The sequence below is a fragment of the Achromobacter sp. ACM04 genome, assembly GCF_014851465.1.
GTDB lineage: Bacteria > Pseudomonadota > Gammaproteobacteria > Burkholderiales > Burkholderiaceae_B > Achromobacter > Achromobacter aegrifaciens.
Map to the genome: position 1 here is coordinate 57,672 of NZ_JACUZS010000007.1, position 56,865 is coordinate 114,536.

Genomic DNA, 56,865 nt, shown 5'->3' on the forward strand with positions numbered 1-56,865 from the left:
CCCGGAACGTCCTTCTCGCGCATCAGCAAGATGACGTCCTGCGACAGCGCCGTCGCCGCCGGATCGGACTCCAGCAGTGCGCGCAGCACGCCCGGATGGCACAGATCGAGCCTAGGGTTACGCACGCCGGCAATCGCCACGGTTTCCAGCACCAGCTGGATGATCTCCAGGTCGGCCTCGAAGCCGGCGTGGCCGTAGATTTCAGCGCCGATCTGCAGCAGCTCGCGGCTGGCCAGCAGGTCCGCCGGGCGGGCATGCAGCACGTTGCCGCAATAGCACAGGCGGGTAACGCCAGCGCGGTTCAACAAATGCGCGTCGATGCGCGTAACCTGAGGCGTCATGTCCGCGCGCACGCCCAGCGTGCGTCCGGACAATTGATCGACCAGCTTGCAAGTGCGCAGATCCAGATCGCTGCCCGTGCCGGACAACAATGAATCGATGTATTCGACCAGGGGCGGCGCGACCAGCTCGAAACCGTAAGTGCGATACAGATCGAGAAGTTCGCGGCGCAATTCCTCGATGCGCCGGGCCTCTGCCGGAAGTACGTCGGCAAGGCTCTCGGGCAGCAACCAGTTACCCATGAATGTTTACCTGAAGAACGCCAAGTGATGCGTGGGCGTCGCCCAAACGAAAAAGCGGCTGAGGGGGCGTAAGCCCGCTCAGCCGCTGCGGAATGTTTTCTAGCTTACGGGGTATTGTACATGGTTCGGCGGCCAATGCCAGCCGGGACTGCCGCGGCAGCGTAACCGTCCCCTATTGCGGGGAATTCGGGATGCCGCCTTGCCAGCAAGCAAAAAGCCCCTTGGACTTCCAAGGGGCTTTTCTTCCGCATTACCGTCGCCGCATCACTTGGCCGGCACGGTCACCGGCGCCAGGGCGTCGCCGGTGGGGTCCTTCATGAACTGGAAGAAGCTGGAGCTGGGGTCGACCACCAGCACGTCGCCCGGCTTCGAGAACGAAGCGCGGTAGGCCTCCAGGCTCTTGTAGTACGTGTAGAACTGCGGGTTCTTGCCGTAGGCCTGCGAATAGATCGCGGCAGCCGCGGCATCGCCCTCACCCATGATGCCCTGGGCCTTGGCGTAGGCCTGGGCCACGATGACTTCACGCTGGCGGTCAGCTTCGGCGCGGATCTTTTCGCCTTCGGCGGCGCCGATGGAACGCAGCTCGTTGGCGACGCGCGTACGCTCCGCTTCCATGCGGCGGTACACCGATTCCGAAATTTCCGGCGCGAACTCGATGCGGCGCAGACGCACGTCGACGATCTGGACGCCCAACGGTTCGGCGCGCTTGGCGACGTTGGTCAGGATTTCGGCCATGATCTTGTCGCGTTCGGTCGAGACCACGTCGCGCACCGTGCGCACGTTGACCGAAGCGTTCAACGCGTCGCGGATCAGCGCCTGCAGGCGCTCCTGCGCCACGCGCTCGTTGCCGCCGGTGGACACGTAGTACTGGCGCGGATCCAGAATGCGCCACTTGACGTACGAATCGATCAGCAGGTTCTTCTTTTCGGAAGTCTGGATGCGTTCGGCTTCGTTGGTTTCGATGGTCAGAATGCGCTTGTCGAGCGTCACGACATTCTGGAACGGAGGCGGCGCCTTGAAGTAAAGGCCGGGTTCGTTGATGGTCTTGCGTACTTCACCCAGCGAGAACACCAGGGCGTAGTCGCGCTCGCGCACGACGAAGACGCAGGAAGAAAGGGCGGCCAGCACGATGAGCAGGCCGACCAGGATAGGCATGAGACGTTGCATGATCAGGACTCCTCCGGGTTAGCGCGACGTACGGTCGCGAGGCAGCGTGTTGCTATTGCTGCTGCCGGAAGACTGAGGCACCGGCGCGGCGCTGCCGCGAGCCGGCGACTGCGCGGGCGGAGCCAGCGTGGTCGAACCGGAACCGGCGACACCGGACTTGCTGGCGTCCTGAGCGGCCAGGTGCATGATCTTGTCCAAGGGCAGGTACAGCATGTTGTTGTTGCTCTTGGTGTCGACCATGACCTTGCTGGCGCGCGTGAAGATCTCCTGCATGCTCTCCAGATACATGCGCTGGCGCATGACCTGCGGCGACTTTTCGTATTCGCCGAGGATGCTGGTGAAGCGCGAGGTATTACCCTGGGCGTCACCGACAACCTTGGCCTTGTAGCCTTCGGCCTGCTCCGTCATGCGGGAAGCCTGGCCGCTGGCCAGCGGCACGACCTGGTTGGCGTAGGCCTGGCCTTCGTTGATCTGGCGCTCGCGGTCCTGGCCCGCCTTGACGGCGTCGTCGAACGCGGCTTGCACCTGCTCAGGCGGCTGCACGTTCTGGATGGCCACAGTACTGACCTGCACGCCGGTCTGGTAGCGGTCCAGGATCTGCTGCATCAGGGTTTGCACTTGCGTGGCCACCGTGGTGCGGCCTTCGTAGAGCACGAAGTCCATGGATTGCTTGCCCACGACTTCGCGCATGGCCGTTTCTGAGGCCTGGCGGACGGATTCATCCGGATCGCGCGTCATGAAGAGATAGTCGGGCGCGCCATCGGCACGCAGGCGGTACTGCACGACGAACTGCATATCGACGATGTTCTCGTCCGTCGTGAGCATCAGCGCTTCAGGCAGAACCTTGTTGCGTGCGCCGCCACGGAAACCGACTTCGAACGTGCGCAGTTGCGACACGTTGACCATTTCGTGGCTTTGAATGGGGTACGGCAGGCGCCATTGGAAACCGGCTTGCGACGTCGACTTGTACTTGCCGAACTGTGTCACAACCGCGACCTGGCCTTCCTGCACGATGTAGAAACCGCTGGCCAGCCAGATGCCGGCCGCGACCAGGGCGATCACCCCCAGGCCGATGCGCGCACCGCGCGGCGACGGCGGCGTCATGCCGCCGCGGTTTCCGGGGCGGTTATTGCCGCCCCCGCCCTTGCGCCCGAACAACGATCCGATGCGATTGTTGAAATCGCGCCAGACCTCGTCCAGGTCGGGAGGGCCGTCTCCGTTGCCTTGGGGCCGCTTGGGCGGCGGCTCGGAGCCATTGTTGTTCCCACGACCCCAGCCGGGGTCATTCAGATTGAAGAGTTTGATAATTCGCGGCATTGTTTCCCACAATCTGTCCGGTTTCCGCAATTGCCCCGCGCAACGCATCCAAACCGGCGCGCTCGGTGGCGCTTACAAATACTCGCGCAATCGTACCATGTGCATCGCGTTCCACCCGCGGCTCCAATCCGGCGAGATCGATCTTGTTGTAGACCAGAATGGTGGGAATCGAGGCCGCGCCGATTTCGGCCAGAACCTTGTTCACCTCAAAGATCTGCTCATCGCGCTGCGGGCTGGCGGCATCGACCACGTGCAGCAGCAGGTCGGCATGCACGGTTTCTTCCAGGGTGGCGCGGAACGCCGCGATCAGGCCGTGGGGCAGATCGCGGATGAACCCGACCGTATCGGACACCACCACCGAGCCCGCCCCTTCGATCCAGATGCGGCGCGTGGTCGTATCCAGCGTCGCGAACAACTGGTCGGCGGCGTAGCTGTCGGCGCGCGTCAAGGCATTGAACAAGGTGGACTTGCCAGCGTTGGTATAGCCGACCAGCGATACCGACAGCGCACCGCCGCGCGCGCGCGCCCGGCGCTGGGTCACGCGCTGGCGTTCGACCTTGTCCAGCCGCTCGCGCAGCACCTTGACCTTGGCGCCGATCATGCGGCGGTCCATTTCGAGCTGGGATTCACCCGGTCCGCGCATGCCGATACCGCCGCGCTGCCGCTCCAGGTGGCTCCACATGCGGGTCAGGCGTGTGGCCAGATGCTGCAGCTGGGCCAATTCGACCTGCAGCTTGCCTTCATGGCTCTTCGCGCGCAGCGCGAAGATGTCGAGAATGAGCGCAACGCGATCCACCACGCGCAAGTTGAAGGCGCGTTCCAGGTTGCGTTGCTGTGCGGGGGACAGCGGCTGGTCGAAAAGGACGATGTCGGCCAGCAAGGCCTGGGCCATCGCCACGCCCTCATCGGCCTTGCCTGAACCGATGAAGAACTTGGCGTCGGGTCTGTCCCGCCGTGCCGTCAAGGTGCCGACGATTTCCGCGCCAGCGCCCTTGGCCAGCATGGCGAATTCCTCGGCATGGGCCGCGAAGTCCGGATCTCCCAGATCCACGCTGATAATCAGAGCGCGCATACATGCACCATATTGGAGCCAAAGCGAAAATGCCCGCCGACGAGGACCGTCCGGCGGGCAATAAAAGGTAAAGCTGGAGCGAGATTACTCAGCAGGGACTTCCACCTGGAAATTCACGGCGCGCGCGGGGACGACGGTCGAAATGGCGTGCTTGTAGACCATTTGCGTGACCGTATTGCGCAGCAGCACCACGTACTGGTCGAAGGATTCGATTTGCCCTTGAAGCTTGATGCCGTTCACCAAGTAGATCGACACGGGCACATGGTCCTTGCGCAGCGTGTTCAGGAACGGATCTTGCAGAGTTTGCCCTTTATTGCTCATTGGCCAGGCTCCATTTGTTTGTTATTGAGTGGTGGCGTACTTCTGTACTGGTGGGGTACGCCGAAACTTGTACTCTACAGGGTTTTCCCGGCCCGTGCTACTTGGGCAGGAAGCAAAAGTGACACCAGAGTTTTCCGACTGGAAAGCTGCTGCCGCTCAAGCCTGCAGGACCTCCGCAAGCGCCTTCAACAGCAGTTCGCACTGCTCGTCGGTGCCCACGGTAATTCGCAAAAATTGATCGATGCGTTCATGGCGGAAATGACGCACGATGATGCTGCGCTCGCGCAAGGCGGCAGCCAGACCGGCGGCATCCTTGTTGGGGTGCCGTGCGAACACGAAGTTCGCGGCCGAGGGCAGCACCTCGAAGCCCAGGGACTGCAGCCCCCCCGTCATCCGCGAACGGGTGTCGATCACGGCCTGGCGGGTGCGTTCAAAGTACTCCACGTCCTCCAGGGCCGCCACCGCTCCCGCGGAGGCAAGGCGGTCGATGGGGTAGGAGTTGAAACTGTTCTTTACACGCTCAAGCCCGTCGATGAGTTCGGCGCTGCCTACGGCAAAACCGACGCGCAAGCCCGCCAGCGAACGCGACTTGGACAGCGTCTGCACCACCAGCAGATTGTCGTAGCGGTCCACCAAAGGAATGACGGACTCTCCGCCAAAATCCACGTAGGCCTCATCCACCACGACGACTGCGTCGGGATTGCCGGCCACGATGCGCTCGACCTCCGCCGCGCTGAGGGCGCGGCCGGTGGGCGCATTGGGATTCGGAAAGATGATGGCGCCCGCCTGCCCCTTGGCGCCGGGCAGATAGTCTTCGACTGCGATGCTGAAATCGGCCGTCAGCGGCACCGTTTCGTACTGGATGCCGTACAGGCCGCAATAGACCGGATAGAAGCTGTAGGTAATGTCCGGAAAGCGCAGCGGGCGTTCATGCTTGAGCAACGCCAGGAAGACATGCGCCAGCACTTCGTCGGAGCCGTTGCCCACGAAGACCTGGCCAGGCTGCACACCGACCGTGCCGGCGATGGTCTGCCGCAGTCGGTCGGACGAAGGGTCCGGATAGAGCTTAAGGGTGTCGTCGCAGGCCGAGCGGATCGCGTCGAGCACCCTGGGCGACGGGCCGTAAGGATGCTCGTTGGTGTTCAACTTGACCAGATTCTGAAGCTTGGGCTGCTCGCCCGGAACATACGGACTGAGCGTCCCGACCACGGGACTCCAGAAGCGGCTCATGGATCAGCTTTCCTGCGTGTAGGGGTTGTGCGAAGACTTGAATTCGATGCGCAGCGGCGTACCGGCCAGGTCGAACGCATTGCGGAAGCGCGTTTCCAGGTAGCGGCGATAGGAGTCCGGAATGGCGTCCAGCGCATTGCCGTGGATGACGACCAGCGGCGGGTTCTGACCGCCCTGGTGCGCATAGCGCATCTTGGGACGGAAGATACCCTTGCGGGGCGGCTGCTGCTGTTCGACAGCGATCTGCAGCTCGCGCGTCAGCTTGGGCGTGGACAGCTTGGCGAACGCCGCGGCGTGCGCCGCGTTGATCGACTTGAGCAAGGGCTTCACGCCCTGCCCGCGCAGCGCCGAAATGGTGTGCATGCGCGCGAACGACAGGAAGCGCAGCTTGCGCTGGAATTCGCGTTCGATGCGTTCCTTGGCTTCGCCGTCCAGGCCATCCCATTTGTTGATGGCCACGACCACGGCGCGGCCCGTTTCCAGCACGAAGCCTGCAATGTGCGCATCCTGCTCGGAGATCTCGGTCTGCGCGTCCAGCATCAGCAGCACGACGTTGCTGGCCTCGATGGCCTGCAGCGTCTTGATGACGGAGAACTTCTCGACCGCCTCGAATACCTTGCCGCGCTTGCGCAGGCCTGCGGTATCGATCAGCGTGTAGCGGCGGCCGTCGCGCTCGAAGTCGATCTCGATGGCGTCGCGGGTCGTGCCCGGCATGTCGAACGCGATCACGCGCTCTTCGCCCATCAGGGTATTGATGAGCGTGGACTTGCCCACGTTGGGACGGCCGACGATGGCCAGCTTGATGCGGTGATCGTGCTCAGCCTCTTCGAATGCGTCTTCCTCGGCGGGCGGCTCGGCCAGGTCCTGGAGCGCCAGCTCGATCAGGTCGACGATGCCATCGCCGTGCGCCGCGGAAATCGGATAAGGCTGACCCAGCCCGAGCTCATGGAACTCGGAAATGGCGCCGCTGGCGCCCATGCCTTCCGCCTTGTTCACCGCCAGCAACACGCGCTGCTGCCCGGACTTGCGCAGCAGCTGGGCGATTTCGTGGTCATGGGCATTGATGCCCGCACGGGCATCAACCAGGAACACCACGACATCGGCCTCGGCGATGGCCTGCCGGGTCTGGCGGGCCATCTCCAGCAGGATGCCGTCCTTGGCGACGGGCTCGAAACCACCGGTATCGATGACGATGAAGGGGATCTCGCCTACCCTGCCCTCGCCGTAATGGCGATCGCGGGTCAGGCCGGAGTAATCGGCCACCAGCGCGGCGCGCGATCGCGTCAGGCGGTTGAATAGGGTCGACTTCCCCACATTGGGGCGGCCGACCAGGGCGACGACAGGCTTGAAAGACACGGTGTAAGGCTTTGTTCTATAGGTTTTAGTTGGCGCCGATCAGGACGAGGTTGCCATTACCCGTCTGGACCAGCACACCTTGGGAAGTAGTCTGCGGCGGCGAAACCACTGGACCACCGCCCACCGACAGGCGCGCCATCAGGCTGCCGTCGCTGCGCGACAGGAAATGCACGTAGCCGTCCAGGTCGCCCACTGCCAACGCACCGCCGAGCATGGCGGGCGCGGTGACCTGGCGGTTCTTCAAGGCCGCCTGCTTCCAGACGTTGCCGCCATTATCCAGCGCAAAAGCGTTGATCACGCTGTTCTGGTCCGCCGCATAGGCGAAGCGCTCGTCCAGCGACAGGCCGCTGACGCTGGAGAAGTCCTTGGCCCACATCGGGCGGCCGCCGGCCGTGACGTCGAAGCAGACGATACGTCCCTGGTAGGCCACGCCGCAAAGCAGATTGCCCGCGATACGGGGCGCACCGACCACGTCGGTCAGGCGCTCCAGGTCGCTGGCGCCGCGCGGCGTCGCCACGGTGCCTTCCCATTGCACGTTACCACTATTGGAGGCAATGGCCATCAGTTTGCCGCCCGGCAGGCCGGTAATGACCAGGCCTTCGGCCAGGACCATCTGCGACACGCTGCGCAGAGCCAGCGAGGGGCCGGGACGCTGCACGTTCCAGACGCGTTCGCCGCTGTTGGCGTCGAAGGCCTGGATGCGGTAGTCGCCGCTGCGGACCACGACGATGCCATAGCCCACGACGGGCGGAATGGTCACGTCGCTGGTGGCACGAACCTTCCACTTCACCTTGCCGGTGTCGTCAAAGGCAATGACGTCGCCGTTCGGCGAGGCCACAGCGGTGGTGGTGCCATCGCTGCCGGCGCCGGCGGACAACTTGCCGTCGACACTGGCCTTCCAGATGGCACGGCCGCTTTGCAGGTCGAATTTGCCGACCGAACCATCGGGCGTGGCGGCGTAGATGGCGTCGCCCAACACCGTGGGTGCAAAGCCCAGTCCGGAACCGCTGCCGACCGAGACGCTCCAGACCTGGCGCACGGACATGCCGGCCTTGTATTCGGTCAGGGGCGCGGGATCGTAGCGGCCGTCATCATGGGAGAACATGCCGCATCCGCCCAGGGCGAGCAAGCCCGCCAGGCAAACGGCGCCACGCCACGTACGGCCAGGTGCAAATTTACGCATTACAGTCACGCTCCGCTCAGGGCATCCAGTTTCAGTTGCACAACCTGGGTCAAGGGATTTGCCGTACCCAGGCCATCGATGGCGCTTTGCCAGGCGGCGCGCGCTTCCTCGCGCTTGCCCTGCGCGGCGAGGATATCGCCGCGGCGATCCGCGTACAAGGCGGCGAAGGCTGCCGGCGGGTTGTTCAGCTGCGCCAGGGCGGCATCGTATTGCTTCTGGTCCAGCAGCATGCCGGCCAGGCGCAGGCGCGCCACCGACTGCATGGACGGGTTCTTGCCCTGGGCAGCCAGCCATTCCAGCTGCTCGCGGGCGCCGGCGTCATCCTTTTGGGCCTGCAGCGCCTGGGCCGCCACCAGCGCGCCGCGCGCGGCGTAGCCGGTGGACGGATACTGCTCGCGCAGCGTGGCCGCGGCGGTCTTGATGCGGACCGAGGAATCGGCGCCACCCAGGCGCGCCGCGTCTTCCAGCGCTTCGAAGTAGCCCATGGCCTGGTTGGCGCGGTGCGATTGGTAGGCCTTCCAGCCCCACCAGCCGCCCCAGGCCAGCGCCACCGCCGCCACCAGCGTGACCACCAGGGTGCCGTAGCGCGCCCACCACGCCTTGATTGCGTCGAGTTTTTCCTGTTCTTCGAGATCGTATGCCATGCATTAACCCTTGTTATTCAATACGTCGGCCAATCCCGCCAACGGGACTTGCTGTTGGGCCGATTCGCCCTGCGCCTCGGCGCGCAGGAACTTGACGCTGGCCGTCTGCGCAGCCACTTCGTCGGCGCCAAGAATAACCGCAACACGGGCGCCGCTGGCATCGGCGCGCTTGAATTGCGACTTGAAGCTTGCGGGACCCGCATGCACGATGACCGACAGGCCGGCATCGCGCAGGTCTTCACCGACCCGGGCGGCCAGGCGCTGCGCCTCTTCGCCTTGGTGCACGACGTAGACGTCGCACTCGGCCGGCTGTTCCACCTGCACGCTCTGCTCCCAAAGGTCCAGCAGGCGCTCCATGCCGATCGCAAAGCCCACCGCGGGCGCGGGCTTGCCGCCCAGCAGCTCGATCAGGCCGTCGTAGCGGCCGCCGCCGCACACGGTGCCCTGGGACCCGAGGCGGTCGGTGACCCACTCGAACACCGTGAGGTTGTAGTAGTCCAGCCCGCGCACCAGGCGCGGATTCAGGCGATATTCGATACCGGCGTCGGCCAGGCGCTGGCACACGCCGTCGAAGTGCGCGCGCGACTCCTCGCCCAGGAAGTCGAACAGGCGCGGCGCGCTGTCGGCCATTTCCTGCATGGCGGGGTTCTTGGTGTCGAGGACGCGCAGCGGGTTGCTGTACATGCGGCGCTGGCCGTCTTCGTCCAGGATGTCGCGGTGCTTTTCCAGGTGCTCGATCAGGGCGGCGCGGTGAGCGGCACGCTCGGCCGGCTGGCCCAGCGAATTCAGCTCCAGGCGCACGTCGGTCAGGCCCAGCAGCTTCCAGAGGCGGGCCAGCATGACGATGAGTTCGGCGTCCACGTCGGGACCGGCAAAGCCCAGGGCCTCGACGTCGATCTGGTGGAACTGGCGGTAGCGGCCGCGCTGTGGGCGCTCGTGGCGGAACACGGGGCCGATGGAATAGACGCGCTGCGGGCGGTCATAGAGCAGGTTGTGCTCGATGGACGCGCGCACGATGCCCGCGGTCATTTCCGGACGCATGGTCAGCGATTCGCCGTTGAGCGCATCGGTGAAGGTGTACATCTCTTTTTCGACGATATCGGTCACTTCGCCGATGCCGCGCGCGAACAGGCGCGTATGCTCAAGCACGGGCGTACGCACATTGCGATAGCCGTAGCCGCGCAGCCAGCCGCGCACGATTTCCTCGAATTGCTCCCAGCGGGCGCTGGCCCCTGGCAACAGATCATTCATGCCGCGTATGGCGGCGACTTTCTGGAAAGCTTGAGTCATCTTGATCATGCCGCATCGCGCGCCGGCAAGCGCGCTAGCAGCCACACCCTTACTTTAGTGAGAGGCAGGCGCGCCATAGCGGCGCGCGACGTAGTCTTCGACAATGGCCTGGAACTCTTCGGCAATATGGTCGCCCTTGAGCGTGACCGTGCGTTCGCCGTCGACGAACACCGGCGCCGCCGGCACTTCGCCAGTGCCGGGCAGGCTGATGCCGATATCGGCATGGCGGCTTTCGCCCGGCCCGTTGACCACACAGCCCATGACCGCGACGTTCATGCTTTCGACGCCGGGATACTGGGCGCGCCAGAGCGGCATCTGGCGACGCAGGTAGGTCTGGATGCTGTCGGCCAGTTCCTGGAAGAACGTGCTGCTGGTGCGGCCGCAGCCGGGGCAGGCGACGACCATGGGCGTGAACGCGCGCAGACCCATGGTCTGCAGGATTTCCTGCGCCACGATCGCTTCGCGGCTGCGGTCGCCGCCGGGTTCGGGCGTGAGCGAGATGCGGATGGTGTCGCCGATGCCCTGCTGCAGCAGCACGGCCAGCGCGGCGGTGGAGGCCACGATGCCCTTGCTGCCCATGCCGGCTTCGGTCAGGCCCAGATGCAGCGGGTAGTCGCAACGCGCGGACAGGTCGCGATAGACCGCGATCAGGTCCTGCACGTGGCTGACCTTGCAGGACAGGATGATCGCGTCGCGCCGCAGACCAAGCTCTTCGGCGCGCTGTGCGTTGCTGATGGCGGACACCACCAAGGCATCGCGCATCACGGCCTGCGCTTCCCACGGTTGGGCGCGCAGGTTGTTCTCGTCCATCTTGCGCGCCATCAGTTCGTGATCCAGGCTGCCCCAGTTCACGCCGATACGCACCGGCTTGTCGTAGCGGCAGGCCACTTCGATCATCTGCGCGAAGTTGTCGTCGCGGCGCTTGCCCCCGCCCATGTTGCCGGGGTTGATACGGTACTTGGACAGCGCTTGCGCGCATTCCGGGAACTGGGTCAGCAGCTTGTGGCCGTTGTAGTGGAAATCGCCCACCAGCGGCACGTTCACGCCCATGCGGTCGAGCTGTTCGCGGATGGCGATGACTTCACGCGCGGCTTCAGGGGTGTTCACCGTGATCCGCACCAGCTCGGAGCCGGCCTGGGCCAGCTCCTTGACCTGGATGGCGGTGGCAATGGCGTCCGCCGTGTCGGTGTTGGTCATGGACTGGACCACGACCGGGGCGTCGCCGCCGATCTTCACGACACGGTCGCCCCACTTCACCGCCACCGAACGCGTGGCGCGGCGCTCAGCCGCCCCCACGGAGGGAGGCGGGGCATCCTGGCAAGGCAGAGAGGATTCTTGCATCGGTGGAACCGGGTTGTTACTTGGTCGACTTCGGCAGCCAGTCCGACGGCAGCCAGTGCTGCGGCAGCCAGCCTTGCCAGAAGGCATACGCCACGCCGGCGGCCAGCACCAGCACGATGGCAATGAGCCAGCCCCAGGAGGTCGAGGACGAACGGTCGTCGTCGGCGCCGGACTGGGGAATGGAATGCGCCGAATGCAGCGCGCCCGGGCTGAGCTTCACCGGGCCGGTGACGCGCGCCTTGGGGTCGAGCGAATCGACGATGGTTTGCGAGTCCGCGCCCAGCAGACGCGCATAGTTGCGTACCAGGCCGCGCAGCGAAACGCCGGTGGGCAGGTTGGCCCACTGCTCGTTTTCCAGGGCTTCGATCTGCTTCGTGGAAAACTTGATGCGGCTGGACACTTCGTCGAGCGACCAGCCCTTGGACTGGCGCAGCGCGCGCAATGCCGAGCCGATGCCTCCCGCAGCGCCTGCGGGCGTTTCTGAAACTGCCGAAGCGAAATCCTGCGTCATGCGTGCACCTGTTTAATTGGTATGGTCTGGCGCTGTGCGGCGTTCCGTTCGGTGATCCGGGTACGGTCGCGCACTTCTCCGGCCAGTTGGCCACAGGCCGCATCGATATCGTCACCCCGGGTCTTGCGGACGGTGGTGATGATGCCGGCGTCCATCAGACGCTGCGCAAACACCTTCACCCGCGCCGAGTTCGAGCGCTTCAGGCCGGACTCGGGAAAGGGATTGAACGGGATCAGATTGAGCTTGCAGCGCAGCTGGCGTGCAATTTGGATCAGTTCCTTGGCGTGCTGGTCGGTATCGTTGATGCCGTCCAGCATGCAGTATTCAAAAGTGATGAAGTCGCGCGGGGCGAACGCCAGATAACGTTCGCAGGCCGCCAGCAACTCCTTCAGCGGATATTTCTTGTTCAGCGGCACCAGCTCGTCGCGCAGCGCATCGTTCGGCGCATGCAGGGACACGGCCAGGGCCACGGGACAGTCCTGCGACAGGCGGTCCATCATGGGGACCACGCCGGAGGTGGATACGGTGACGCGGCGGCGCGACAGGCCATAGGCATTGTCGTCCAGCATCAGGCGCAAGGCGGGCAGGACCTGGTCGTAGTTGAGCAGGGGTTCGCCCATGCCCATCATGACCACGTTGCTGATGACGCGGGTGTCTTCGGTGGCGCGGGCGCTTTCCAGGCGGGCGGTGCCGATGTCGGCCTCCAGCACGCGCTTGGCCCACCACAGCTGGCCGATGATCTCGCTGGTCTTCAGGTTGCGGTTGAAGCCTTGGTGCCCGGTCGAGCAGAAGCGGCAGTTCACCACGCATCCGGCCTGGCTGGAAATGCATAGCGTGCCGCGGTCGTCCTCGGGAATGAAGACGGTCTCGATGGCATTGCCCTGTCCCACGTCGAACAGCCACTTGCGGGTGCCGTCGGTCGAGCGCTGCTCGATGTTGACGGGCAAAGCCTCGATGCGGCAATGCTGCGCAAGCTGGCCGCGGAATTCGCGGGCCAGGTCGGTCATGGCGTCGAACGAATCGGCGCCGCGCTGGTGCATCCAGCGCTGCAACTGGCGGGCCCGAAACGGCTTGCCGCCCCACTTTCCGACCAGTTCGGACAGGGCGGAGCCGTCAAGCCCCAGCAGATTGATTCGTTCGACGGATTCCATGACCTGGGTAAAACTCAAAAGCTAGAACAGATGTTCCGCGAGAATCAACGGCTGTGGATGTTGATTTCGGGGAAGAAGAAAGCGACTTCGACAGCGGCCGTTTCCGGAGCGTCCGAGCCGTGCACGGCGTTGGCGTCGATGCTGTCGGCGAAGTCGGCGCGGATGGTGCCAGGAGCCGCCTTCTTGGGGTCGGTGGCGCCCATCAGGTCGCGGTTCTTCAGGATGGCGTCTTCACCTTCCAGCACTTGCACGAACACCGGGCCGGAGATCATGAAGTCGACCAGGTCCTTGAAGAAGGGGCGTTCCTTGTGCACGGCGTAGAAACGCTCGGCGTCGGCGCGCGACAGCTGGGCCAGGCGGGCGGCGATGACCTTCAGGCCGGCTTGTTCGAAACGGCCGACGATCTGGCCGATGACGTTCTTGGCGACGGCGTCGGGCTTGATGATCGAGAGGGTGCGTTGAATGGACATAAGAACTCCAAAAACTGATTTCTGACTTGGTTTCTGTGAATTGCCTGGCGTGGATCTGCGCTTGTCGGTGTCACCCTTGAAGCGTCATCGCGCTGTTGGCGCACGGGGCGGTCCGAAACGAATGCATGTTTCGGGCCGTCCCGAACCACTGGTCCAAGGCAGGGATTCGACACTGCCTACCTGTCGGACTCACCCGGAATCCTCAATGAATTCAGGGACTTCTAAAAGGTTTACAGTAACCCGGTATTCTAACACGCTGAGAAGACCGCATTACATCTTAAAATGTGCGGTTTGCCGCCCGCGTCCCTAACCCGGGCGCCCCTGTTTGCCGGAACCCTGCAATGACTCAAGCTGCTCCCCCGAACGCCGCGAACGCCGCGAGCGACACCCAGGAACTCTCCAAGAGCTTCGAACCCTCCGCGCTGGAATCCCGCTGGTACGCCGAGTGGGACAAGCGTGGGTACTTCCAGGCGGGCCAGCATGTAAAAACGGGGACCGAAAGCCAGCCCTACGTCATCCAGTTCCCGCCGCCCAACGTGACGGGCACCCTGCACATGGGCCACGCCTTCAACCAGACCATCATGGACGGCCTGGTGCGCTACCACCGCATGCTGGGCGACGACACCGTATTCATCCCCGGCACCGACCACGCCGGCATCGCCACGCAGATCGTGGTTGAAAGACAGCTGGACGCCGAGAAGGTTTCCCGCCACGACCTCGGCCGCGAGAAATTCGTGGAAAAAGTGTGGGAATGGAAGGAAAAATCCGGCAACGCGATCACCAGCCAGGTCCGCCGCCTGGGCGCTTCGGCCGACTGGCCGCGCGAGTACTTCACCATGGACGACCGCATGTCGCGCGGCGTGGTGGAAACCTTCGTGCGCCTGCATAAACAGGGACTGATCTACCGCGGCAAGCGCCTGGTCAACTGGGATCCGAAGCTGCTGACGGCCGTATCCGACCTGGAAGTGGTTTCCGAGGAAACCGACGGCCACATGTGGCACATCCTTTACCCCTTCGTCGACGGTCCGCAAACCATCGTCGACAAGGACGGCCAGACCGTCACGCTGCGCGGCCTGACCATCGCGACCACCCGCCCGGAGACCATGCTGGCCGACGGCGCGCTGTGCGTGCACCCCGAAGACCCGCGCTACAAGCACCTGGTCGGCAAGCTTGTCGAACTGCCGCTGTGCGACCGCAACATTCCCATCATCGCCGATGATTTCGTCGACCCCGAGTTCGGCACGGGCTGCGTGAAGATCACTGGCGCCCACGACTTCAACGACTACGCCTGCGCGCTGCGCCACGATCTGCCCATGATCGTGATCTTCACGCTGGATGCCCACATCAACGAGAACGGCCCCGCGCAGTTCCAGGGCATGGAGCGCTACGTGGCCCGCAAGGCCGTGGTCGCGCAACTGGAAGCCGAAGGCTATCTGGTCAAGGTCGAGGCGCATAAGATGATGCAGCCCAAGGGCGACCGCACCGGCGTCGTGCTGGAGCCGATGCTGACGGACCAGTGGTTCGTGGCGATGAGCAAGCCCGCCCCCGAAGGCACGCTGAATCCGGGCAAGAGCATTACCGAGGTTGCACTGGAAGTCGTGGCCGACGGCCGCATCCAGTTCTATCCGGACAACTGGACCACCATCTACAACCAGTGGCTCAACAACATCCAGGACTGGTGCATTTCGCGCCAGCTCTGGTGGGGCCACCAGATTCCGGCCTGGTACTCGGAAGACGGCCAGGTCTTCGTCGCGCACGACGAAGCCGAAGCCACGGCGCAGGCCCGCGCGGCCGGCGTGACTGGCGAGCTCAAGCGCGACCCGGACGTGCTGGACACCTGGTTCTCGTCGGGCCTGGTTCCCTTCACCACGCTGGGCTGGCCGGAAAACACGCCGGACCTGCAGCGTTACCTGCCGTCCAGCGTGCTGGTCACGGGCTTTGACATCATCTTCTTCTGGGTGGCGCGCATGGTGATGCTGACCACCCACCTGACCGGCCACATCCCGTTCAAGCACGTCTACGTGCACGGCCTGATCCGCGACGCGGACGGCCAGAAGATGAGCAAATCCAAGGGCAACACGCTGGATCCGGTCGACCTGATCGACGGCATCGACCTGGACGGCCTGGTGGTCAAGCGCACCTACGGCCTGATGAATCCGAAGCAGGCCGGCGCCATCGAAAAGGCCACCCGCCGCCAATATCCGGACGGCATCCCGGCCTTCGGCACCGACGCGCTGCGCTTCACCATGGCGGCTTACGCCACGCTGGGTCGCAACATCAACTTCGACCTGAAGCGCTGTGAGGGCTACCGCAACTTCTGCAACAAGCTGTGGAACGCCACGCGCTTCGTGCTGATGAACACCGAAGGCCACGATCTGACTGGCCCGGAAACCGGCGAAACATCCTTTGTGGACCGCTGGATCGTCAGCCAGCTGCAAGCGCTGGAAGCCGACGTGGCGCGCGGCTTTGCCGACTACCGCTTCGACAACATCGCCAATTCGCTTTACCGCTACGTGTGGGACGAGTACTGCGACTGGTATCTGGAACTGGCCAAGGTCCAGATCCAGACCGGCACGCCGGCCCAGCAACTGGGCACGCGCCGCACGCTGATCCGCGTCCTGGAAGGCGTGCTGCGCCTGGCGCACCCGATCATTCCCTTCATCACGGAAGAGCTCTGGCAAAAGGTGTCGCTGGTGGCCGGCAAGCGCAAGGAAGGCGTCGCCGACAGCGTCAGCGTCCAGCCCTACCCGCAGGCCAACCCCGCCGCGATCGACACCGCCGCCGAAGCCGACGTGGCCGAACTGAAGGCGCAGGTCGAAGCCGTGCGTGCGCTGCGCGGCGAAATGAACCTGTCGCCCGCCCAGAAGGTGCCGCTGTGCGCGCAGGGCGATGCCCCCACCCTCACCCGCAACGCGCCATACCTGGCTGCGCTGGCCAAGCTGAGCCAGGTCGAGGTGCTCGACGCCCTGCCCGACGCCGGCGCGCCGGTCCAGGTCGTGGGCGGCAGCCGCCTGATGTTGCACGTCGAAATCGACGTAGCAGCGGAACGCGTGCGCCTGGACAAGGAAATCGCGCGCCTGGAAGGCGAAATCGCCAAGGCCAACGGCAAGCTGTCGAACGCCAGCTTCGTCGAACGTGCGCCGGCGGCCGTGGTCGAACAGGAAAAGGCGCGCATGGCGCAGTTCGGCGAAACCCTGGACAAGGTGCGTGAACAGCGCACCAAGCTGGGCAACTAAGCCCCATCCCAGCACTGGAAACAAAAAACCCCGGAACGTTGTTCCGGGGTTTTTTTATTTCATCCGAAAAGGAAGCGTCAGGAAGTCGCGGGCGGCTTGGGCCGGGATGGCCGGCGCCGCTTGGCTGGTTCCGGCAGCGGCTTGCCCGCCAGCTCGGCCAGATAACGCTCGTCGGCCAGGGTGAGCGCCCCTTTTGCGCGAGCAACCTCGATCAATTCAGGACGCCGCGCCGCGGTCAACTCCAGCGAACGCTCACGCCGCCAGCGGGCGATGTTCGCGTGATGCCCGCTAAGCAAGGGCCCGGGCACGGGCTCGCCTTCGTAAACTTCGGGGCGCGTGTAGTGCGGACTGTCCAGCAGGCCAGACAAGGCGTCGTTGAACGAATCCTGCAGCGCGGACTCGCCATCGTTGAGCACGCCGGGCAACAGCCGCACGGCGGCGTCGATCACGGCGAGCGCGGCGATCTCTCCGCCAGACAGCACGAAATCGCCCAGCGAGATTTCCTGCGTGACGCAGCGCGCAATGAAGCGCTGGTCCACGCCTTCGTAGCGGCCGCAAATGAGGATGAGCCCCTCGCTTGCCGCCAGGGATTCGGCGCCCGCCTGATCGTAGCGCCGGCCGACCGGAGCCAGCAGCGCGACAGGGGCGCGACCCAGGCCTAGCGCGGCGCGCGCGTCCTGGGCGGCGTTGACGGCGGCTTCCAGAGGCCCCGCCATCATCACCATGCCGGGGCCGCCGCCGTAGGGGCGGTCGTCCACGGTACGGTGCACGTCGTGCGTGAAATCACGGGGATTCCAGGCATGCAGGGACCACCGGCCCTGGGCATGCGCCCGGCCGGTGACACCCAGGTCCCGCACTACCCCGAACATTTCAGGAAAGAGCGTAACGACGTCTATACGCATCAAATATCCGCCGGCCAGTCGCTGTCTATGCGGCGAGCTGACAGATCGACGGCGTGTATGTGCGCGCGCACGAACGGAACAAGCATTTCGGCGGGCCGGCCCTTGGCGTTCAGGACGGGCTCGGGGCCTTCAGCCCCAGCCTTCTGGCGCAAGACCCTCAGCACGGCATGAGCGCCGTTGTCGAGAACCTCGTCGACCACGCCCAAGAGCGCAGGCTCACCGTCGGCGCTGGTGTACAGCGCGCAACCGATGAGATCGACCCAGTAGTATTCGTCTTCCTCTGGCGCAGGGAAGGATCCCCGCGGTGCCTGCACGGAACAACCGCGCAGGGCTTCGGCCTGATCGCGATCCGCAATGCCCGCCAACTGGGCCACCACGGCGGCCCCTTGCGAACGGACTTGCACGACCTTGTATGCGACAGGCGCAGACGCGACAACGCCCCGCGCCAATTCAGGCACAGGGCGAGTCAACCACCATTGAGATGCTGAGAGCAGCACTTCGGCATTGGCCGAATGCGGCTGCACTTTGACCCAGCCTTTCACACCGTAGGCTGCACTGATGCGGCCCAGCTCGATCAAATCCGTCGGCGCCGCGTTGGAGGTTGCGGCATCAGGCATGTATCGTGCTCTTGGTAACTATGAAGCAGCTATGAATGGCAGCTTTTAAAGCGCGGTAAAGCTCAGGGCTTGGTCTGCGACGCGGGCAATTAAGCCGCGGCGGAAACCTTGGCCGAGTATTCTTTGACCAGACGCTCGACAGCGGGCGACAGTTGGGCGCCGTTGCTGGTCCAGTGCTGCACGCGATCCAGCGCAATGCGCAGGGCTTCCGTGCCTTCGCTGGCTACGGGGTTGTAGAAACCCACGCGCTCGATGAAACGGCCGTCGCGACGGTTACGCGAATCGGTGGCCACCAGGTTGTAAAACGGACGCTTCTTGGACCCACCGCGGGCCAGGCGAATCACCACCATAGGTAATCCCTTGAATTAGTTGTGAAAAACGGGAAATTCTAGCACTTAAACAGGCCGGCTGGCAAATGGCAGTGCTGAATTGTGCGTAGCGGCGCGATTTGTATCCTAAAACACCACATCCGGGTATTCTACAAACACGGGCCGGGGCCCGCGCCGCAGTTCGAAGTGTAGCCGCCCTGCCCCTCTCTTGCTTGTCTTAGTGCGTCAGAACTCAGTGCGTGTGAAGAAATAACCCGATTGAGGAGATCGGTTTTATGTCGACCTACGCAAGACCCCGCGCTTTGATCTTCCCTGCCGCCTGTCCACGGCGCCGCCACCGCACCGGCTTCAAACCATCCCCCTGAGGGCGGCCTTTCGGCCACCTGCTCCCCCATTTTTTCGGCGTTTTTTCCCCAACTTCCTCTAACCGGAGGGTGCACCACCATGAAGAACCAGAAATCAGTCTTCACCCCTGTTGCGCGCCTGGCCCTGGCGGGCTTGCTGGCGGGTACGTTGGCCATGCCGCTTGCCGCCTCGGCCCGAGTCGTGGGCGCCGCCCTGACGACCGCCTCCGGCAAGGTCACCGCAGTGGATCCAGCCACCCGGACCATCACGCTGCAAGGCGAAAACGGCAATAGCGTGGACATCCAGGCTGGCCCCAATGTCCGCAACTTCCAGCAGATCAAGCCTGGCGACACGCTGACCCTCGACTACTACGAGTCGGTGGCGGTGGACGTACGCCCGGCCGGGTCCGGCATTCCGGAAGTGAAGACCGAAACCGCGGCAACCCGCAACGCCAAGGGAGCCATGCCCGGCGGCGCAGCCGGGCGCCAGACCACCATCACCGCCGAAATCTGGCACATCAACAAGAGCGCCAACCTGGTGACATTGAAGGGACCGCAAGGGGGCATGCGCACCATCCAGGTCCAGGATCCCGCCTTGCAGGCGCGCCTGCAGCAATTGAAAGAAGGCGATCTGGTGGACTTCACGATCACCCGGGCTGTCGCCGCCGCCATCCGCAAGTAATCGGCACTCTCCCCATGAGAAAAGGCCCGCCTTGCGGCGGGCCTTTCGCATGGGGAGTACTGCTGGCTACGGTCAGCGCCGCCGCAGGAAATGCACTCCGCGGCCGTCGACCTCCTGTTGTGCGACCAGCGCATTGCCCGTCTGGCGGGCAAAGGCCTGGAAGTCGCGGATTGCGTTGCGATCCGTGGTGATGACGCGCAACACTTCGCCGCTGGCCATCTGCGCCAAGGCCTTCTTGGCGCGCAGGATGGGCAGCGGGCAGGTCAAGCCGCTGGCATCGACTTCCTGCTCGAAGGACGGCGCCTGCGCGCCGCCATCAAGACTTGTATCCGCGCCGCTCATCACAGACGCTCGTCCACCCATTTCTGCACGCTGGCGATCGCCGCGGGCAAGGCCGCCAGGTCGGTGCCGCCGCCCATGGCCATGTCCGGACGGCCGCCACCCTTGCCGCCCACCTGGGCCGCCACGAAACCAACCAGGTCGCCCGCCTTGACACGGCCGGTCAGGTCGGCGGTGACGCCGCCCACCACGCTGATCTTGCCGTCGGCCGAACCCGTGGCCAGCAGCACGACCGCGGGCTTCAGGCGGTCCTTGAGGTTGTCGACCATGCCGCGCAAGGCCTTGGGGTCCACATCGCCGATGCTGGCAGCCAGGACCTTGATGCCCTTGACCTCAACCGCGGCGCTGGTCGCCAGGTCGTTGCCGGCGCTGGCGGCAAGCTTGTTGCGCGACTGTTCCAGATCCTTTTCAAGGCTCTTGACCTGTTCCTGCACCTGCGCGATGCGCGCCGGCAGATCCGCCGGCGTGCTACGCAGCATGCCGGCAACCTGGGTCAGCAAGGCATTCTGGTTCTGCACCCAGGCCAGCGCGTTGTCGCCGGTGATGGCTTCGACGCGGCGCACGCCCGCGGCCACGCCGCCTTCGGACACGATCTTGAACAGGCCGATGTCGCCCGTGCGGCTGACGTGCGTGCCACCGCAGAGTTCGCGCGAGAAGCCGATATCGAGCACGCGGACGGTGTCGCCGTATTTTTCGCCGAACAGCGCCATGGCGCCGCCCTTGACCGCGTCGTCATAGCCCATGACCTGCGCCACGGTAGGCTGGTTGGCCAGGATCTCGGCGTTGACGATGGCTTCGACGCGCGCGATCTGCTCGGCCGTCAGCGGGGCGTCCTGGGCGAAGTCGAAGCGGGTCTTGTCCGGATCCACCAGCGAACCGCGCTGCTGCACGTGCGCGCCCAGCACCTGGCGCAGCGCCTTGTGCATCAGATGGGTGGCCGAGTGGTTGCGCACGGTGCGGGCGCGGCGGACGGCGTCCACGCGGGCAAGCAGCGTATCGCCCACGGACAGCGTGCCGGACTCCAGCTCGCCGTGATGGCCGAAAACGCCGGCCTGGATCTTCAGGGTGTCGGCCACGGCGAAACGCACGCCGTCGGCTTCCAGCAGGCCGGTGTCCCCAACCTGCCCACCCGACTCCGCGTAGAACGGCGTGGCGTCCAGCACGACGACCGCGCTCTGGCCCGCCTTGACCTGCTGCACCTGCGTGCCGTCGACGTACAGGGCCGTGACCTTGACGCCATCCAGCTCGAGCTTTTCGTAGCCTTCGAAGCGCGTGTCCGCGCCTTCGTAGCTCAGGCCTTCGGCCATCTTGAACTTGCCGGCGGCGCGCGCCTGGTCGCGCTGGCGCTCCATGGCGACCTCGAAGCCGGCCATGTCCACATCCACTTCGCGTTCACGGCAGATGTCGGCCGTCAGGTCCACCGGGAACCCGTAGGTGTCATACAGCGTGAACAGGGTCGTGCCGTCCAGCTGACCGCCCTTGGGCACGTTGGCCAGGGCCGAGTCGAGGATGCGCATGCCGTGTTCCAGCGTTTCGCCGAAGCGCTCTTCTTCCTGCTTGAGCACCTGGGCGACGCGGTCGGCCGTGGCCGCCAGTTCCGGATAGGCCTCGCCCATTTCGGCGACCAGGTCCGGCACCAGGCGATGGAAGAACGGCTTGGTCTGGCCCAGCTTGTAGCCGTGGCGCAGCGCGCGGCGGACGATGCGGCGCAGCACATAGCCGCGGCCTTCGTTGCTGGGAATCACGCCGTCGACGATCAGGAACGAGCAGGCGCGGATGTGGTCGGCGATGACCTTGAGCGAATTGTCTTCCAGGTTCTTGATGCCGGTTTCGCGCGCAGCGGCGGCGATCAAGTGCTGGAACAGATCGATTTCGTAGTTGGAATGCACGCCTTGCAGCACGGCGGCGATGCGTTCCAGGCCCATGCCGGTATCGACACAGGGACGCGGCAGGCGCGGCATATTGCCGGCGGCATCGCGTTCGAACTGCATGAAAACCAGGTTCCAGATCTCGATGTAGCGGTCGCCGTCTTCCTCGGGCGATCCCGGGGGCCCCCCCCAGATTTCGGGACCGTGGTCATAGAAGATTTCCGAGCACGGGCCGCAAGGACCGGTGTCCGCCATCTGCCAGAAGTTGTCCGAGGCGTAGCGCGCGCCCTTGTTGTCGCCGATGCGGATGATGCGCTCGGTCGGCACGCCGACTTCCTTGGCCCAGATGTCGTAGGCTTCGTCGTCTTCCTGGTAGACGGTGACCCAGAGCTTCTCGGCGGGCAGCTTGTAGACCTGGGTCAACAGCTCCCAGGCGTACTGGATGGCGTCGCGCTTGAAGTAGTCGCCGAAGCTGAAATTGCCCAGCATTTCGAAGAACGTATGGTGGCGGGCGGTGTAGCCCACGTTCTCCAGGTCATTGTGCTTGCCGCCGGCGCGCACGCTGCGCTGCGACGACGTGGCGCGCGTATAGGACCGCGATTCCTTGCCCGTGAAGACGTCCTTGAACTGGACCATGCCCGAATTGGTGAAGAGCAAGGTCGGGTCGTTGCCGGGGACGAGCGACGACGAGGGAACAATGGTGTGTCCCTTGGACTTGAAGAATTGCAGAAACTGCTGGCGAATCTCGGAGGATTTCATCGTGGGCGAAGCAGAATTTAGGCGAATTTTTGATTATAGAGGGTTGGCGGGCATCCCAGGAAAAGAGGCCGCACGGCAGCCTCAGCGCACGCAGACGTAACCTGTGGTCCGGCCCATCGCCTCGTTCCAATCGTCCCGCCCGGAAACTGCCACGGGCGTATAGCCGCCAGGGCAGGAGCAAGCGCCGGTGCGGGGATTCACTGTGGAACGGTTGCAACCAAACGGGAAATTGAGGCTGAACGCCCCGCCGAAGCCGCCGCTTGCCGGTGCCCAGACCTGGGACTGGCAGGTCAGCAGTTCCCCCTGTGCCGAGGTGGCTATGGTGCCGGACGAGACGCCACATGACTGCCCCACGCTGGCGCGCGCGCCGACCGTCAGATAGGAGCCGACCTGCGCCGAGGATGCAACGCTCAGTTCACCCTGCAGCTGCGGATCGCGCGTATCCCGTATCCGGACATAGCGCTCCAGATCCGGCCCGCCGGTCCCGGCTCCCGCCCACAGGACGAGCGTGCCCGGCGCATAGGCCGGCCCGCCGGACGCCAGGGGATTGGCGAAACTGAATGCCGCGCCGCGCACCAGACCCGGCGTCGCCGGCCACACCGCCCCGGCGTAGCCGCCAGCGGCATCGATCACGGCGGCGATGGCGGTCAGATCCGGCGTTTGCGTCCCCGTTTTGATCAGAGGCGTGGCGCTGTAGACCAGTCCGTCCATCCGGCAACGTTCGCCAGGGCACGCCTGCGAGCGCGCGATCCGGATCTGAGCCGAGAAGCCCAGGGCGGAACGGTCGGGAAAATCGGCGGGCAACAGCCCCAGTCCGCGCAATTCACCCACGGTGGGCGCCAGTGGATCCGCGAACAGCGGACTCCCCTGTTCGCTGCGGGGCACGTCTCCTTGGGCGAGGATGGTGGAGTGCCGCGCCAGCACCGCCGTTACCGCCAGGCGGATCTGCGTCAGCCATACGCCGGCGGCACGGGCAGCGGCATCTTCGATCCGCTGCACCACCTGGCCTGAGGCCCAGATGGCCGCCATGGCGCTCAAGGCCAGCGCCACCACCAAGCCCGGCAACGAAAAGCCGCGTTGTCGCAGCCGCACGGCAACACGCTGCGATCGAGCAGCCGGGATACGCGCGAGCCGGCTCATTTTGCGAGGAACACAAAGGTGTTGACGTCGCCCGGGCTGCATTGGGCCTGAGCCAAGGCCGCGCGGTAGGGCACGCTGGGCGTCGCGAACGCATCCTTCACGACCCGGAGGCCGCCTCCCCCGCCGCCTATCGAGATGGTCTCGGACATCCGTTGCAGCACCGAGGCGAGCGACGGGCATGCTGCCTGGCTGACGTTGGTCAGCTTGATGGAGAATGCGGAACCCTGCCCCGCGCTGCCGAACGAGGCGGCGGCGACCTCGACCACCCCATTGCCTCCGACGCCGCTGCCGCCCAAGCCATGGGCAATGCGCGCCGCGCCCCCTGTCCCGTCGACGGCCAGGACGCTGGATTCCCGCAGCGCATTGGCCATGGCGCCCGTGTCCAGACCGGCATAGGGCGTGACCCCGCCGCCTTGCGCATTGGTCTTCATGCTGGCGATGAAACGCTGCAGTTCCTCGCCCACTTTGGGAACCTTGTTCTCCACGACATAGGCGCCAATGGCCGGAATGCCAACGATCGCGATCAACAGGACGATGGCGGTGACGATGGACACCTCCATCAATGAAAAGCCCCGCTGCCGCTTGGCGCGTAATGGGATTGCGTGGACTTGGTGCATGCTTGCTCTCCTCGTGAAAAAAGCACGCAGGCGAATAAGCGCCGCATGCCTGATGCAGCCCCTATTGGCTTGCATAGAAATTGGTCAACGCCTGGCGCAGTTCGTCGATCACGGCGTAATGCCAGAGCGTGATGCCCAGCACGCCGGCCACGGACGTGAGCAGCAATGCCCAGCGCAACACCGACGCTTGACGACGCACCCGCGCCAGCAGGCGCGACTCGACGCGCAGCCGCACCTGCGCAAGCCCGGCCTCCATGCCCAGGGCGTCCATCATGTCGGCCATGTACCACCAGGTATCCGCGTCCAGCAGCCCTGTGCCGAAAATCTCCGGCCCCGTCTGGCCGCCGTCTATCCGTCCCAGCATGTCCAGCAGATGCGCATGCATCCAGGGAACCGTATCCCGGGCCTGCACGGCCAGGGCTCGCCTGAGGCGGGTGTCGGCCGCGCCGTGCTGCCTGACCAGCACGGCCAGCAACGCAAGAAAGCGGATGGCGTGGAAATCGCGGTAGAGTCTCCAGAGCAACCAGCGGTCCAGCCGCGGCCGCGCAGCGCCCGTGTAGCGCGGCAGCGACCACAGGCACAGCAAGGCCAGGCCCAACAACAGCACCAGCCACAGGGCCAGCCATTGCCTCAGGCCTTGGGACAGCGCGAACAGCGCGCGGGTCATGCGGCCGTACTCCTCCGCCGGCACGGCCTGGAACACCTGCTGCAAGCGCGGCACGCTGAAAAAAGGAATGGCGCACAGCAAGGCGAATGCGACGGCTGCCGCCGCAAGGCCCGCCGCCGCGGCCGAGACCAGCGCCAGCCACGCATCCGACGCCAGCCGTACAGCCCTTGCCACGTCCCGCAACGCGGCGGACAGATCGCCGCCTTCTTCCTGCACGCAGCTGAGCAGCACGCATTCACTGGACGGCAGCGTGTCCGTCCAGGCCACGCCCAGATCGCCGCCGGCCTCCAGATACATGCCCGCCCAATGCCTCGACAGCCGGCCGCGCACAGTATCCTCGCCATGACGGCGCGCATCGTCCTCGAAGACGTCGCGCAAATTCTTACGGCCCTGCGTTCCTTCGACCAGGTCGGCCAGATACTCGTAGTAGTCCGCTCGCCCCGCACGAAAGCACAGCGCGTCCAGGCGCAGCGACAGCGTGCGACCCGAAGGCAGGCCGAGGAAGGGTCGCGCCAACAGCGGCTCAGCCATGGCCGCCCCCGCCGGGTCCAGCGCTCTGCGCAGGGAAGACTGCTGGAAAGTCGAAGCGGCGCAGCAGCACGCGGGGATCGACCTCGCCACGGCTGACCTTGTACAGGGCGCAGTCCCGCGCTAGCGCGCCGCGCGCGGCCTCGCTGCGCCAGGCGGTGGGCCCGGCGGCCTCGGCCTGACGCTTGAGCCCCACGTTATCGCGCGTACGCACCCGCTCAAGAAAGCCGTCGACGCGCTCGGGCTCGAGCATTTCCGCCGCCACGCTACGGCCTGCTATGCCGTTCAACTCAGGCAATTGCGGGCGCCTGCAAGCGCTGCAACCTGCGGCATTCCTGACCCGGAGCGCGTCAGGATCCAGCAGGAACTCATGCTGCAGCCGTTTCAACCATGCCTGCCATTCGGGACGTTTACCGCTCCCGGCGGATCTGGACCACAGACTGTCCACGGGCAGCGAGCAATGGCTGCACAAGCGCGGCAGCAAGGTCTGGTAGACCAGCAACTTGAGGATGCCTGGCGTAGCCAGAAAATCGCGCGACACGCCGATCGAATCCGACGCCAGGCGTTCGGGTATCAGCACGGCGCCCGCGGCGTGGGTGGTGGTGTACAGGCTGACGCCCGAGCCGGCCAGATCCATGAACGCACGGCCGGTATCGGCGTCCCGGATCTCGCCGATCAGCAGATCGTTCATCGCCGAGCGCTTGATGGTCTTGAGCTTGGCGTCGAACGCGGGCCAGGCGGATTCGGCCAGAGCGCCTCCCAGGGTATTCTGCAAGGCGTTGTCGATGACGTATTCGACCGGATCTTCCAGCGTGATGGCCTTGCGCGTGGGCGCGATGCCCCGCATCAGCGTCGCGATGGTGGTTGACTTGCCGGAGCCAACCACGCCCGCCAGCACGATGGCCCCGCCCTCGCGTTCGCGCGCCCGCGCCAGCGTTTCGACCTGCGTGGGCAGATAGCCCAACGCGAGGAGATCGGCGTTGGCGGTCGCGTCCAGCCGCAAGATGCGCAAGCAGACCGAGGGGCCGGCATCGGCGGCCAACGAGGCCCAGCGCAGCACGATAGGCACGCCATCGATGTCCAGCCCGATGCGCCCTTGCTGCTCCAGCGCCGGGTCGAACACCGCGCCGTTGCCTCCCCTGACATCCATCCAGGCCACCGCCAGGACCTCCAGCAGCGTCGCATTGGACAGGCCCGCAAAGCGTTCCGTACTGACGTATTCCCCACCGATGGTGTAGCGGATCTCGCAGGCAGCGCGCCGACGGTTGACGTTGATGTGCACGTCGCTCGCTCCTTGCGCAACGCCCCAGCGCACGATATCCAGGAACATTGCGGCGAGGGCCGAGGCGCGCTCTTCCTGCCGCTCCTTGCCGCGCCCGGCGCACGCTGGCTCCGCCAGCTGGCCGCGCGCGATCATCAGCAGCAGCGGCGCGGGCAACTGATAGCGCGGCACTTGCGCCAGCCGGTAGCCGCGCGCCCGCACCATGCGCTCGACCTCTTCGATCTGGTCGCCCTCCGTGTAGTCCTTGACCGCGAACACGGCGACCTCGCCGCTTTCGAGCAACACGGGGCACAGCCTGCCCGCGAGCGCCGCAAGATCGAAATCGCGCCCCAGCGCACGCGCGAACGCGGGCTGCAGACGGGCGATGTCGTCGGCTGTTTGAAGCTGAGGCGGCTCCCAAGCCGCCGCCGAGGAAAGCGCCACCGCGCGATGCGCCGCGACGGACGGCAAGGCATGCACAGTCATGGCCGTCCCCTGCCCGCATCGACGCAGGCGGTGCGTTCGGTATCGCCGCGGCGCAGCCTTACGCAACTGTCGTCGATGGCCAGCAGCTGATAGGCGCGGCCATCGACAGCTCCCGCGACGGGTTCGCCCCTGCCCGCCTGGTAGCGGAGCACGGCGCCATTGACGGCGATATCGGCGCTCAAGCGGCGCGCGAGGCCGAAGATCGCCATCACCCGGATATCGTCCGATGCCTTGGCGGGCGGCGTCGCCTGCGCCACGGACTCGGGTCCGGGACGGCACAGGCCGGGGACGCGGCAGTCCGCCAGGGCGGCCGCAGCATCCGCGCGCAGCAAGGCGCGCACGGTTTCCGTCTCTGGCCAGGGCCGCGGTTCGTCGGCGCTTTGCGGTGACGGTTGGCCATGAGCGGCCGGAACCAAGGCGGCCGACAAGAGCAGACGCCCGATGAATCCTGCCGCGGGATTCGGGCGCGTGGCGGCGCCCCTATTCCTGTTCATAAAGTTCTCCCTGTAGTTCGGCTACCAGCGTGCTGGAAACCAATGTGGGCCGGGGTTGCGCCTGGATGTCCAGCGACAGGCGGGACCATCTGGCCGCCGCGACGGCACCGTCCAGAAGCGCGAAGGAACGCAGCGGCCCCCGCAAGGTGATGGCGCGGCTGCGAATGGCAGGTTGCAACGGCATCGGGGCGTCGATTTGGCCCGCGACGGGTTGAGACTGCACTGGCAACGGCAGCGGCAACGCGGCCGCGAGGATCACCGACGTAAACGCCGCCCGCATGCGTTGCAGCGCAGCGATCAGCCCGGTATCGACCTGCAGCGATGAGGGCAGCGCCAGGTCCGCAAGCATCACCGGCGAGGACGCCATGCGCCATGACAGCGTGGCTTCTTCCAGCGGCTGGAATGTCACCTGCCAGCCTGCGGGCCGCAGCGCGTGCAGCACATCGTTGGCCGCCTGCGGGTGCGCCCTGATATAGACCGCGGAGCAGTTCCAAGCCTGCTCCCCGGCAAGGCAGCGCGCGCGGCTCAGCGCCCAACCGCGCACCTGTATGGGCAGCCTGCCGACGCCGTCCAGCAAGCGTGCAACTTCGGCGGGAGCGTGGGCCACAGTGTTTTGCAGCAGGGTCAGATGCGGATCCCGCTGCGGCGGGAGGTCCTGCGCAGCGGCCGAATCGGGCGATGCGCGGTCCGGCCTCAGCGCGGGCAGACCGTCCCATATGGGCGGAGCGACAGCGGCAAGCACGACGCAGGCCAGGAACAAGCGGAACGCGAGCGGCAGCTCGGCCCAGCGCGAGGACAAGACGACCAACTGCGCGGCCGGGTCCGCCGCCTGCATCAGCAAAGCCCAGGCCTCCTCGGCGTCCCGCGCCTGCAACGCGGGGCGCCGGGCGCACAGCAACGCCTGTTCACGCAAGGCTTCGTCGAGCGTGGCGTATACCCTGTCCGCCTGCGACAGCACGGTGCCGCGCTGCGCCGCCACCAGCCAATGCCCGCCGCCCGGCAGGCTGATCAGGCTATGGCCTCCGTCCGGATACAACAAGGCGTACAACTGCGCGGCAGCCTGGATGTGCCCCTGCCTGCGCCGCCCCGCCCGCGGACCGCTGCGCCACGATGAGCGCACGCGGCCATAGCCGGCCACCATGGCCGGCGCCCCGCCCACGACATAGTGGCTGGCCCGCAGGCGGCGCCCGCGCGAACGGGCCAGCGCGGGAATGTTGGAGCCGATCAGGGCGAACCAGCGCAGGCCGAACGCCAGGCTGCGGCCAGTATCTGGAACCTCAAGCAACAAGGTGGGAGGGACGCGTTCCATGCCTAGTACCCTTCCTCGACCTGGGCGGTTACCAGTACCAGGGTTGTCGTGCGTTCCGAGGCGGCGCTGTCCAGGCCGCCAGTGATGAGCGGCAGACTCGGCGCAAGCCGCTGGCGGTCATGCTGTTCCTGGCCGCGGTCGAAACCGGAAACGATAATGGGCTGGCCGGGGCGCAGCTCGACCTGCTGCACCGTGCCGTTGCCGTCGATCGTGACCTGCTGGACCTGCACCTGGTTGCCGCGCTCGCCGAACGTGATGGTCTTCAGGGGCTGGGCAACCGCGTTGTCGTAGGCCAGCGACAACAGGATCTGGCCGTCCTCCTGGATGTCCGGCAACAGCGTCAGGAACGAACCTACCGTTTCTTCCTTCTGGCTGATGGATACCGCGGGCAGCGTACCGTTGGCGCCCCCCGCCGTGGTGCCTGGGACCGCAGTGCTCTGCACCCGGTCGATGTAGCTGAATGTCGTTCTTACCGCATGCGTAACCGGACGACGGTTCAGGGTCAGGATGGGCACCTTGTTGTGCCGCACGACCGCGCCCATGGTGCTGAGCGCGGAGATGATGGCCTGAGAGCCTTGGTATGGCCCCCTGGCCGCGGAAGCCTCCAGGCTGCCCCAGCCCGATCCGGCTCCAGGCACCGACAACCGCGCCGCCGCTCCCGCCGCGGCGTAGACGATGTTCCAGTCGATGCCGCCCGAAACGGCGTCGTTGGCAACGACCGTGATTTCCTCGAACACCAGCCGCACCCGACGGGTCAGCGCCTTGTTCTCGCGCTCGAGGTAGCGGGCGACGCGCTCGAGCGCTTCGGGCGTATCCGTGACGACAATCGAAGTGGAGCCCTCGACCGCTTCGGCGACCACGCCGGAACGTGTGAGGAACGGCACGATGTTGGCGCGCAGGACGGCCATCGCGTCATGCTGTCCCGCCGATAGGGAGGTATTGGACGTGCTCTCGAAGCCTTCGCCCTCGGGGCTGCCTTCGCGGCCCAGGCGCACGTCCACTTTGCTGCTCAGCGACAGCGCGCGCAAATCAAACACACGAGTCTCGGTGCGGTAGAACTCGAGCGCGTTGTGCTCGTAGCGCCAATGCACCGAGAAGCGCGCGGCCAGCGTGTCGAGCAAGTCGGCCAGCGGCTGCGCGCCCGCGCGGATCTCCAGGCTGGCGGGGGCCGGCACGGACAATGCGCCATTGACGGCCAGCCGAGGCAGGAACAACTCCAGCGGCAGCAAGGCGTCGGGACGCACTCGCACTGCAATGCCGGTGGCGGCGCTCAGGCGCTGGGCCAGCATCGGCAGATCGGCGTCGTCGGCCAGTATCAAGGTTGTCCGCAGGTTCTCGCGCAATGCGGGCGGCAGCGCCACTTCTCGCGCCAGCGGCTGCGGTTTGCCGGCAAGCCAAGGCATGGCGACATCCTGGGCCGCGACGCGCTTGGCGCGATCCGACAATCCTTCGGTGAAGGCCTGATGGCTGGCGGCCACCTGGGCTTGACGCGCGTTCGCCGCGCGGCGCTGGTCCGCAACCTGCTGCGACACCGCGCAGCCGCCCAATACTCCGCAGGCAGCCGCACTCAAGAACAGTTTGCGCATCATGTCGCGGCCCCTCCTGGCGCAGCCATGCGCGTGCAGGACTGTGCCAATGGCACCACGCGCAGGACCCGGTTGCCGTAGAAGCATGGCTGCAGGGGCCTTTCGGCGAGTTCCGTGGCGCCCAGCAGTTCGCGCACGGCCGACTTGAAGTCGCCGGAGAATTCGGCCGTTGCCGACAAGGGAATGTCCACGTCCACGGCCCAGTGCTGCGGCTGGAAGGTCCAGCCCGCCAGATCCGACCAGCGCGCCAGCACGGCACGCAGCGTGGCGTCCGGCGGCGCCGCGCGGTAGACGGGCTGCGGCGCTGAGACCGGCGCCGATGCGACGCCGGCGGCGGGAGCCGCGCCCGCCAACGGCCCGGCGGCTTGCAGCGCGCCGATGGCGGGCAGCGCCGGTTCGGTGGGCCGCGCCGGACCGATGCGCTCAGCCACGACGGCTGGCGCCAGCGGCGCAGGCTCATCCTGCGGCCTGCTCCCCGCCCGGGCGTCGGCGACCGGTTGCAGTCGCTGCGCGCGGGCGCTCAGACGCCCGCCGCGAAACAGCAGCCCGCTCCACCCTCCCGCCAGCACGACATAGGGGTCGCGCCGCAAGTAGGGCAAGGCGCGCTCGCCGTCGCTGCCTACGCCGAAAATCGCCGGGAGCGGCTGGCCCGGCGCGAATTGCAGCCAGGTTTCCTTGCCGTCGTCGAACACCTGCATGGGCGCAACCGAGGGATCGCCGGACAATTGCCAATCGAAGCGGAAGCCTTGGGCCGCCTGCCGCGAGGCTTCCCATGACGTTGCGGCCGGACTCTTGCCGGCCCCTGTGCAGGCCCCCAGGCAGGACAGCCCTGCCGCCAGAAAGAAGAAACGAACCATGCCTCACCGCGAGCAAAAGGCGCACCGGAATCGATACGCATGAGAGGCATGGTGGATGAGCGGCCCCAGCGTCACCAGACTGGCATGTACGCATGGATGGTTTGGTCGCGCGGCGGACGGACGAAAAAAAACCCGGTCCAGGGACCGGGTTTGCATCAGGATTCGGCGGCGTCTGCGCCGCCTGCCTGGATCAGCGTTGCGCCGCGATGCTGCGTGCCTGGGTGGCGGCGTTGTTCAGCGCCGCCACCGGCGGCACCTTGCCTTCGAAGGCATCGTTCAGTTGCTGGTTCAGCACGGGCTCGATGCGCGTGTAGTTGGCCATGCGGAAACCGCGGCTGTTTGCCGTGGGGTTGGTGCGCATGGAGGCAATCAGCGCCTGGACGCCCGGAATGCGGTTATAGAACGACACGTCCGAGGCGCGGAAAGCGGCCTCGGTCAAGGGCAGGTAGCCGGTGCGCTGGTGCCATTCCGCGGCGATGACGGGCTTGGACAGCCAGGCCAGGAACTGGGCGGTGGCCTTTTCCTCGGCTTGGGGATGGCCTTCCAGCGCCCACAGCGCCGAACCGCTCACGAAGGGCTTGCCACCGTCCTTGGTGGCCTGCTCGTAGTAAGGCAGCGGCGCCACGCCGAAGGACAGCGACTTGGTGTTGAGGAACTGGCCGAACGCGCCGGTGTTGGCGGTCAGCACGGCGCATTCACCCTTGGCGAACAGCTTGTCGCTGGCGTTGTCGCCCGAATGCGCCATGAACAGCAGCGAACGCTTCCAGCTGACCATCAGCGAGATGTGGCGCATGTACAGCGTGTCGAACTGCATGGCCGGCGCGGCCGACTTCTTGGTGACCGCGTCCAGCCCGTTGTTGTTGCTGGTGAACTGCTGGTTGTTGATCGGCGCCAGGTTCTCCAGGTGGACCGTGACCTGGTCGCTGGAGGCGTAGGGGCAGTCGATATCCGCCACGTCGCGCAGCTTCAGCAGCTCGCCTTGCAGAGCGGTCCACGTGCGCGCGGGCTTGTTGGGATCCAGGCCGGCCTTCTTGTAGGCGGCGGTGTTGTAGAACATCACCGGCACTTCGGCCATCCAGGGGAAGGCCAGCAGGCGGCCCTTGCTGTCGCGCGTGAAGCTGCTGGTGGCCGGCACGAACCAGTTCAGGTCCTTGATCGGGTACTTGGCCAGCAGTTCGTACAGCGGCAGCACGGCCTTGTGCTGGGCGACGACTTCAGGCGAATGGTTATCGGTCAACTGCAGCAGGTTCGGGCCCTTCTTGGCCTTGACCGCCGTGACGGCTTCCTGTTCCAGCGCGCTGGGCGAGGCGAAGCCGCGCAGCGTCACGCGGACCTCGTCCTGCTCCTTGTTGTATTGCTTGGCGAGCTTTTCGAACTCGGCCTTGTTTGCGTCGGTCAGCGTGTGCCAGACCTGGATCTCGACCGCGGCGGCATTCGCCGCACCCGCCATCGCCATGGCGGCGCCGAACAACCATGCGCGCCGGCTGGCGAACATCGCGCGGGCAACGCCCGCCAATTGCAGATTCTTCATAGGTTCACAGACCAAGAAAAGGAAATTCCGGTTCCGGCCGCCTTCCGCTGAGCAGATCGGCCAATGCCCGGCCCGAGCCAACGCCCATCGTCCACCCGAGCGTACCGTGTCCTGTGTTGACGTACAGGTTGGGGATACGGCTGCGGCCGATGATGGGCACGTTCGAGGGAGTGGACGGGCGCAAGCCCGACCAATAACTGACGCGCTCGAAATCGAGCGCGTCGGGAAAAAGTTCGCGCGCCAAGCGGGTCATGGCTTCGCAACGTCCGGTGTTCAGGCTGCGGGAATAGCCCGACAGCTCGGCGGTTCCGGCCATGCGCAGGCGGTCGCCCAGGCGCGAGAAAACCACCTTGTGGCTGCTGTCCGTCAGGCTGACCGTGGGCGTGGCGTCCGGCTTGATCACCGGGAAAGTCGCGGAATAGCCCTTGGCCGGATAGACGTTGCAGGGCACGCCCAGCGGCCGCAGCAGGTAGGGGCTGAAACTGCCCATCGCCACGACGTAGGCGTCGGCCGACAAGGCGCCGTAACGGCCATCGGGTTCGATGATCTCGACGCTTTGCACCGTGCCGCCGGTGGTCAGCAGGCGCGTGGCGCGCGTGCTGTAGCGGAATTCGACGCCGGCCCGGGCGCAACGCTCGGCCAGGGCCACGGTGAACAGGTGCACGTCGCCGCTCTCGTCCTCGGGCGTGTAATCGCCGCCGACGATGGTCTGGCGGTGCGGCGCCAGCGCGGGCTCGATGGCGATGACCTCGTCGGTCGATACCACACGGCGTTCCACGCCGAAGTCGCGCATCAGGCCCGCGGCGCGCTGCGAGTTTTCGAATTCGTGCGGATCGCGGTAGAAATTGAGGATGCCGCGTTCCAGGTGATCGTATTGGATGCCCAGTTCAGCGCGCATGCTGCGCAGGGTCGCGCGGCTGTATTCCGCCATGCGGACCATGGCGCGGATATTGGGAGCCAGGCGGCTGGGCAGGCACTCGCGCAGGAACGCCAGCCCCCACATCCATTGCCGCCAGTCCAGTTGCGGACGGAACAGCAGCGGGGCGTCGTCCTGGAACATCCATTTGAGCAGCTTGAGCGGGGCTTGCGGATTGGCCCAGGGTTCGGCGTAGGAGACCGAGATCTGCGCGCCATTGGCCAGACTGGTTTCCTGGGCGGGACCGGTGCAGCGATCTATGACGACGACGTCATGGCCGGCCTGGTTCAGCCACCAGGCGCTGGAGATTCCGATGATGCCGCCACCCAATACCGCTACTTTCATGCCCGCATTGCTCCTTGCGTGCCAGCTCGGTCCGCCGACCCGATGTCCGCGCCCCATGGCAAGCTGCTGCCCGGCAGTTTACCCCGGCGCTTTGCCCGCGCCTATGGAATAAAAAGGGGCGGAAGTCACAAACCTTTCCAGGCCCGCTCGTTCCACCCCGATTCGCTCATGCCCTGTTACTCAAGACTGGGTTGCAGCCTTGGCCAGGTCCGCTTCGGACGTGAAGGCGTCGGCGTAGAACTCTTCGGGCGGCAAGCCGTTCTGGGCGCTGAATTCGCGCCTTGCGGCGTCCACCATCAGTGGCGTGCCGCAGGCATAGACCTGATGGCCCGAGAGGTCGACGATGTCCTGCATGACGGCTTCGTGGACAAAGCCGGTGCGCCCGGTCCAGCCGTCTTCCTGTACGGCATTGGAGACTACCGGCACGTAGCGGAAATCGGGCAGCATGCCGGTCCACGATTGGGCCAGCGCGTCCATGTAGAGGTCGCGCGGACGGCGTCCGCCCCAATACAGCGCCACGGGGCGCTTGATGTTGTTGTGGATCATGTGCTCGACAATGGCCTTGACCGGGGCAAAGCCCGTGCCGCTGGCCAGGAGCACGACTGGCTTGTCGCTGTCTTCACGCAGGAAGAAGGAACCGAACGGCCCTTCCAGGCGCAGGATCTCACGCTCTTTCATCTGCGTGTCGCCGGCGCCGAACACATGGTCGGTGAACACGCCGCCGGGCATATGCCGGATGTGCAGTTCAAGCGGGCTGCCGGTGTGGGGCGCGCCGGCCATCGAATAGCTGCGCCGGCGGCCGTCCTTCAGGATGACTTCGATGTACTGGCCGGCGTAGTAGCGGAACTGCTCGGAGGCGGGCAACTGCAGCTTGATCACGGTGACGTCCGGGGCCACGCGTTCCAGCGCCTGCACGCGCGAAGGCAGCTTGCGGATCTGGATATCGCTGGCCAGGCGGACTTCGGTGGATTCGACCACCATGTCGGATTCAGGCCGGGCCTGGCAGAACAACGTGTAGCCGCCGGCCAGTTCCTCGGGCGAAAGAATCTGCGCGGGATACTGCCCCGCGTCGAACTCCCCGGACACCACGCGGCCCTTGCAGGTGGAGCAGGCGCCGTTGCGACAGCTGTACGGCAGGACGATGCCAGCGGCCAGCGCGCCATCGAGCACGGTCTGGCCGGGTTCGACCGGGAATTGATGCTGGCTGGGTTGGATGATGACCTGGAAGCTCATGATGAAACGGTTCAGGGTGTTAGCGGAGCGCCTCGTTCGCGAGGCGCTCCGCCCGGCCCGGCCTCAGGCCGGGAACTTGCGGATTTCCTTGACGCGGTTGGCGTCGTCCACCAGCACCACCAGCGGCTTGTGCGTGGCCGAGTCGGCCTCGGACATCGGGCCGTAGGTGCAGATGATCATCAGGTCGCCGACCTGGGCGCGGCGCGCGGCGGCGCCGTTCAAGGAGATGGCGCCGCTGCCGCGGGCCGCCTTGATGATGTAGGTGTCGAAACGTTCACCGTTGGTGACGTTGTAGAGCTCGATGCGTTCGAACTCGCGCATGCCGGCAGCGTCCAGCAAGTCTTCGTCGATGCCGCAAGACCCCTCGTAGTGGAGGTCGGCTTCGGTGACCGTGACGCGGTGCAGTTTTGCCCGCAGCATGATGCGTTGCATGATAAATATCCTGGTTTCGCGGCCCGGAACGCGAAGTGTTGCAAGAGTGATGCCCGGCACCCGGTTTTGCCGTATGAACCCGGTATTCTATAATTTTTGCCGCAGCGGGACGGCCCGCTGCCGCGCGCGGCGACTAGGCTGGCGCGTTTGATTCTGGGGACGGCCCCTCGCGCCGGCGGCACGCCGGCAGCACAAGGTAGGAGTCGTAATGACCTGGATCATCCTGGTACTCGCAGGCCTGTTTGAAATCGTCTGGGCCGTAGGCCTGAAATACACCCACGGATTCACCCGTTTCTGGCCTTCGGCCATCACCGCGGGAGGCATGGCCATCAGCGTCTGGCTGCTGGCGGTCGCCATGAAATCCCTGCCCCTGGGCACGGCCTATGCGGTGTGGGTAGGCATCGGCACGATCGGCGCCTTCGTGGCCGGCATCGTGCTGTTCGGCGAATCCACCAGCTGGATGCGCATCGCCAGCGTCGCCCTCATCGTGCTCGGCCTGGTAGGCCTGAAGCTGTCCTCGGCCTAAGGCCCCGGCGGCGAGGCCCCGGATTCAGAAATCCAGTTCGATCCCGACCTCGTCGCCGACCTTCAGGCGCGCGCCCTCGGGCGCGTCCAGGATGGCGTTCTGGCCGAACACCACGCCGATTTCCAGATTGCGGTAGCCGGCCAGCGTGCGGCCGGGCTCTTCATACTGCTGGGCGGTGTTCTGGTCGATGTCGGGAATCGAGCAACGGGTGCAAGGCTTGACGAAAGCCATCTTCACGCCCGCGGCTTCGATCAGGGCGGTGTGGTCTTCCTCGAAGGCTTCCCATTCGCCCTGGACCACGATATTGGGTCGGAAGCGGTCCATCGGCACCGGCGCCACGCCCTTGGCCTGCAGGCGGGCGTTCAGGTCGTCCAGCGAGGCCTGGTTGGCCACCAGCAGCGGGAAGCCGTCAGCAAAGCCAAAGCAGTGCTGGCCCGCGAACGGTTCGGCCAGGTCTGGATGCGCGTCCACCCAGCGCGACACCCAGTCCGGCTTGGCGTTGCGTTGTGCGGCCGCGTCCACCTTGTACAGACGGCACGGCGTCTTCAGGAAGTCGGAAAACCACTGCCCGGCCGCCGCGCTTTCGCGCCGGCCGGACGTGGTATCGCTCCACACGGCCACGGACTGCGCCTCTTGTTCCAGTCCCGATCCGTCCAGGGCAACGTCCAGATCGGACATGCCCGGCGCTGACAGGCGCAGCGTATCGGCCGTGAGCGCCGTGCGGATCAGGGCCATCGCAGGCCATTGGCGCTGCGTCATGAACTGGCCATCGGCGCCGATCAGCATCCAGCGGCGGTCGTGGGCCAGCCCAGCGCGGTCGATGGGCGATTCGTCCAGGGCAATGCCCGCGCAGGATTTGACCGGGTAGATGTGCAGGCTGAGGATGCGGGCGGACATGGCGTGCGGAGTCTCGATGGGGCGAAGTGCGCAGAGAATAGCAGACGCCCGGAAGAAAAAATGCCCAGGCAGCGCCTGGGCATTTTCACAGGAGGCTCAGCCCCCCACCAGCTTCAAGGTATCCAGCGGGGTGACCGCCTTGAATCCCTTGCGCGTCGCGATGTGCTCGGGACGCGGAGTCAGGCCGTACTTGGGCGGGTTCAGCGTGTTTTCCATGCTGTTGTAGACCATGAACACGTTGGCGCGCGGCCACGGCGAGATGTTGCTGTTGGAGCCGTGCATCGTGTTGCAGTCGAAGAACACCACCGAACCGGCCTTGGCCGTCATGGAGCGGATACCGCCCTGCTCCACCAGCAGCTGCAGGCTGACCGGATCCGGCACGCCGTATTCCTGCTTCTTCAGCGACTGCTTGTAGTGTTCATTCGGCGTCTCGCCCACGCACGAGATGAACTGGCGATGCGATCCGGGCACCAGCATCAAGGGGCCGTTGCACTCGTTGTTGTCGGTCAGCAGCACCGAGCAGCTCAGCGCGCGCATCGCCGGCATGCCGTCCTCGACGTGCCAGGTTTCGAAGTCGGAGTGCCAGTAGAACTCCTTGCCCTTGAAACCGGGCTTCATGTTGGCGCGCGACTGGTGGATGTACACCTCGGACCCCAGGATCTGCCGCGCCACATTGACCAGGCGCGGATCGCGCACCAGGCGCGACAGGATGGGATTGAGCACGTGCACCATGAAGATCGAGCGCACCGCATTGCTGCCGGGCTCGGTGATGGACTCTTCGCGGCGGACGATAGAGGGGTCGCGCGTCATGCGCTCGACCTCGGTGGACAGCGCGCGGATTTCATCTTCGGAAAACAGGTTCTCCAGCAGGATGAAGCCGTCGCGCTCGTATTGCTCGACCTGGCCGGCGTTCAATGCGCTGGCGTACTGGCCGTTTTCATAGACCACCGGGTCCTGGCGGGCGATGATGGCGGAACTTCGATCCGTACGGGAGGCGTACGGATCCTGTGCAGGTGAGATCATGCGAACCTCCTTGTGTTTCAGGCCGCTTGGGCTTCGGCTTCAGGCAAGGCGTAGACGCCTTCTTTGTCATGCACTTCCTGGCCGGTCAGCGGCGGGTTGAAGACGCAGATGACGCGCAGCGGCTCCTTGCCGCCGCACAGCCAGTGCTCGTCGTGTTCGTTCAGGGCGTAGACCACGCCAGGTCCCAGTTCGTACTTCTTGCCGTCGGCGATGGTCTCGATGGAACCGTCGCCTTCGATGCACCACACCGCTTCAAGATGGTTCTTGTAGTGGATGTGGGTGCGGCCGCCCGGAAAGATGGTGGTCTCGTGAAAGGAGAAACCCATGCCGTCCTTCTTGAGCAGCACGCGGCGGCTGACCCAGGTGTCGGTGCGGACTTCGTCGGCGGTGCCGATCACATCTTTGACATTGCGTACGATCATTGACGTTTTCCTCCAAATTTCAGGATGCGGGCGGACTGCCCTTCTTCGGCGAGCGCTTCCGCGACACTGGCTTCGATCACGTCCAGGCCCTTGCTGAGCAGCTCTTCCTCGATGGTCAGCGCGGGCAGCAGCTTGAGCACTTCATCGTGCGCGCCCGAGGTCTCGATCACGACGCCTTTCTTGAAGGCGTTCTGCGCGATGCGGTTGGCCAGCGCGGGCGTGGCGTTGCACACCAGGCCCTGGATCAGGCCGCGGCCGCGCACCGACAGGCCGGCGTTGGGATAGCTGTGAACCAGGTTCTCCAGCCAGTCGCGCACCTGGCGCTCCTTGCGCTGGATTTCGGTGGCGAAGGCGGTGTTGGCCCAATAGGTTTCCAGCGCCTGCGCGGCCGTGACGAAGGCCAGGTTGTTGCCGCGGAAGGTGCCGCTGTGGGCGCCGGGTTTCCAGATGTCCAGCTCGGGCTTCATCAGCACCAGCGACATCGGCAGGCCGAAGCCCGACAGCGATTTCGACAGGGTAATGATGTCGGGGCGGATACCCGCGGACTCGAAACTGAAGAACGTGCCGGTGCGCCCGCAGCCAACCTGGATGTCGTCCACGATCAGCAGCATGTCGTGGCGCTTGCACAGCTTTTCCAGTTCCTTCAGCCAGCGCAGCGTCGCCACGTTGACGCCGCCTTCGCCCTGCACCGTTTCCACGATGACGGCCGCCGGCTTGTCCATGCCGCTGCTGGGATCTTCCAGCATGCGTTCAAGATAGGCCATGGTGTCCACGTCCGGACCGAAGTATCCGTCGTAGGGCATGAAGGTGGTGTTGCCCAGCGCATAGCCGGACGCGTCGCGGAACTTCATGTTGGCCGTCACCGCCAACGAGCCGCCGCTCACGCCATGGAAACCATGGGTGAAAGAGATGACGTTGGGACGTCCCTTGACCTGGCGCGCGATCTTCAGCGCGGCTTCAACCGCGTTGGTGCCGGTGGGACCGGTGAACTGCAAGGTGTATTGCCAGTTCCGCGGCTTGAGCAGCACGCGGTCCACCGTCTCCAGGAAACGCTTCTTCGCGCTGGTGGCCATGTCCAGGCCATGCACTACGCCGTCCGACTGGACGTACTCCAGCAGCTTTTCCTTGAGAACAGGATTGTTGTGGCCATAGTTCAGCGTGCCGGCGCCGCTGAAGAAATCGATGTATTCGGTGCCGTCCTCATCGATCAGGGTCGAGCCCCTGGCCTGGCTGAATATCACGGGGAACGACCGGATGTAGCCCCGTACCTCCGACTCCATCCGGTCAAAGATCTTCAAGTCCATGATTAATCCTCCCTTTTCATCTCATGAGTGGACGGACGGCCAGAACCCTTCCGGGTGCGCTTGCGCATCCGGATCGGCCAACCATCCCGGTAATTCGATAAGACCGCTGGGCTTGCGCCGCCCCTAGGGGGCTGGCAAGGCGAACGGACCTATCCTCAACAACATCTCGTCGTCATGGTCCGCGCCGCCGAAAAGCTGCCGGTCGAAGAACGGCTGCTCGGAGACGTGGGCGCCGAGTTCGCTGGCCAGGCCGGCAAAGCTGCGGCGCGATGCCTGGTTGTCAGGCCCCACCGTGGTTTCGAGATAGCGGACATGCTCGAGACCCTTGCGGCGCAAGAGCTCGCGGAGCATGGCGCGGCCCAGTCGATGGCCGCGTGCGCGGGTGTGCACCGCGACCTGCCAGACAAACAAGGTGTCGGGCCGGTCCGGGATCACGTATGCGGAGATAAAACCGTCGATGCGTCCGCCGACGCTTTCGGCCAGGACGCAGGTGTCGCGGAAATGCTCAGCGAGGAGCAGGTACGCGTAGAGGGAATTCAGGTCGAGCGGCGGGCACTCGGAAATGAGGCGGTGGATGGCGGCGCCGTCTTTGCGGTCGGGCAGACGCATGGTATGGGTCTGCGCGCTGACCGCCGGCGCCACGGCACTTGAGAGGGTTGGGGTATCCAGTTCGGTTTTCTTCATGCAACGATTCCCGATTCAGGGGGTGCCCCGCCCGTGGGCACTTCAAGGATGGGCGAAGACACGTCGCCATGCGTGTCGACGGCGGCCTGGCCGTCCTGCTCCATGAGCGCCACGATGCGCTCCAGGGACAGCGTGATGGTGGCCTGTTCCAGTTCGGGCAAGGCATTGAGCGCGTCGGCCAGATGCTTTTGCAGCGGCGACGGCGCGCCTTGCGCCAGTTCGCGGCCCGCGTCCGTGGCCGTGACGAATACGATGCGACGGTCTTCGCGGCCGCGTTCGCGGCGGATCAAGCCCTTGTCTTCCAGGCGATCCAGGATCCCGACCACGGTGCTGGGACTGACGTGCATTTCGCGGCTGATCGCGGTGGCCGTCATCGGACCGTTGGCGATCACGGTGCGCAGGCACATCAGTTGCGGCGCCGTAATGTGGCTGACGGCGGACAACTGGCGCGAATGCAAGGCGATGGAACGCGTGATGCGGCGCAGGGCCCGCAAGATGCGCAAATCGTATTGCTGTGCAGGGTCGGATTTCGCGGTGTCAGTCATGGGAAAACGTGTTCGGTCAAATTCATTTCTACACAAATGATATGCGCACGATTCATTCCCGTCAAACAAAAATCCCGTTGCGTGATGTAAGTAAATGAGCGCCGATTTGCGGGAATTGGCAGCGAATTTCAAGGACTTACCTGCGAGCGAGCTTGCCTAGACCGTCAGACGCTCTAGGTGGAACCCCTTATAAAAACATATGTTTTTTTATTGATTCAAGATTTATCATCTGTTTTTTTTACAGCCTCTTCCCGCCGTACATGTCCTTGCCGTCCGACCTCCTCCTGACCCTCCAGGAAAAACTGGAACAACTGCCGCCGGAACTGCAGCGGGCGGCGCATTGGGTCGTGGCGCACCCCGCCGAGGTCGGCCTGTGGTCCATGCGGCGCCAGGCCCAGACCCTGGGCGTGGCGCCGGCAACCATGCTGCGGCTGGCGCGGGCCGTCGGCTTTTCCAGCTACGAGGATTTCCGTCAGCCCTTCCAGCAGGCCCTGGCAGGGCAGGCCGCGCCGGGACTGCGCGAGCGCGCTGCCGCGCTGCAGGCCGCGGCGGGCGAACCCGCGGCGCCCGGGCACGACGTGCTCACCGACTATCAGGTTCGGGCCATGAGCTCCGTCTGCGCGCTGAACCCGCCCTCCGCCTTCGACGCCGCGGTGCAGACCCTGCTGGAAGCCAGGCAGGTCGGCTTCCTGGGCACGCGCTCAGCCTTCGGCATTGCCTTCCAGATGCGCTACGCCTACCAGCTGGTGCGGCGCAACAGCGTGCTCATAGACGGCCTGGGCGGCGCGCCCGCCGAGCAAGCCGACAACCTGGGACCCGGCGACGCGCTGATCGTGATCTCGCAGGCGCCCTATCCCACCGCCACCGTGCAACTGGCCCGCCAGGCCGCGCAGCGCGGCGTGGCGCTGATCGCGCTGACCGATGACCCCTTGTCGCCGCTGGCGGTCGACGCCCGCCACACCCTGCGCTTCGCGCCTCCTGACCGCGAAGGCGTGCGGGCCCGCCCGGCGCGCCAGGGGCCCGGGTCGTTCTTCCACACCACCGCCGGCCTGCTGGGCCTGGCGGAGCACCTGATCGCCCGCCTGACCGCGCGCGGCGGCGAGGAGGTGCTGAACCGGCTGACCGAAGTGGAACAGCGCCTGCTCAACGACAACGTTTACTGGAGCGCGCCGCCGCGCCGCCCCGCCTGACATCCCGTCCGGATTCGCCTTCAACCTCCTGCATTGCGGAATTGCCCCATGAGCCACACCCATGTCATGCATCGTTCATTGCGCCAGACGCCTCCCGTCGCGGTCCGCGGCCAGGGCGTGTGGGTCTACGACAGCGCCGGCCGCTCCTACCTCGACGGTTCGGGCGGCGCGGCGGTCTCCTGCCTGGGACACAACCACCCCGACATCCAGGCCGCCATGCATGCGCAGATCGACGCGCTGGCCTATGCCCACACCAGCTTTTTCACGACCGAGGTCGCGGAGCAATTGGCCGAGCGCCTGGTGGCCGATGCGCCGCCGGGCATTTCCCATGCCTACTTCGTCTCGGGCGGCTCGGAAGCGGTCGAAGCCGCGCTGAAAATGGCGCGGCAGTACTTCGTGGAAATCGGCCAGCCGGAACGCCGCCACATCGTCGCGCGGCGCCAGAGCTATCACGGCAACACGCTGGGCGCGCTGGCGGTGGGCGGCAATGCCTGGCGCCGCGCGCAGTTCGCGCCGCTGTTGATCGAGGTCGAGCACGTGTCGCCCTGCTACGCCTACCGCGACCAGCGCGAGGACGAAAGCCCCGAGCAATACGGCGAACGTCTGGCGCAGGAACTGGAACAGACCTTCGAGCGCCTGGGTCCGGATACGGTGATGGCTTTCGTGGCCGAACCCGTGGTCGGCGCCACCGCCGGCGCCGTCACGGCTGTGCCGGGTTATTTCCGCCGCGTCCGCGAAGTCTGCGACCGTCACGGCGTGCTGCTGATTGCCGACGAGGTCATGTGCGGCATGGGCCGCACCGGCACGCTGTACGCAGTGGAACAGGAAGGCGTCACGCCTGACCTGATCACCATCGCCAAGGGCCTGGGCGGCGGCTATCAGCCGATCGGCGCGGTGATGGTGCAGCAGCGCATCGTGGATGCCATGCAGCAAGGCAGCGGCTTCTTCCAGCATGGCCACACCTATCTGGGCCATGCGATCGCCTGCGCCGCGTCGCTCGCCGTGCAGGAGGTGATCCGGCGCGACGGCCTGCTGGCGCGCGTGCAAGCGCAGGGCGCAGGCTTGCGCCAGCGGCTGGAGAGCGCGCTGGGCGCGCATCCGCACGTCGGCGACATCCGCGGCCGCGGCCTCTTCATGGGCATCGAGCTGGTGCAGGACCGCGCCAGCAAGCAGACCTTCGACCCCGCGCTGTCGCTGCACGCGCGCATCAAGCGCGAAGCCATGGCGCTCGGTTTGATGGTCTACCCGATGGGCGGCACCATCGACGGCCGCCACGGCGACCACGTGCTGCTCGCCCCGCCCTTCATCATCTCCGACGATGAACTGGACCAGTTGACCGAACGTCTGAGCGGCGCCATCGACGCCGCCATCGCGCAGGCGCGCGCCTAGCCGCCTGCTGCAAGCGCGGCGCAAGCGATTGCGCCGTGCCGCCCGCCTGGCGCGGGCTCGTGATGATACGCACAGGGTGCTCCGCGGCTCGCGGGGCGCACCAACCGCCGGCCAAGACCGGCAATATCACGGGGAAAAACCCCAAAAGGAGTTTGCATGACCACGTCCGTCAAACACCCCTTGGGCCATCGCAACGCCTGGACGCTCGCAGCCGCGGGCCTTGCCACGGCATTGCTGTCCACGGCGCCGGCGCCCGCCGCCGCCCAACAGAAGTTCGTCAGTATCGGCACGGGCGGCGTCACCGGCGTCTACTATGCCGCCGGCGGCGCCATCTGCCGTCTGGTCAACAAGGATCGTTCCAGTCACGGCATCCGTTGCTCGGTCGAATCGACCGGCGGCTCGGTCTTCAACGCCAACACCATCAAGGCCGGTGAGCTGGACCTGGGCGTGGTGCAATCCGACGTCGGCTTCAACGCCTACAAGGGCGAAGGCCAGTTCAAGCAGGCCGGACCGTACACCAAGCTGCGCTCGGTGTTCTCCATCCACCCCGAGCCCTTCACCGTCGTGACGCGCAAGGAAGCGAACATCAAGAGCTTCGAAGACCTCAAGGGCAAGCGCTTCAACGTCGGCAACCCCGGCTCGGGCACGCGCGCCTCGATGGAGGAGTTGCTGAGCACCATGGGCTGGACGCTGAAGGACTTCTCGCTGGCGTCCGAACTGCGTCCCGACGAGCACGGTTCCGCGCTGTGCGACGGCAAGATCGACGGCTTCTTCTATGGCGTGGGCCACCCCTCGGCCAACATCCAGGACCCCACCACCAGCTGCGGCGCCAAGCTCGTGTCGCTGACCGGTCCCGCCGTGGACAAGCTGGTCGAGAAGTACCCGTACTACGCCCACGCCTCGATTCCGGCCGGGCTGTATCCGAACAACCCGACGGAAACCAAGACTTACGGCGTGACCGCTACCTTCGTCACTTCCGCCGACGTGCCCGAGGCGACGGTCTACACCGTGGTCAAGGCGGTGTTCGACAACTTCGACGACTTCAAGAAGCTGCACCCCGCGTTTGCCAACCTGAAGGCGGCGGACATGGTGAAGAACGGGCTGTCGGCGCCGCTGCATCCGGGCGCCGAGAAGTACTTCAAGGAAAAGGGCCTGCTCTGAGGCCCAGGCCCAAGGGCCGCTGAAACGGCACGCGTGTGTGGCCGGGTCTAACCCCGCCACGCAGGCTGCCGTCCCCTGCGCACAGCAAGCGCGGGGGCTCAACGCGCGCCGCGCCGCCGGCGCGCGCCATGACACGTAGGGGAATTTCATGAATAAAGAGCCGCATACGCCGGCCCCGGACCTGGAACAGCTGGTCGCCGACGCCGACCGCGGAGGCCGCAATGTGCGCGGCCTGGCGGGCGCCACCTTGGCGGCGGGCGCGCTGATCTGGTCCCTCTTCCAGCTCTGGTACGCGTCGCCGCTGCCGTTCTCCCTGAATTGGGGCATCTTCAACGACACCGAGGCGCGCGCCCTGCACCTGGGCATCGCCATGTTCCTGGGCTATCTGGCCTACCCCGCCAGCAAGCGCTCGGCGCGCGACCGCATGCCCTGGTACGACTGGGCGCTGGCGCTGATGGCAGGCTTCTGCGGCAGCTATCTGTACGTCTTCTACAACGAGCTGGCGGGCCGTCCCGGCCAGCCGACCACCATGGACGTGGCCACTGCCGCGATTGGCCTGGCGCTGCTGCTGGAGGTGACGCGCCGCGCGCTCGGCCTGCCCATGACCGTGCTGGGCCTGGTGTTCGTGGCCTACGCGCTGGCCGGTCCCTGGTTGCCCGACGTGCTGGCGCACCGCGGCGCGTCGCTGGAACGCCTGATGTCGCACATGTGGCTGACAACGGAAGGCGTCTATGGCGTGGCGCTGGGCGTATCGGTGTCGTACATCTTCATCTTCGTGCTGCTGGGCTCGATGCTGGACAAGTGCGGCGCGGGCAACTACATGATGCAGGTGTCGTTCGCGCTGCTGGGGCACCTGCGCGGCGGGCCGGCCAAGGTGGCGGTGGTGTCCTCCGCCGTCAACGGCCTGGTGTCGGCGTCGTCGGTGGCCAATGTGGTGACGGGCGGCATCTTCACGATTCCGCTGATGAAGAAGGCCGGATACGGCGGCGTGCGCGCCGGGGCCATCGAGACCGCCTCGTCCGTCAACGGCCAGATCATGCCGCCCGTGATGGGCGCAGCCGCCTTTTTGATGATCGAGTATGTCGGCATTCCTTACACCGACATCATCCGCCACGCGATCCTGCCGGCCGCGATCTCCTACATCGCGCTGTTCTACATCGTCCACCTGGAAGCCCTGAAACTGGGCATCCAGCCCATGATGGCCTCGGGCCCCGCGCGCACGCCGCTGCAGAAGCTGGCCGGATGGGGCATGGGCATCAGCGGCACCTTGCTGGTGATGGGCGCGGTCTACTGGATAGGCACGGGCGTGCAGGCCGTGGCAGGCGCCGCGGCCATCTGGGTGTTGCTGGCCATCCTGGCCGTGCTCTATCTGTGGCTGCTGCGCGTGGCGGCGCGCCACCCCGACTTGCCGCAGGACATCGACATCAACCACCCCGTGCGCCCGCAACCCTGGCCCACGGTGCGCGCCGGGCTCTACTTTCTGATTCCCATCGGCATCCTGGTCTGGTGCCTGAGCGTGGAAGAGCTGTCGGCCGGACTGTCGGCGTTCTGGGCGGCGATGGCGATGCTGTTCCAGATGGTGACGCAGCGTCCGCTGATCGCCTGGTTCCGCAAGCAGCCGGTGTCCGCGGCCTGGCGCCACGGCTGGCGCGACGCCATCGGCGGCCTGGAGGACGGCGCCCGCAACATGATAGGCATCGCCATCGCCTGCGGCACCGCCGGGCTGATCGTGGGCGCCATCACCCTGACCGGCCTGGGCCTGCGCATGACGGCCTTCGTCGAACTGGTGTCCATGGGCAACGTGCTGCTGATGCTGATCTTCACGGCGGTGGTGTGCCTGATCCTGGGCCTGGGCATGCCGACCACGGCCAACTACATCCTGATGGCGACGCTGATGGCGCCCGTGGTGGTGGAGCTGGGCGCGCAGAGCGGCCTGGTGATTCCGCTGATCGCGGTGCACATGTTCGTCTTCTACTACGGCATCATGGCCGACATCACCCCACCCGTCGGCCTGGCGACCTTCGCGGCCGCCGCCATCTCGGGCGAGGACCCGATCAAGACCGGCATCCAGGGCGTGACCTACGCGGCGCGCACGGCCATCCTGCCGTTCATGTTCGTGTTCAACCCCATGCTGCTGCTGATCGACGTCACCTACGGTTGGGAACTGGCGCTGGTCGTGACGGGCGCCACGATCGCCTCGCTGACCTTCGCCGCCGCCACCATGCGCTGGTTCCGCGTGCGCTGCACGCTGGCCGAAGTCGGCGTGCTGCTGCTGGTCACGTTCATGCTGTTCCGTCCGGACTGGTTCATGGACCATTTCGCGCCGCGCCATGAAAGCCGTCCGGCCTCCGAGATGCAGGCCATCGCGGGCGCGCTGCCCGACAATGGAAGGCTGACGGTGGTGCTGCGCGGCATCAACCTGGAAGGCGACGAATTGACCAAGACGGTGGCCGTTGCCCTGCCCGAATTGACGGACAACCCGGGCGGGCAGGACGCGGGCCGCAAGCGCCTGGCCGAGGCCGGACTGACACTGATGAGCCTGGGCGACCAGACACAGATCGGCGGCGTGCGTTTCGGCAGCCGCGCCCAGCGCGCCGGCTGGGAACAAGGCTGGGACGTGCTGGAAGTGAAGGCGCCCAACCCGCAGCGCTGGTCCGACTTCTGGGTATATGTGCCCGCGTTGCTGCTGCTGGCAGGCATGTGGGCGCGCCAGGGCCGGCGCGACGGCGGCGCCCCCGTCGGCCGGCTGCGCGCCAAGCCGGTCTGATCAGTCAGCCCGCGCGCGCCGCCAGGCCGGCCAGGCGCCGATGGTGAGCGCGCGCAGGAACCACTCGACCGGGCCGTAGGCGTGGCGCCGCAGCCACCAGGCGGACAGCGGCAACTGCGCCGCGAACATCGCGACGGCAATGCAGAACGTCGCCAGCGGCGAGACCGAGCTGAACAGGCGCAGGCCCCAAGCGGTGAAAAGAAAGGCGCAGACCACGGATTGCATCAGGTAGTTGCTCAATGCCATCCGCCCGGCGGGCGCGAGCCAGCCCGCCAGCCGCGCCCCCGGCTGCGTGCGCATGGCCAGCAGCAAGGCCGCCGCGTACGACATGCTGAGCAACGGCGCGGTCAGCAGGTCCACCGCCAGACCCGGCAGTTCCCAGGCTGCCCCCGCTGACGGCAGCGTGCTGAAGGCGTAGGCCGCAGAACCGGCCAGGCCTGGCGCCAGGCCCAGCGCGCACAGCAACCACAGCACACGAGGCTGACGCCAGGGATCGGCCAGCGCGTTACGGCGGCCCAGCGCGTAGCCCGCCAGGAACATTGCGAACGCGAACGGCCCTTGCACGAACAGCACCGTGAACCACACGCCCCCGGTCAGCTCTTTCCAGTGCTGCGCGATGGTCGTGCCTATGCTGCCCCGGTAGGCGTCGATCGCCGCCAGGGCGTCCGCGTGGTACTGCGCCTCGTACCCGGGCGACACCGGGTCCAGATAGCTCAATGCGCCCAGAATGGCCCACAACGAGGCCGTCAGCACGATGAGCCACAGCGAAATGCGCAGCGCCCGCCGCGGCTCCATCCGCCGGCACAGCAGCAGCGCCAGGCCCAGCAATGCGTAGGTCAGCAGTATGTCGCCCTGGTAGAACAGCACCGCGTGCGCCAGCCCCAGCAAAGCCAGGCCCGCCAAGCGGCGCAGGAAGCGCGGCGCAAAAGCCGCCTGGCTGCGTTCGGCAGCGGTCATCTGCAAGGTGAAGCTGTACCCGAACAGGAAAGAGAACAGCAGGTAGAACTTGGTCTCGAACAGCCACGCGATCAGCCAGCGCATGGCCAGGTCCAAGGGCTGCGAGTACGCCGGGTCGGCCACGCCGGCGCCATAGAACGGCGACGAGAACACGCCGATGTTGACCACCAGGATGCCGAAGAGCGCGAAGCCGCGCAGCGCATCGACCTGCTCCAGCCGCGCATGGGTTGCTGCCGCGTTCATGCCTGCCCCCCTGCGGCTGCGCCTTGTTGCGCGTCGCCAGGCAGGCACCGCGACAAGGCCTGTTCCAGGAGACGGCTGCCGGCCGCCGCGCCAAAGGCGGGGTCGACCACCGACCGGCTGTAGACGCCGTCCAGCAGCAGCAACAGCGTATCGGCCATCTCGGCTGCCGCCTGCGGCGGCGTGCGTTGTGCCCACACCGTTTCCAGCAAGGCCATCAACCCGGCCTTGCGCGCCGCCTCGTTCTCCAGCACCAGCGCGTGCACGCGCGGGTTGCGCACGGCTTCGGCCAGGATCTCCATGCCCAGCCTGACGTAGGCCGGGTCTTGATGCTGCGCCAACTGCGCGGCGACCCAATCCGTCAACGCCCGCCTCGCGTCGGGCGCGGCGCACGCTTGCCGCATGCGTTCGCGCGCGGACTCGGTATCCGACGCAATCATCGCTTCGATGATTTCCGCCTTGCTGCCGTAGTAGTGGAACAGGTTGCCGGGGCTCATGCCGGCGCGGGCGCAGATCTGCGCCGTCGAGGTCGAATGGAAGCCCTGCTCTGCAAAGCAATCCGCTGCGGCGGCCAATATCTGGGTGCGCCGTTCCTGCTGCTTGATGGGGTCGATCTTGCGCATGCTATTAATAGACTGAATGATCTATCTATTAAATACCGGGATCGCGCAGCCGGTCAACAGACGAAAAAATGGCGGGCCGCAGCCCGCCATTCTCTTGTCTGCCCGCCCGGAACCTAGCCCAGCACCGGCGACAGCACCACCGGCTGCTTGGGCCGCACATCCAGCGCCCGCCCCTTGCGGGCGCGCTTGCCGATGTACGGCGCCAGCGCGTCGCCCGCCAGGATGTCCTCGGTGTGCTTGTTGCGGTAGATGCCGGCCGCGCGCAGGCCGCCCGCGCCGATGGGCACGGTCTGGTCCAGCTTGTCGGTCCCGTCCAGCCCCATCAGGATGGTGCCGCGGCCGCCGCCGGACAGCGTCTTGACCTCGTCCAGGCCGAACACCAGGAACTTGCCCTTGTGCGACAGCAGCGCCAATTGCTTGGCGCCGTCGAACAGCGGCACCGGACGCAGCAGTTCGTCGCCCTCTTCCAGGGTGATGAACTGCTTGCCGGCGCGCTGGCGGCTGACCATGTCGGACAGCTTGGCGGCAAAGCCGTAGCCGCCGCGCGTAGCCAGCAGCCAGCGGCTGTCGGGCGCGGCCGCGATCGTGTGGACGATACGCGTGCCGCTGCCCAGGTCGATCATGGTGGTGACCGGCTGGCCGTCGCCGCGGGCCGAAGGCAGCCCGGCGACCGGCACCGAATAGACGCGGCCGTTGTCGCCCATGGCGATCAGCGTGTCGGTGGTGCGGCACTCGAAGGCGCCGTACAGATCGTCGCCCTGCTTGAAGCCGAATTGCGACGCATCGTGGCCGTGGCCCTGGCGGGCGCGCAGCCAACCCTTCTGCGACACGATCACGGTGACGGGCTCGTCCAGCACCTTGGTTTCGAGCACGGCGCGTTCGGCGGTCTCGATCAACGTGCGGCGGTCGTCGCCGTATTGCTTGGCGTCGGCCTCGATTTCCTTGACCAGCAGGCGCTTGAGCGAAGCGGGATTGTCCAGCAGTTCCTGCAGGCGCACCTGTTCGTCACGCTTGTCGGCCAGTTCCTGCTCGATCTTGAAGCCTTCCAGGCGGGCCAACTGGCGCAGGCGCATTTCCAGGATGTCCTCGGCCTGGCGTTCGGACAGCTTGAAGCGTTCCATCAGCGCGGCGCGCGGCTCGTCGGATTCGCGGATCGTCTGGATGACTTCGTCCACGTTCAGGTAGACGACCATGCGGCCTTCCAGCACGTGGATGCGGTCGATGACTTTGTCCAGGCGGAAGCGCGTGCGGCGCACCACGGTGTTGGTGCGGAACGCCAGCCACTCGACCAGGATGTCGCGCAGCCCCTTCTGGCGCGGCCTGCCATCGGTGCCGATGCACACCAGGTTGATGGACGAGCTGCTTTCCATGCTGGTCTGCGCCAGCAGCGTGTTGACGAATTCGTCGCGGTCCACGCGCGAGGTCTTGGGTTCGAAGACCAGGCGCACGGCGGCGTCCTTGCCCGACTCGTCGCGCACGGCGTCCAGCAGGTTCAGCATCACCGCCTTGGCCTGCGTCTGCTCGGGCGTCAGGCTCTTCTTGCCGGTCTTGACCTTGGGGTTGGTGATTTCCTCGATCTCTTCCAGCACCTTCTGGCCCGAGGTGCCCGGCGGCAGCTCAGTGACCACCAGTTGCCATTGGCCGCGCGCCATTTCCTCGAACTGCCAGCGCGCTCGCACCTTGAGCGAACCGCGGCCGCCCGCGTAGATCTGGGCGATGTCCTCGGCCGGCGTGATGATCTGCCCGCCGCCCGCGAAATCCGGACCCGGGATCAGGGCGTGCAGCTCGGCGTCCGGCATCTGCGGATGCTTCAGCAGCGCCACGCAGGCCTGCGCCACTTCGCGCAGGTTGTGCGGCGGGATCTCGGTCGCCATGCCGACCGCGATGCCCGACGCGCCGTTGAGCAGCATCACGGGCAGGCGCGCCGGCAACATTTGCGGCTCTTGCTGGCTGCCGTCGTAGTTGGGCACGAAGTCCACGGTGCCTTCGTCCAGCTCGTCCAGCAGCAGCTTGGCGATGGGGGTAAGGCGGGCTTCCGTGTAGCGCATGGCGGCGGCGTTGTCGCCGTCGCGCGAACCGAAGTTGCCCTGGCCGTCGATCAGCGGATAGCGCAGCGAGAAATCCTGCGCCATGCGCACCATGGCGTCATAGGCGGCCTGGTCGCCGTGCGGGTGATACTTGCCCAGCACGTCGCCCACGACGCGCGCGGACTTGACGGGCTTGGCGCCAGCGGCCAGCCCCATCGCCTGCATGGCGAAGAGAATGCGCCGCTGCACGGGCTTCTGCCCGTCGCCCACGTCCGGCAGGGCGCGGCCGCGCACCACGGACACCGCGTAGTCCAGATAGGCTTGCTCGGCGTAGCGCGCCAGGGTGATGGCGGCGTCGCCATCGCCACCGCCATCGCCGCCGGGCGGGTTGGAATCGAACAAGCCGGGTTGATTGCTGTCGGTCATGATGTATTCAGGTAGACAATTTCATCGAAACGGCGTCAAAGCGCCTGCGCGGACGACATCAGCTGCGTATCGGCGACATGCGCGCGCAACTGGGTCCGCACCGCATCCAACGTGGCGGCGTCCTGCCCGCGCTTGGGGATGATCACGCCTTGCAAAGTGCCGAGAATGACATAGAGATGTTGCGGGGTTTCCTCGACCCGCCGCACATCGGACCAGTCCATGCGTCCGGAGGCGGTGGCAGTGGTATCCGTGATGCCGTCGGGGCCGAAGTCCAGCTGATGCCGTCCCAGGAAAAGCTCGTCGGGCTGACGCTTCAGCATGCGGCGCGTGTTCATCCTGACCAGCGAGGGCAGGACGTACTCGTAAGCCAGCGCCAGGAGCGCAAGAATGCCCAGGCCCACCGCCAAGCCCTGGAAATACACGGGCAGGATCCGCCCCCAGTTCGGCGTATTGCCGTCCCAGGTCTGCCAGATCAGGTAGGCCAGCAGGGCCACGATCATCAGGACCGCGAAACGCAGATGGGAGCGGTAGCGGCGACGGCGCAGCTCCGGCCGCTTGTACACGTAAGCGGCGAAGTCGGCGTAGTCGTCGGCAGTCATCTGGACGTCCATGCGGGCCGAGCCGGGCGCGGACCCGGCCATCAGATGTCCAGCTCCGCCAGATTGCCCTTCTCTTCGATCCAGGCGCGGCGCTGCGAGGACTCGCCCTTGCCCATCAGCATGTCGAACATGCGGGTGGTGTCTTCGGGCGTCTGGTCGCCATAGCCCACGGGCAAGAGGCGGCGCGTGTCCGGATTCATGGTGGTTTCCCACAGTTGCTCGGGATTCATTTCGCCCAGGCCCTTGAAGCGGCTGACGGCCCAGGCGCCTTCACGCACGCCTTCCTTGCGCAGCTTGTCCTGCGCGGCCTCGAGTTCGCCTTCATCCAGGCAGTAGATCTTGCGCGCCGGACGCTTGCCCTGCGCCGGCACGTCCAGCCGGAACAGCGGCGGCTTGGCCACGAACACGTTGCCGGCTTCGACCAGCTTGGGGAAGTGCTTATAGAACAGCGTCAGCAACAGCACCTGGATGTGCGAACCGTCGACGTCGGCGTCGGACAGGATGCAGATGCGGCCGTAGCGCAGGCCCGACAGGTCCGGGGTATCGCCGGGACCGTGCGGGTCCACGCCGATGGCGACGGAAATGTCATGGATTTCGTTGTTGGCGAAGAGCCGGTCGCGATCCACTTCCCAGGAATTGAGCACTTTGCCGCGCAGCGGCAGGATGGCCTGGAATTCCTTGTCGCGGCCCATCTTGGCCGAACCGCCCGCGGAGTCGCCCTCGACCAGGAAGACTTCGGTGCGGGTCGCGTCGCTGGATTCGCAATCGGTCAGCTTGCCCGGCAGCACGGCCACGCCCGAGCTCTTGCGCTTTTCGACCTTCTGGGCCGAGCGCTGGCGCGCCTGGGCCTGGCGGATGGCCAGTTCGGCCAGCTTCTTGCCGTATTCGACGTTACTGTGCAGCCACAGGTCCAGCGCGCTCTTGGAGAAGCCGCCGACCAGGCGCACCGCGTCGCGGCTGTTCAGGCGTTCCTTGATCTGGCCCTGGAACTGCGGATCCAGCACCTTGGCCGACAAGACGAAGCTGGCGCGGGCGAACACGTCTTCCGGCAGCAGCTTGACGCCCTTGGGCAGCAGGCTGTGCAGCTCGGCGAAACCCTTGACCGCGCCGAACAGGCCTTCGCGCAGGCCCGATTCATGGGTGCCGCCGGCAGGCGTCGGAATCAGGTTCACGTACGACTCGCGCACGGCGTTGCCGTCCTCGGTCCAGGCCACCACCCACTGGGCGCCCTCGCCTTCGGCGAAGTTCTCGTGGTCGGCCCCGGCGTACTGTTCGCCTTCGAAGAACGGCACCATCAGCTCCGCCCCGGCCAGCGCCTCGGACAGATAGCCGCGCAGGCCGTCCTGGTACTGCCAGGTCTTGGTGTCGCCGGCTTTCTCGTTGACCAGGGAAACCTTGACGCCCGGCAGCAGCACGGCCTTGCTGCGCAGGAGGTGCGTCAGCTCGCCCAGCGGAATGTTGGGGCTGTCGAAATACTTGGCGTCCGGCCAGACGCGCACGCGGGTGCCGGACTTCTTGCGGCCACCCTGGTCGTAGGGCGCCAGGGGCTCGGCCACGTCGCCGCCCTTGAAGACCAGGCGGTTGACGGCGCCATCGCGCCACACCACCACTTCCAGGCGCGTGGCCAGGGCGTTGGTGACGGACACGCCCACGCCGTGCAAGCCGCCGGAAAAGGCGTAGGCGCCGCCGCCCGCCTTGTCGAACTTGCCGCCTGCGTGCAGGCGCGTGAACACCAGCTCCACCACGGGAGCGTTCTCTTCAGGGTGCAAGCCAACGGGAATGCCGCGCCCGTCGTCCTCGACGGAAACGCTGCCGTCGACGTGCAGCGTGACCTGGATCTGCTTGCCGTATCCGGCCAATGCCTCGTCTGCGGCGTTATCAATGACCTCCTGCACGACGTGCAGGGGGTTTTCGGTTCGGGTGTACATGCCCGGGCGCTGGCGCACGGGCTCCAGTCCCTTCAGGACGCGAATGGACGCCTCGGTGTAACGTGGAGTGGCCAAGTTATCCCCAACATCTGTGGAAAAAAACCGACATTTTACGGATAAGTCCAGATTCTGCGCGGCTCCCAGTGGGATGAGCACGACCTGACCAGCTCCGAATTCGGTAGGATGATGACAGTCACAGCCAGCGCATCGGGTCGGTACCGCCCGGATCGCGACAACTGCGCCGCAACATCCTACACAAATCCAGCAACTCCTGTTGTTATTAACAGTGGTATGCCTGTTGATATTGACAGTGGTATGCTTGAGTCCATCCACAAACAAGAACAACGGCGGGGCGCGTCCCTTTTTACGCGCCTTTTGCTGCCGAACCGAGAATCACCATCATGAGCGACCAAATCAAGAACGTCAGTGACGCCAGCTTCGATGCCGATGTGTTGAAATCCGGCCAGCCGGTGCTGGTGGACTACTGGGCTGCCTGGTGCGGCCCCTGCAAGATGATTGCCCCGATCCTGGAAGAAGTCGCCACGGAGTACGCTGGCCGCCTGACGATCGCCAAGCTGAACGTCGATGAAAACCAGGGTACCGCCACCAAGTACGGCATCCGCGGCATTCCCACCCTTATGCTCTTTAAAGACGGCCAAGCTGCCGCCACCAAAGTTGGCGCGCTGTCGAAGTCGCAACTGACCGCATTCCTGGACGGCGCGCTGTAAGCCGCGTGCCGTGAACGAAGGCGCCGCCCTCGGGGCGGCGCTCATTCAATACCGCGTGTGCCCGTCCGTGGCGCGCCGCCAGAACTCTCCTTCACTTTCCCCCAAAAATCCACCGCGATGCACCTCAACGAACTGAAGGCGCTGCACGTCTCGCAGCTGCTGGAAATGGCCGCCGGCCTGGAAATCGAGAACGCCAACCGCCTGCGCAAGCAGGAGCTGATGTTCGCCATCATGAAACGGCGCGCCAAGCAAGGCGAGCAGATCTTCGGCGACGGCGTCCTGGAAGTCCTGCCCGACGGCTTCGGCTTCCTGCGCTCGCCCGAGACCTCGTATCTGGCCAGCACGGACGACATCTACATCTCGCCCTCGCAGATCCGCCGCTTCAACCTGCACACCGGCGACTCGATCGAAGGTGAAGTGCGCACGCCCAAGGACGGCGAGCGCTATTTCGCCCTGGTGAAGGTGGACAAGGTCAACGGCGTGGCGCCGGAAGCGATCAAGCATCGCATCATGTTCGAAAACCTGACGCCGCTGCACCCGAACCGCAACATCCGCCTGGAACGCGACATCAAGAGCGAGGAAAACCTCACGGGCCGCATTCTTGACGTCTTCGCCCCCATCGGCATGGGCCAGCGCGGCCTGATCGTCGCCAGCCCCAAGTCCGGCAAGACGGTGATGATGCAGCACATCGCGCACGCCATCACCACCAACTACCCCGACGCGGTCATGATCGTCCTGCTGGTGGACGAACGCCCCGAGGAAGTGACCGAAATGCAGCGCACCGTGCGCGGCGAAGTGGTCGCCTCGACCTTTGACGAACCCGCCACCCGCCACGTGCAGGTCGCGGAAATGGTCATCGAGAAGGCCAAGCGCCTGGTCGAAATGAAGAAGGACGTGGTGATCCTGCTGGACTCGATCACCCGTCTGGCCCGCGCCTACAACACCGTGGTGCCGGCCTCCGGCAAGGTGCTGACCGGCGGCGTGGACGCCAACGCGCTGCAACGCCCCAAGCGCTTCTTCGGCGCGGCCCGCAACCTGGAAGAAGGCGGTTCGCTGACCATCCTGGGCACGGCGCTGATCGAAACCGGCAGCCGCATGGATGAAGTCATCTATGAAGAATTCAAGGGCACCGGTAACTCCGAAGTCCACCTCGAGCGCCGCCTGGCCGAAAAGCGCGTCTACCCGTCGATCAATCTGAACAAGTCCGGCACCCGCCGCGAAGAGCTGCTGATCGCCCCCGACCTGCTGCAGAAGGTCTGGGTGCTGCGCAAGTTCATCCACGACATGGACGAAGTCCAGTCGATGGAATTCATCCTG

Annotated in this window: 51 protein-coding genes (2 of these 51 running past the window's edge); 9 read left to right on the forward strand and 42 right to left on the reverse strand. The window is 65.8% G+C overall.

Annotated elements, in window-relative coordinates; translation table 11 throughout:
- From IB259_RS30305 to ndk, 14 genes are all read right to left on the reverse strand, one after another.
- A protein-coding gene (locus IB259_RS30305; RefSeq protein WP_054458643.1) for an ATP phosphoribosyltransferase regulatory subunit crosses the window boundary here: on the reverse strand, positions 1-581 show its 5' portion. It extends 577 nt beyond the left edge of the window; the window shows 581 of its 1,158 coding nt (coding positions 1-581); it begins with the start codon at positions 579-581; its stop codon lies beyond the left edge, outside the window.
- A 264-nt stretch (positions 582-845) separates the two neighbouring features.
- Entirely contained in the window at positions 846-1,748 is a 903-nt protein-coding gene (gene hflC / locus IB259_RS30310) for a protease modulator HflC (protein WP_054458645.1), read from the reverse strand.
- Positions 1,749-1,766: 18 nt separating this feature from the next.
- Positions 1,767-3,065 (reverse strand): FtsH protease activity modulator HflK, encoded by a 1,299-nt coding sequence (gene hflK / locus IB259_RS30315; protein ID WP_054458647.1) that lies wholly within the window; start codon positions 3,063-3,065, stop codon positions 1,767-1,769.
- On the reverse strand, positions 3,031-4,137 hold the full coding sequence (gene hflX / locus IB259_RS30320) for a GTPase HflX (protein WP_054458649.1): 1,107 nt from the start codon (positions 4,135-4,137) through the stop codon (positions 3,031-3,033). The genes hflK and hflX overlap by 35 nt, the downstream gene beginning before the upstream one ends.
- A gap of 84 nt (positions 4,138-4,221) precedes the next feature.
- Positions 4,222-4,458, reverse strand: a complete 237-nt coding sequence (gene hfq / locus IB259_RS30325) for an RNA chaperone Hfq (protein ID WP_006218585.1) — start codon at positions 4,456-4,458, stop codon at positions 4,222-4,224.
- A 156-nt stretch (positions 4,459-4,614) separates the two neighbouring features.
- On the reverse strand, positions 4,615-5,688 hold the full coding sequence (gene hisC / locus IB259_RS30330; RefSeq protein ID WP_192331009.1) for a histidinol-phosphate transaminase: 1,074 nt from the start codon (positions 5,686-5,688) through the stop codon (positions 4,615-4,617).
- Positions 5,689-5,691: 3 nt separating this feature from the next.
- Positions 5,692-7,044: a ribosome biogenesis GTPase Der gene (der, locus tag IB259_RS30335; protein ID WP_054458654.1), complete on the reverse strand. Its 1,353-nt coding sequence runs from the start codon at positions 7,042-7,044 to the stop codon at positions 5,692-5,694.
- A gap of 25 nt (positions 7,045-7,069) precedes the next feature.
- Positions 7,070-8,227, reverse strand: a complete 1,158-nt coding sequence (gene bamB / locus IB259_RS30340) for an outer membrane protein assembly factor BamB (protein ID WP_054458655.1) — start codon at positions 8,225-8,227, stop codon at positions 7,070-7,072.
- A gap of 5 nt (positions 8,228-8,232) precedes the next feature.
- The gene (locus IB259_RS30345) at positions 8,233-8,871 is read right to left on the reverse strand and encodes a tetratricopeptide repeat protein (protein ID WP_054458657.1); all 639 of its coding nucleotides are present in this window, start codon (positions 8,869-8,871) and stop codon (positions 8,233-8,235) included.
- A gap of 3 nt (positions 8,872-8,874) precedes the next feature.
- Positions 8,875-10,161, reverse strand: coding sequence for a histidine--tRNA ligase (hisS, locus tag IB259_RS30350; protein WP_119450758.1), 1,287 nt, complete (start codon positions 10,159-10,161; stop codon positions 8,875-8,877).
- 54 nt (positions 10,162-10,215) lie between these two features.
- Positions 10,216-11,502, reverse strand: coding sequence for a flavodoxin-dependent (E)-4-hydroxy-3-methylbut-2-enyl-diphosphate synthase (ispG, locus tag IB259_RS30355; protein WP_054458661.1), 1,287 nt, complete (start codon positions 11,500-11,502; stop codon positions 10,216-10,218).
- 16 nt (positions 11,503-11,518) lie between these two features.
- A complete protein-coding gene (locus IB259_RS30360) occupies positions 11,519-12,013 on the reverse strand; it encodes a helix-turn-helix transcriptional regulator (protein ID WP_054458663.1) in 495 nt (164 codons plus the stop codon).
- Positions 12,010-13,164: a 23S rRNA (adenine(2503)-C(2))-methyltransferase RlmN gene (gene rlmN, locus IB259_RS30365; protein ID WP_054458665.1), complete on the reverse strand. Its 1,155-nt coding sequence runs from the start codon at positions 13,162-13,164 to the stop codon at positions 12,010-12,012. The genes IB259_RS30360 and rlmN overlap by 4 nt, the downstream gene beginning before the upstream one ends.
- A gap of 44 nt (positions 13,165-13,208) precedes the next feature.
- Positions 13,209-13,634 (reverse strand): nucleoside-diphosphate kinase, encoded by a 426-nt coding sequence (ndk, locus tag IB259_RS30370; protein ID WP_006393972.1) that lies wholly within the window; start codon positions 13,632-13,634, stop codon positions 13,209-13,211.
- Between the two features lie 341 nt (positions 13,635-13,975).
- Here ndk and IB259_RS30375 point away from each other — a divergent pair, with 341 nt between their 5' ends.
- Positions 13,976-16,870: a valine--tRNA ligase gene (locus IB259_RS30375; protein WP_175182241.1), complete on the forward strand. Its 2,895-nt coding sequence runs from the start codon at positions 13,976-13,978 to the stop codon at positions 16,868-16,870.
- 77 nt (positions 16,871-16,947) lie between these two features.
- On the opposite strand, the gene trmD is transcribed toward IB259_RS30375, so the two are convergent.
- The 3 genes from trmD to rpsP form a co-directional block, all read right to left on the reverse strand.
- Positions 16,948-17,772: a tRNA (guanosine(37)-N1)-methyltransferase TrmD gene (gene trmD, locus IB259_RS30380; protein WP_175162549.1), complete on the reverse strand. Its 825-nt coding sequence runs from the start codon at positions 17,770-17,772 to the stop codon at positions 16,948-16,950.
- Positions 17,772-18,389 carry a ribosome maturation factor RimM gene (gene rimM, locus IB259_RS30385; protein WP_192331011.1) on the reverse strand — a complete coding sequence of 206 codons (618 nt, stop codon included), beginning with the start codon at positions 18,387-18,389 and terminating at the stop codon, positions 17,772-17,774. The genes trmD and rimM overlap by 1 nt, the downstream gene beginning before the upstream one ends.
- A gap of 89 nt (positions 18,390-18,478) precedes the next feature.
- Positions 18,479-18,739 (reverse strand): 30S ribosomal protein S16, encoded by a 261-nt coding sequence (gene rpsP / locus IB259_RS30390; RefSeq protein WP_054458672.1) that lies wholly within the window; start codon positions 18,737-18,739, stop codon positions 18,479-18,481.
- A gap of 423 nt (positions 18,740-19,162) precedes the next feature.
- Here rpsP and IB259_RS30395 point away from each other — a divergent pair, with 423 nt between their 5' ends.
- Positions 19,163-19,744: a hypothetical protein gene (locus IB259_RS30395; RefSeq protein WP_054458674.1), complete on the forward strand. Its 582-nt coding sequence runs from the start codon at positions 19,163-19,165 to the stop codon at positions 19,742-19,744.
- Between the two features lie 72 nt (positions 19,745-19,816).
- Here IB259_RS30395 and IB259_RS30400 read toward each other — a convergent pair whose 3' ends face one another.
- The 14 genes from IB259_RS30400 to panD all read right to left on the reverse strand — a co-directional run bounded on the left by IB259_RS30400 (position 19,817) and on the right by panD (position 36,112).
- Positions 19,817-20,086, reverse strand: coding sequence for a sulfurtransferase TusA family protein (locus tag IB259_RS30400; protein WP_119450750.1), 270 nt, complete (start codon positions 20,084-20,086; stop codon positions 19,817-19,819).
- On the reverse strand, positions 20,086-22,710 hold the full coding sequence (gene alaS / locus IB259_RS30405) for an alanine--tRNA ligase (RefSeq protein WP_054458677.1): 2,625 nt from the start codon (positions 22,708-22,710) through the stop codon (positions 20,086-20,088). The genes IB259_RS30400 and alaS overlap by 1 nt, the downstream gene beginning before the upstream one ends.
- Positions 22,711-22,791: 81 nt before the next feature.
- Entirely contained in the window at positions 22,792-23,802 is a 1,011-nt protein-coding gene (locus IB259_RS30410) for a prepilin (RefSeq protein ID WP_370528725.1), read from the reverse strand.
- A 44-nt stretch (positions 23,803-23,846) separates the two neighbouring features.
- Entirely contained in the window at positions 23,847-24,467 is a 621-nt protein-coding gene (locus IB259_RS30415) for a type 4 pilus major pilin (RefSeq protein WP_054458681.1), read from the reverse strand.
- A gap of 61 nt (positions 24,468-24,528) precedes the next feature.
- A complete protein-coding gene (locus IB259_RS30420; protein ID WP_225596985.1) occupies positions 24,529-25,665 on the reverse strand; it encodes a general secretion pathway protein in 1,137 nt (378 codons plus the stop codon).
- Positions 25,658-27,409, reverse strand: a complete 1,752-nt coding sequence (locus IB259_RS30425) for an ATPase, T2SS/T4P/T4SS family (RefSeq protein WP_192331015.1) — start codon at positions 27,407-27,409, stop codon at positions 25,658-25,660. Before IB259_RS30425 ends, IB259_RS30420 begins: the two co-directional genes overlap by 8 nt.
- Positions 27,406-27,903, reverse strand: a complete 498-nt coding sequence (locus IB259_RS30430; protein WP_192331017.1) for a hypothetical protein — start codon at positions 27,901-27,903, stop codon at positions 27,406-27,408. Before IB259_RS30430 ends, IB259_RS30425 begins: the two co-directional genes overlap by 4 nt.
- Positions 27,890-29,212: a hypothetical protein gene (locus tag IB259_RS30435; RefSeq protein ID WP_225596986.1), complete on the reverse strand. Its 1,323-nt coding sequence runs from the start codon at positions 29,210-29,212 to the stop codon at positions 27,890-27,892. Before IB259_RS30435 ends, IB259_RS30430 begins: the two co-directional genes overlap by 14 nt.
- Positions 29,213-29,214: 2 nt before the next feature.
- A complete protein-coding gene (locus IB259_RS30440; RefSeq protein ID WP_192331019.1) occupies positions 29,215-30,801 on the reverse strand; it encodes a type II secretion system protein GspD in 1,587 nt (528 codons plus the stop codon).
- Positions 30,798-31,655: a TcpQ domain-containing protein gene (locus tag IB259_RS30445; RefSeq protein ID WP_082401340.1), complete on the reverse strand. Its 858-nt coding sequence runs from the start codon at positions 31,653-31,655 to the stop codon at positions 30,798-30,800. Before IB259_RS30445 ends, IB259_RS30440 begins: the two co-directional genes overlap by 4 nt.
- Positions 31,656-31,845: 190 nt before the next feature.
- On the reverse strand, positions 31,846-33,186 hold the full coding sequence (locus tag IB259_RS30450; protein WP_054458690.1) for an extracellular solute-binding protein: 1,341 nt from the start codon (positions 33,184-33,186) through the stop codon (positions 31,846-31,848).
- A gap of 4 nt (positions 33,187-33,190) precedes the next feature.
- On the reverse strand, positions 33,191-34,447 hold the full coding sequence (locus IB259_RS30455; protein ID WP_054458692.1) for a D-amino acid dehydrogenase: 1,257 nt from the start codon (positions 34,445-34,447) through the stop codon (positions 33,191-33,193).
- Between the two features lie 180 nt (positions 34,448-34,627).
- Positions 34,628-35,680 (reverse strand): CDP-6-deoxy-delta-3,4-glucoseen reductase, encoded by a 1,053-nt coding sequence (locus IB259_RS30460; RefSeq protein ID WP_175214390.1) that lies wholly within the window; start codon positions 35,678-35,680, stop codon positions 34,628-34,630.
- 63 nt (positions 35,681-35,743) lie between these two features.
- Positions 35,744-36,112: an aspartate 1-decarboxylase gene (panD, locus tag IB259_RS30465; protein ID WP_013392804.1), complete on the reverse strand. Its 369-nt coding sequence runs from the start codon at positions 36,110-36,112 to the stop codon at positions 35,744-35,746.
- Between the two features lie 208 nt (positions 36,113-36,320).
- On the opposite strand from panD, the gene sugE reads away from it, so the two are divergent.
- Positions 36,321-36,638, forward strand: coding sequence for a quaternary ammonium compound efflux SMR transporter SugE (gene sugE / locus IB259_RS30470; RefSeq protein WP_013392803.1), 318 nt, complete (start codon positions 36,321-36,323; stop codon positions 36,636-36,638).
- A gap of 24 nt (positions 36,639-36,662) precedes the next feature.
- Here the strand turns inward: sugE and IB259_RS30475 are convergent, their stop codons facing one another.
- The 6 genes from IB259_RS30475 to IB259_RS30500 all read right to left on the reverse strand — a co-directional run bounded on the left by IB259_RS30475 (position 36,663) and on the right by IB259_RS30500 (position 41,513).
- Positions 36,663-37,535 carry an MOSC domain-containing protein gene (locus IB259_RS30475; RefSeq protein ID WP_175163894.1) on the reverse strand — a complete coding sequence of 291 codons (873 nt, stop codon included), beginning with the start codon at positions 37,533-37,535 and terminating at the stop codon, positions 36,663-36,665.
- A 96-nt stretch (positions 37,536-37,631) separates the two neighbouring features.
- A complete protein-coding gene (gene thpD / locus IB259_RS30480; RefSeq protein ID WP_054458697.1) occupies positions 37,632-38,558 on the reverse strand; it encodes an ectoine hydroxylase in 927 nt (308 codons plus the stop codon).
- Between the two features lie 17 nt (positions 38,559-38,575).
- On the reverse strand, positions 38,576-38,980 hold the full coding sequence (locus tag IB259_RS30485; RefSeq protein WP_006387829.1) for an ectoine synthase: 405 nt from the start codon (positions 38,978-38,980) through the stop codon (positions 38,576-38,578).
- Entirely contained in the window at positions 38,977-40,284 is a 1,308-nt protein-coding gene (gene ectB / locus IB259_RS30490; RefSeq protein ID WP_175214391.1) for a diaminobutyrate--2-oxoglutarate transaminase, read from the reverse strand. The genes IB259_RS30485 and ectB overlap by 4 nt, the downstream gene beginning before the upstream one ends.
- Positions 40,285-40,407: 123 nt before the next feature.
- Entirely contained in the window at positions 40,408-40,968 is a 561-nt protein-coding gene (ectA, locus tag IB259_RS30495) for a diaminobutyrate acetyltransferase (RefSeq protein ID WP_192331021.1), read from the reverse strand.
- Positions 40,965-41,513, reverse strand: a complete 549-nt coding sequence (locus IB259_RS30500; RefSeq protein ID WP_054458703.1) for a MarR family winged helix-turn-helix transcriptional regulator — start codon at positions 41,511-41,513, stop codon at positions 40,965-40,967. The genes ectA and IB259_RS30500 overlap by 4 nt, the downstream gene beginning before the upstream one ends.
- 260 nt (positions 41,514-41,773) lie before the next feature.
- Here IB259_RS30500 and IB259_RS30505 point away from each other — a divergent pair, with 260 nt between their 5' ends.
- The 4 genes from IB259_RS30505 (at position 41,774) to IB259_RS30520 (ending at position 48,020) form a co-directional block, all read left to right on the forward strand.
- Positions 41,774-42,703, forward strand: a complete 930-nt coding sequence (locus IB259_RS30505; protein WP_054458705.1) for a MurR/RpiR family transcriptional regulator — start codon at positions 41,774-41,776, stop codon at positions 42,701-42,703.
- A gap of 48 nt (positions 42,704-42,751) precedes the next feature.
- The gene (locus tag IB259_RS30510; RefSeq protein ID WP_054458707.1) at positions 42,752-44,092 is read left to right on the forward strand and encodes an aspartate aminotransferase family protein; all 1,341 of its coding nucleotides are present in this window, start codon (positions 42,752-42,754) and stop codon (positions 44,090-44,092) included.
- 156 nt (positions 44,093-44,248) lie between these two features.
- Positions 44,249-45,253 carry a TAXI family TRAP transporter solute-binding subunit gene (locus IB259_RS30515; protein ID WP_054458708.1) on the forward strand — a complete coding sequence of 335 codons (1,005 nt, stop codon included), beginning with the start codon at positions 44,249-44,251 and terminating at the stop codon, positions 45,251-45,253.
- A gap of 148 nt (positions 45,254-45,401) precedes the next feature.
- On the forward strand, positions 45,402-48,020 hold the full coding sequence (locus tag IB259_RS30520; protein ID WP_175214393.1) for a TRAP transporter fused permease subunit: 2,619 nt from the start codon (positions 45,402-45,404) through the stop codon (positions 48,018-48,020).
- Here IB259_RS30520 and IB259_RS30525 read toward each other — a convergent pair whose 3' ends face one another.
- The 5 genes from IB259_RS30525 to IB259_RS30545 form a co-directional block, all read right to left on the reverse strand.
- Positions 48,021-49,220, reverse strand: a complete 1,200-nt coding sequence (locus IB259_RS30525; RefSeq protein ID WP_192331023.1) for a DUF418 domain-containing protein — start codon at positions 49,218-49,220, stop codon at positions 48,021-48,023.
- Positions 49,217-49,840 carry a TetR/AcrR family transcriptional regulator gene (locus IB259_RS30530; RefSeq protein ID WP_175214395.1) on the reverse strand — a complete coding sequence of 208 codons (624 nt, stop codon included), beginning with the start codon at positions 49,838-49,840 and terminating at the stop codon, positions 49,217-49,219. The genes IB259_RS30525 and IB259_RS30530 overlap by 4 nt, the downstream gene beginning before the upstream one ends.
- Before the next feature lie 113 nt (positions 49,841-49,953).
- Positions 49,954-52,293 carry a DNA topoisomerase IV subunit A gene (gene parC, locus IB259_RS30535; RefSeq protein ID WP_054458716.1) on the reverse strand — a complete coding sequence of 780 codons (2,340 nt, stop codon included), beginning with the start codon at positions 52,291-52,293 and terminating at the stop codon, positions 49,954-49,956.
- A gap of 35 nt (positions 52,294-52,328) precedes the next feature.
- Complete coding sequence (locus tag IB259_RS30540) at positions 52,329-52,934, reverse strand: YcxB family protein (RefSeq protein ID WP_054458717.1); 606 nt, start codon at positions 52,932-52,934, stop codon at positions 52,329-52,331.
- Complete coding sequence (locus IB259_RS30545; RefSeq protein WP_192331025.1) at positions 52,934-54,895, reverse strand: DNA topoisomerase IV subunit B; 1,962 nt, start codon at positions 54,893-54,895, stop codon at positions 52,934-52,936. Before IB259_RS30545 ends, IB259_RS30540 begins: the two co-directional genes overlap by 1 nt.
- 326 nt (positions 54,896-55,221) lie before the next feature.
- Between IB259_RS30545 and trxA the strand changes: the two genes are divergently transcribed.
- A complete protein-coding gene (trxA, locus tag IB259_RS30550; protein WP_006218534.1) occupies positions 55,222-55,548 on the forward strand; it encodes a thioredoxin TrxA in 327 nt (108 codons plus the stop codon).
- A gap of 117 nt (positions 55,549-55,665) precedes the next feature.
- Positions 55,666-56,865, forward strand: the 5' portion of a protein-coding gene (gene rho / locus IB259_RS30555; RefSeq protein WP_054458721.1) for a transcription termination factor Rho. Its footprint extends 60 nt past the window's final position; only the first 1,200 of its 1,260 coding nucleotides appear in the window; the start codon lies at positions 55,666-55,668; its stop codon lies beyond the right edge, outside the window.

Bases quoted from the DNA above. Each gene is read 5' to 3' on its own strand.
- hflC (WP_054458645.1), bottom strand. From the start codon at position 1,748: ATGCAACGTCTCATGCCTATCCTGGTCGGCCTGCTCATCGTGCTGGCC.
- hflK (WP_054458647.1), bottom strand. From the start codon at position 3,065: ATGCCGCGAATTATCAAACTCTTCAATCTGAATGACCCCGGCTGGGGT.
- hflX (WP_054458649.1), bottom strand. From the start codon at position 4,137: ATGCGCGCTCTGATTATCAGCGTGGATCTGGGAGATCCGGACTTCGCG.
- hfq (WP_006218585.1), bottom strand. From the start codon at position 4,458: ATGAGCAATAAAGGGCAAACTCTGCAAGATCCGTTCCTGAACACGCTG.
- hisC (WP_192331009.1), bottom strand. From the start codon at position 5,688: ATGAGCCGCTTCTGGAGTCCCGTGGTCGGGACGCTCAGTCCGTATGTT.
- bamB (WP_054458655.1), bottom strand. From the start codon at position 8,227: ATGCGTAAATTTGCACCTGGCCGTACGTGGCGTGGCGCCGTTTGCCTG.
- IB259_RS30345 (WP_054458657.1), bottom strand. From the start codon at position 8,871: ATGGCATACGATCTCGAAGAACAGGAAAAACTCGACGCAATCAAGGCG.
- hisS (WP_119450758.1), bottom strand. From the start codon at position 10,161: ATGACTCAAGCTTTCCAGAAAGTCGCCGCCATACGCGGCATGAATGAT.
- ispG (WP_054458661.1), bottom strand. From the start codon at position 11,502: ATGCAAGAATCCTCTCTGCCTTGCCAGGATGCCCCGCCTCCCTCCGTG.
- IB259_RS30360 (WP_054458663.1), bottom strand. From the start codon at position 12,013: ATGACGCAGGATTTCGCTTCGGCAGTTTCAGAAACGCCCGCAGGCGCT.
- rlmN (WP_054458665.1), bottom strand. From the start codon at position 13,164: ATGGAATCCGTCGAACGAATCAATCTGCTGGGGCTTGACGGCTCCGCC.
- ndk (WP_006393972.1), bottom strand. From the start codon at position 13,634: ATGTCCATTCAACGCACCCTCTCGATCATCAAGCCCGACGCCGTCGCC.
- IB259_RS30375 (WP_175182241.1), top strand. From the start codon at position 13,976: ATGACTCAAGCTGCTCCCCCGAACGCCGCGAACGCCGCGAGCGACACC.
- trmD (WP_175162549.1), bottom strand. From the start codon at position 17,772: ATGCGTATAGACGTCGTTACGCTCTTTCCTGAAATGTTCGGGGTAGTG.
- rimM (WP_192331011.1), bottom strand. From the start codon at position 18,389: ATGCCTGATGCCGCAACCTCCAACGCGGCGCCGACGGATTTGATCGAG.
- rpsP (WP_054458672.1), bottom strand. From the start codon at position 18,739: ATGGTGGTGATTCGCCTGGCCCGCGGTGGGTCCAAGAAGCGTCCGTTT.
- IB259_RS30395 (WP_054458674.1), top strand. From the start codon at position 19,163: ATGAAGAACCAGAAATCAGTCTTCACCCCTGTTGCGCGCCTGGCCCTG.
- IB259_RS30400 (WP_119450750.1), bottom strand. From the start codon at position 20,086: ATGAGCGGCGCGGATACAAGTCTTGATGGCGGCGCGCAGGCGCCGTCC.
- alaS (WP_054458677.1), bottom strand. From the start codon at position 22,710: ATGAAATCCTCCGAGATTCGCCAGCAGTTTCTGCAATTCTTCAAGTCC.
- IB259_RS30415 (WP_054458681.1), bottom strand. From the start codon at position 24,467: ATGCACCAAGTCCACGCAATCCCATTACGCGCCAAGCGGCAGCGGGGC.
- IB259_RS30420 (WP_225596985.1), bottom strand. From the start codon at position 25,665: ATGGCTGAGCCGCTGTTGGCGCGACCCTTCCTCGGCCTGCCTTCGGGT.
- IB259_RS30425 (WP_192331015.1), bottom strand. From the start codon at position 27,409: ATGACTGTGCATGCCTTGCCGTCCGTCGCGGCGCATCGCGCGGTGGCG.
- IB259_RS30430 (WP_192331017.1), bottom strand. From the start codon at position 27,903: ATGAACAGGAATAGGGGCGCCGCCACGCGCCCGAATCCCGCGGCAGGA.
- IB259_RS30435 (WP_225596986.1), bottom strand. From the start codon at position 29,212: ATGGAACGCGTCCCTCCCACCTTGTTGCTTGAGGTTCCAGATACTGGC.
- IB259_RS30440 (WP_192331019.1), bottom strand. From the start codon at position 30,801: ATGATGCGCAAACTGTTCTTGAGTGCGGCTGCCTGCGGAGTATTGGGC.
- IB259_RS30445 (WP_082401340.1), bottom strand. From the start codon at position 31,655: ATGGTTCGTTTCTTCTTTCTGGCGGCAGGGCTGTCCTGCCTGGGGGCC.
- IB259_RS30450 (WP_054458690.1), bottom strand. From the start codon at position 33,186: ATGAAGAATCTGCAATTGGCGGGCGTTGCCCGCGCGATGTTCGCCAGC.
- IB259_RS30455 (WP_054458692.1), bottom strand. From the start codon at position 34,447: ATGAAAGTAGCGGTATTGGGTGGCGGCATCATCGGAATCTCCAGCGCC.
- IB259_RS30460 (WP_175214390.1), bottom strand. From the start codon at position 35,680: ATGAGCTTCCAGGTCATCATCCAACCCAGCCAGCATCAATTCCCGGTC.
- panD (WP_013392804.1), bottom strand. From the start codon at position 36,112: ATGCAACGCATCATGCTGCGGGCAAAACTGCACCGCGTCACGGTCACC.
- sugE (WP_013392803.1), top strand. From the start codon at position 36,321: ATGACCTGGATCATCCTGGTACTCGCAGGCCTGTTTGAAATCGTCTGG.
- IB259_RS30475 (WP_175163894.1), bottom strand. From the start codon at position 37,535: ATGTCCGCCCGCATCCTCAGCCTGCACATCTACCCGGTCAAATCCTGC.
- thpD (WP_054458697.1), bottom strand. From the start codon at position 38,558: ATGATCTCACCTGCACAGGATCCGTACGCCTCCCGTACGGATCGAAGT.
- IB259_RS30485 (WP_006387829.1), bottom strand. From the start codon at position 38,980: ATGATCGTACGCAATGTCAAAGATGTGATCGGCACCGCCGACGAAGTC.
- ectB (WP_175214391.1), bottom strand. From the start codon at position 40,284: ATGGACTTGAAGATCTTTGACCGGATGGAGTCGGAGGTACGGGGCTAC.
- ectA (WP_192331021.1), bottom strand. From the start codon at position 40,968: ATGAAGAAAACCGAACTGGATACCCCAACCCTCTCAAGTGCCGTGGCG.
- IB259_RS30500 (WP_054458703.1), bottom strand. From the start codon at position 41,513: ATGACTGACACCGCGAAATCCGACCCTGCACAGCAATACGATTTGCGC.
- IB259_RS30505 (WP_054458705.1), top strand. From the start codon at position 41,774: ATGTCCTTGCCGTCCGACCTCCTCCTGACCCTCCAGGAAAAACTGGAA.
- IB259_RS30510 (WP_054458707.1), top strand. From the start codon at position 42,752: ATGAGCCACACCCATGTCATGCATCGTTCATTGCGCCAGACGCCTCCC.
- IB259_RS30515 (WP_054458708.1), top strand. From the start codon at position 44,249: ATGACCACGTCCGTCAAACACCCCTTGGGCCATCGCAACGCCTGGACG.
- IB259_RS30520 (WP_175214393.1), top strand. From the start codon at position 45,402: ATGAATAAAGAGCCGCATACGCCGGCCCCGGACCTGGAACAGCTGGTC.
- IB259_RS30525 (WP_192331023.1), bottom strand. From the start codon at position 49,220: ATGAACGCGGCAGCAACCCATGCGCGGCTGGAGCAGGTCGATGCGCTG.
- IB259_RS30530 (WP_175214395.1), bottom strand. From the start codon at position 49,840: ATGCGCAAGATCGACCCCATCAAGCAGCAGGAACGGCGCACCCAGATA.
- parC (WP_054458716.1), bottom strand. From the start codon at position 52,293: ATGACCGACAGCAATCAACCCGGCTTGTTCGATTCCAACCCGCCCGGC.
- IB259_RS30540 (WP_054458717.1), bottom strand. From the start codon at position 52,934: ATGGCCGGGTCCGCGCCCGGCTCGGCCCGCATGGACGTCCAGATGACT.
- trxA (WP_006218534.1), top strand. From the start codon at position 55,222: ATGAGCGACCAAATCAAGAACGTCAGTGACGCCAGCTTCGATGCCGAT.